The 56,431-nt window shown below is 71.6% G+C and carries 51 protein-coding genes, 1 tRNA gene and 1 pseudogene (1 of these 53 cut by a window edge); 29 read left to right on the top strand and 24 right to left on the bottom strand.

Features of this window, described 5'->3' with window-relative positions:
* The first annotated feature begins 29 nt into the window (after nt 1–29).
* The 4 genes from BKA14_RS16430 (at nt 30) to BKA14_RS16415 (ending at nt 4,662) form a co-directional block, all read left to right on the top strand.
* A complete protein-coding gene (locus BKA14_RS16430; protein ID WP_184951809.1) occupies nt 30–1,259 on the top strand; it encodes a CE1 family esterase in 1,230 nt (409 codons plus the stop codon).
* Nucleotides 1,260–1,361: 102 nt separating this feature from the next.
* Complete coding sequence (locus BKA14_RS16425) at nt 1,362–2,588, top strand: serine/threonine-protein kinase (RefSeq protein WP_184951808.1); 1,227 nt, start codon at nt 1,362–1,364, stop codon at nt 2,586–2,588.
* Nucleotides 2,589–2,704: 116 nt separating this feature from the next.
* Nucleotides 2,705–4,126 carry a GGDEF domain-containing protein gene (locus tag BKA14_RS45065; RefSeq protein ID WP_184951807.1) on the top strand — a complete coding sequence of 474 codons (1,422 nt, stop codon included), beginning with the start codon at nt 2,705–2,707 and terminating at the stop codon, nt 4,124–4,126.
* A 17-nt stretch (nt 4,127–4,143) separates the two neighbouring features.
* Nucleotides 4,144–4,662 carry an SRPBCC family protein gene (locus BKA14_RS16415; protein WP_184951806.1) on the top strand — a complete coding sequence of 173 codons (519 nt, stop codon included), beginning with the start codon at nt 4,144–4,146 and terminating at the stop codon, nt 4,660–4,662.
* Between the two features lie 320 nt (nt 4,663–4,982).
* On the opposite strand, the gene BKA14_RS16410 is transcribed toward BKA14_RS16415, so the two are convergent.
* Nucleotides 4,983–7,304 (bottom strand): beta-L-arabinofuranosidase domain-containing protein, encoded by a 2,322-nt coding sequence (locus BKA14_RS16410; protein ID WP_184951805.1) that lies wholly within the window; start codon nt 7,302–7,304, stop codon nt 4,983–4,985.
* 342 nt (nt 7,305–7,646) lie between these two features.
* Complete coding sequence (locus BKA14_RS16405; RefSeq protein ID WP_184951804.1) at nt 7,647–10,322, bottom strand: nSTAND1 domain-containing NTPase; 2,676 nt, start codon at nt 10,320–10,322, stop codon at nt 7,647–7,649.
* 236 nt (nt 10,323–10,558) lie between these two features.
* Here BKA14_RS16405 and BKA14_RS16400 point away from each other — a divergent pair, with 236 nt between their 5' ends.
* The 6 genes from BKA14_RS16400 to BKA14_RS16375 all read left to right on the top strand — a co-directional run bounded on the left by BKA14_RS16400 (nt 10,559) and on the right by BKA14_RS16375 (nt 16,108).
* Nucleotides 10,559–11,851: an extracellular solute-binding protein gene (locus tag BKA14_RS16400; protein WP_184951803.1), complete on the top strand. Its 1,293-nt coding sequence runs from the start codon at nt 10,559–10,561 to the stop codon at nt 11,849–11,851.
* Complete coding sequence (locus BKA14_RS16395; protein WP_203722838.1) at nt 11,848–12,759, top strand: carbohydrate ABC transporter permease; 912 nt, start codon at nt 11,848–11,850, stop codon at nt 12,757–12,759. The genes BKA14_RS16400 and BKA14_RS16395 overlap by 4 nt, the downstream gene beginning before the upstream one ends.
* The gene (locus BKA14_RS16390) at nt 12,756–13,568 is read left to right on the top strand and encodes a carbohydrate ABC transporter permease (RefSeq protein ID WP_184951802.1); all 813 of its coding nucleotides are present in this window, start codon (nt 12,756–12,758) and stop codon (nt 13,566–13,568) included. The genes BKA14_RS16395 and BKA14_RS16390 overlap by 4 nt, the downstream gene beginning before the upstream one ends.
* 939 nt (nt 13,569–14,507) lie before the next feature.
* A complete protein-coding gene (locus BKA14_RS16385; RefSeq protein ID WP_184951801.1) occupies nt 14,508–14,798 on the top strand; it encodes a hypothetical protein in 291 nt (96 codons plus the stop codon).
* Between the two features lie 33 nt (nt 14,799–14,831).
* Nucleotides 14,832–15,185, top strand: coding sequence for a GntR family transcriptional regulator (locus BKA14_RS16380; RefSeq protein ID WP_184951800.1), 354 nt, complete (start codon nt 14,832–14,834; stop codon nt 15,183–15,185).
* Complete coding sequence (locus tag BKA14_RS16375; protein ID WP_184951799.1) at nt 15,182–16,108, top strand: DUF1648 domain-containing protein; 927 nt, start codon at nt 15,182–15,184, stop codon at nt 16,106–16,108. Before BKA14_RS16380 ends, BKA14_RS16375 begins: the two co-directional genes overlap by 4 nt.
* Here BKA14_RS16375 and BKA14_RS16370 read toward each other — a convergent pair.
* The 3 genes from BKA14_RS16370 to nhaA form a co-directional block, all read right to left on the bottom strand.
* A complete protein-coding gene (locus BKA14_RS16370; protein ID WP_184951798.1) occupies nt 16,105–16,494 on the bottom strand; it encodes a hypothetical protein in 390 nt (129 codons plus the stop codon). The two genes, BKA14_RS16375 and BKA14_RS16370, sit on opposite strands and share 4 nt — an antisense overlap.
* Entirely contained in the window at nt 16,491–17,630 is a 1,140-nt protein-coding gene (locus tag BKA14_RS16365; RefSeq protein WP_184951797.1) for a VOC family protein, read from the bottom strand. The genes BKA14_RS16370 and BKA14_RS16365 overlap by 4 nt, the downstream gene beginning before the upstream one ends.
* Nucleotides 17,631–17,726: 96 nt before the next feature.
* Complete coding sequence (gene nhaA / locus BKA14_RS16360) at nt 17,727–19,031, bottom strand: Na+/H+ antiporter NhaA (RefSeq protein WP_184951796.1); 1,305 nt, start codon at nt 19,029–19,031, stop codon at nt 17,727–17,729.
* A gap of 252 nt (nt 19,032–19,283) precedes the next feature.
* On the opposite strand from nhaA, the gene BKA14_RS16355 reads away from it, so the two are divergent.
* Nucleotides 19,284–20,570: a cation:proton antiporter gene (locus tag BKA14_RS16355; RefSeq protein ID WP_184951795.1), complete on the top strand. Its 1,287-nt coding sequence runs from the start codon at nt 19,284–19,286 to the stop codon at nt 20,568–20,570.
* A 66-nt stretch (nt 20,571–20,636) separates the two neighbouring features.
* Here BKA14_RS16355 and BKA14_RS16350 read toward each other — a convergent pair whose 3' ends face one another.
* On the bottom strand, nt 20,637–22,046 hold the full coding sequence (locus tag BKA14_RS16350) for an NADP-dependent succinic semialdehyde dehydrogenase (RefSeq protein ID WP_184951794.1): 1,410 nt from the start codon (nt 22,044–22,046) through the stop codon (nt 20,637–20,639).
* A gap of 358 nt (nt 22,047–22,404) precedes the next feature.
* Between BKA14_RS16350 and BKA14_RS16345 the strand changes: the two genes are divergently transcribed.
* Both BKA14_RS16345 and BKA14_RS45570 read left to right on the top strand, forming a co-directional pair.
* Complete coding sequence (locus BKA14_RS16345) at nt 22,405–23,751, top strand: cellulase family glycosylhydrolase (RefSeq protein ID WP_239093760.1); 1,347 nt, start codon at nt 22,405–22,407, stop codon at nt 23,749–23,751.
* A gap of 1,557 nt (nt 23,752–25,308) precedes the next feature.
* Nucleotides 25,309–25,551 (top strand): annotated as a pseudogene (locus BKA14_RS45570) (helix-turn-helix domain-containing protein); the annotation flags it as partial.
* On the opposite strand, the gene BKA14_RS16335 reads toward BKA14_RS45570, so the two are convergent.
* Nucleotides 25,545–25,623 (bottom strand) — tRNA-OTHER (locus BKA14_RS16335). The pseudogene BKA14_RS45570 and the gene BKA14_RS16335 sit on opposite strands and share 7 nt — an antisense overlap.
* Before the next feature lie 6 nt (nt 25,624–25,629).
* On the opposite strand from BKA14_RS16335, the gene BKA14_RS16330 reads away from it, so the two are divergent.
* On the top strand, nt 25,630–26,154 hold the full coding sequence (locus tag BKA14_RS16330; protein ID WP_184951792.1) for an MmyB family transcriptional regulator: 525 nt from the start codon (nt 25,630–25,632) through the stop codon (nt 26,152–26,154).
* A gap of 38 nt (nt 26,155–26,192) precedes the next feature.
* Complete coding sequence (locus BKA14_RS16325; RefSeq protein WP_184951791.1) at nt 26,193–26,933, top strand: SDR family oxidoreductase; 741 nt, start codon at nt 26,193–26,195, stop codon at nt 26,931–26,933.
* A gap of 16 nt (nt 26,934–26,949) precedes the next feature.
* Here BKA14_RS16325 and BKA14_RS16320 read toward each other — a convergent pair whose 3' ends face one another.
* From BKA14_RS16320 to BKA14_RS16305, 4 genes are all read right to left on the bottom strand, one after another.
* The gene (locus tag BKA14_RS16320; protein WP_184951790.1) at nt 26,950–28,656 is read right to left on the bottom strand and encodes a pyridoxamine 5'-phosphate oxidase family protein; all 1,707 of its coding nucleotides are present in this window, start codon (nt 28,654–28,656) and stop codon (nt 26,950–26,952) included.
* A 101-nt stretch (nt 28,657–28,757) separates the two neighbouring features.
* Complete coding sequence (locus BKA14_RS16315; protein WP_239093762.1) at nt 28,758–29,348, bottom strand: class F sortase; 591 nt, start codon at nt 29,346–29,348, stop codon at nt 28,758–28,760.
* 20 nt (nt 29,349–29,368) lie between these two features.
* Nucleotides 29,369–30,253, bottom strand: coding sequence for a GVDTG sorting domain-containing protein (locus BKA14_RS16310; protein ID WP_184951788.1), 885 nt, complete (start codon nt 30,251–30,253; stop codon nt 29,369–29,371).
* A 19-nt stretch (nt 30,254–30,272) separates the two neighbouring features.
* Nucleotides 30,273–31,775, bottom strand: a complete 1,503-nt coding sequence (locus BKA14_RS16305; RefSeq protein WP_184951787.1) for a protein kinase domain-containing protein — start codon at nt 31,773–31,775, stop codon at nt 30,273–30,275.
* Nucleotides 31,776–31,945: 170 nt separating this feature from the next.
* On the opposite strand from BKA14_RS16305, the gene BKA14_RS16300 reads away from it, so the two are divergent.
* Nucleotides 31,946–32,656, top strand: a complete 711-nt coding sequence (locus BKA14_RS16300) for an alpha/beta fold hydrolase (RefSeq protein ID WP_184951786.1) — start codon at nt 31,946–31,948, stop codon at nt 32,654–32,656.
* 47 nt (nt 32,657–32,703) lie between these two features.
* Here the strand turns inward: BKA14_RS16300 and BKA14_RS16295 are convergent, their stop codons facing one another.
* From BKA14_RS16295 to BKA14_RS16285, 3 genes are all read right to left on the bottom strand, one after another.
* Nucleotides 32,704–33,921: a pectate lyase gene (locus tag BKA14_RS16295; protein ID WP_184951785.1), complete on the bottom strand. Its 1,218-nt coding sequence runs from the start codon at nt 33,919–33,921 to the stop codon at nt 32,704–32,706.
* A gap of 136 nt (nt 33,922–34,057) precedes the next feature.
* Nucleotides 34,058–34,876, bottom strand: a complete 819-nt coding sequence (locus tag BKA14_RS16290; protein WP_184951784.1) for a PRC and DUF2382 domain-containing protein — start codon at nt 34,874–34,876, stop codon at nt 34,058–34,060.
* A 25-nt stretch (nt 34,877–34,901) separates the two neighbouring features.
* Nucleotides 34,902–35,543: a hypothetical protein gene (locus tag BKA14_RS16285; RefSeq protein WP_184951783.1), complete on the bottom strand. Its 642-nt coding sequence runs from the start codon at nt 35,541–35,543 to the stop codon at nt 34,902–34,904.
* A 330-nt stretch (nt 35,544–35,873) separates the two neighbouring features.
* On the opposite strand from BKA14_RS16285, the gene BKA14_RS16280 reads away from it, so the two are divergent.
* Entirely contained in the window at nt 35,874–36,647 is a 774-nt protein-coding gene (locus BKA14_RS16280) for a DUF2382 domain-containing protein (protein ID WP_184951782.1), read from the top strand.
* Between the two features lie 61 nt (nt 36,648–36,708).
* Here BKA14_RS16280 and BKA14_RS16275 read toward each other — a convergent pair whose 3' ends face one another.
* The 5 genes from BKA14_RS16275 to BKA14_RS16255 form a co-directional block, all read right to left on the bottom strand.
* Nucleotides 36,709–37,875, bottom strand: coding sequence for an ROK family transcriptional regulator (locus BKA14_RS16275; RefSeq protein ID WP_184951781.1), 1,167 nt, complete (start codon nt 37,873–37,875; stop codon nt 36,709–36,711).
* Between the two features lie 79 nt (nt 37,876–37,954).
* Nucleotides 37,955–39,451, bottom strand: coding sequence for a glycoside hydrolase family 36 protein (locus BKA14_RS16270; protein ID WP_184951780.1), 1,497 nt, complete (start codon nt 39,449–39,451; stop codon nt 37,955–37,957).
* A gap of 57 nt (nt 39,452–39,508) precedes the next feature.
* Nucleotides 39,509–40,858, bottom strand: a complete 1,350-nt coding sequence (locus BKA14_RS16265) for an ABC transporter substrate-binding protein (RefSeq protein ID WP_184951779.1) — start codon at nt 40,856–40,858, stop codon at nt 39,509–39,511.
* A 24-nt stretch (nt 40,859–40,882) separates the two neighbouring features.
* Nucleotides 40,883–41,746, bottom strand: a complete 864-nt coding sequence (locus BKA14_RS16260) for a carbohydrate ABC transporter permease (protein ID WP_239093764.1) — start codon at nt 41,744–41,746, stop codon at nt 40,883–40,885.
* Between the two features lie 11 nt (nt 41,747–41,757).
* On the bottom strand, nt 41,758–42,639 hold the full coding sequence (locus tag BKA14_RS16255) for a carbohydrate ABC transporter permease (RefSeq protein WP_184951778.1): 882 nt from the start codon (nt 42,637–42,639) through the stop codon (nt 41,758–41,760).
* Between the two features lie 132 nt (nt 42,640–42,771).
* Here BKA14_RS16255 and BKA14_RS16250 point away from each other — a divergent pair, with 132 nt between their 5' ends.
* Both BKA14_RS16250 and BKA14_RS16245 read left to right on the top strand, forming a co-directional pair.
* On the top strand, nt 42,772–44,667 hold the full coding sequence (locus BKA14_RS16250) for a DUF4832 domain-containing protein (RefSeq protein WP_184951777.1): 1,896 nt from the start codon (nt 42,772–42,774) through the stop codon (nt 44,665–44,667).
* A gap of 11 nt (nt 44,668–44,678) precedes the next feature.
* A complete protein-coding gene (locus BKA14_RS16245) occupies nt 44,679–46,028 on the top strand; it encodes a DUF4832 domain-containing protein (RefSeq protein ID WP_184951776.1) in 1,350 nt (449 codons plus the stop codon).
* A 92-nt stretch (nt 46,029–46,120) separates the two neighbouring features.
* On the opposite strand, the gene BKA14_RS16240 is transcribed toward BKA14_RS16245, so the two are convergent.
* Both BKA14_RS16240 and BKA14_RS16235 read right to left on the bottom strand, forming a co-directional pair.
* Entirely contained in the window at nt 46,121–46,318 is a 198-nt protein-coding gene (locus BKA14_RS16240) for a DUF2795 domain-containing protein (RefSeq protein ID WP_184951775.1), read from the bottom strand.
* Nucleotides 46,319–46,409: 91 nt separating this feature from the next.
* Entirely contained in the window at nt 46,410–47,219 is an 810-nt protein-coding gene (locus BKA14_RS16235) for an SDR family oxidoreductase (RefSeq protein WP_184951774.1), read from the bottom strand.
* A 97-nt stretch (nt 47,220–47,316) separates the two neighbouring features.
* On the opposite strand from BKA14_RS16235, the gene BKA14_RS16230 reads away from it, so the two are divergent.
* The 6 genes from BKA14_RS16230 to BKA14_RS16205 all read left to right on the top strand — a co-directional run bounded on the left by BKA14_RS16230 (nt 47,317) and on the right by BKA14_RS16205 (nt 52,127).
* Nucleotides 47,317–47,928: an SGNH/GDSL hydrolase family protein gene (locus BKA14_RS16230; RefSeq protein ID WP_184951773.1), complete on the top strand. Its 612-nt coding sequence runs from the start codon at nt 47,317–47,319 to the stop codon at nt 47,926–47,928.
* A 68-nt stretch (nt 47,929–47,996) separates the two neighbouring features.
* A complete protein-coding gene (locus BKA14_RS16225; protein WP_239093766.1) occupies nt 47,997–48,677 on the top strand; it encodes a methyltransferase domain-containing protein in 681 nt (226 codons plus the stop codon).
* The gene (locus tag BKA14_RS16220) at nt 48,674–49,003 is read left to right on the top strand and encodes a hypothetical protein (protein WP_221477275.1); all 330 of its coding nucleotides are present in this window, start codon (nt 48,674–48,676) and stop codon (nt 49,001–49,003) included. The genes BKA14_RS16225 and BKA14_RS16220 overlap by 4 nt, the downstream gene beginning before the upstream one ends.
* A complete protein-coding gene (locus BKA14_RS16215; RefSeq protein WP_184951771.1) occupies nt 49,003–49,803 on the top strand; it encodes a nitroreductase family protein in 801 nt (266 codons plus the stop codon). The genes BKA14_RS16220 and BKA14_RS16215 overlap by 1 nt, the downstream gene beginning before the upstream one ends.
* An 81-nt stretch (nt 49,804–49,884) precedes the next feature.
* Entirely contained in the window at nt 49,885–50,835 is a 951-nt protein-coding gene (locus BKA14_RS16210) for an SDR family oxidoreductase (protein ID WP_184951770.1), read from the top strand.
* On the top strand, nt 50,832–52,127 hold the full coding sequence (locus BKA14_RS16205; protein ID WP_203723024.1) for an MFS transporter: 1,296 nt from the start codon (nt 50,832–50,834) through the stop codon (nt 52,125–52,127). The genes BKA14_RS16210 and BKA14_RS16205 overlap by 4 nt, the downstream gene beginning before the upstream one ends.
* Here the strand turns inward: BKA14_RS16205 and BKA14_RS16200 are convergent.
* The 3 genes from BKA14_RS16200 to BKA14_RS16190 all read right to left on the bottom strand — a co-directional run bounded on the left by BKA14_RS16200 (nt 52,124) and on the right by BKA14_RS16190 (nt 54,095).
* The gene (locus BKA14_RS16200; protein ID WP_184951769.1) at nt 52,124–52,765 is read right to left on the bottom strand and encodes a fasciclin domain-containing protein; all 642 of its coding nucleotides are present in this window, start codon (nt 52,763–52,765) and stop codon (nt 52,124–52,126) included. The genes BKA14_RS16205 and BKA14_RS16200 overlap by 4 nt on opposite strands.
* 84 nt (nt 52,766–52,849) lie before the next feature.
* Nucleotides 52,850–53,563: an anti-sigma factor gene (locus tag BKA14_RS16195; protein ID WP_184951768.1), complete on the bottom strand. Its 714-nt coding sequence runs from the start codon at nt 53,561–53,563 to the stop codon at nt 52,850–52,852.
* Nucleotides 53,517–54,095, bottom strand: coding sequence for an RNA polymerase sigma factor (locus BKA14_RS16190; RefSeq protein WP_184951767.1), 579 nt, complete (start codon nt 54,093–54,095; stop codon nt 53,517–53,519). Before BKA14_RS16190 ends, BKA14_RS16195 begins: the two co-directional genes overlap by 47 nt.
* A 159-nt stretch (nt 54,096–54,254) precedes the next feature.
* Here BKA14_RS16190 and BKA14_RS16185 point away from each other — a divergent pair, with 159 nt between their 5' ends.
* From BKA14_RS16185 to BKA14_RS16170, 4 genes are all read left to right on the top strand, one after another.
* Nucleotides 54,255–55,079 carry a DUF4397 domain-containing protein gene (locus tag BKA14_RS16185; RefSeq protein WP_184951766.1) on the top strand — a complete coding sequence of 275 codons (825 nt, stop codon included), beginning with the start codon at nt 54,255–54,257 and terminating at the stop codon, nt 55,077–55,079.
* Complete coding sequence (locus BKA14_RS16180; RefSeq protein ID WP_184951765.1) at nt 55,076–55,762, top strand: class F sortase; 687 nt, start codon at nt 55,076–55,078, stop codon at nt 55,760–55,762. The genes BKA14_RS16185 and BKA14_RS16180 overlap by 4 nt, the downstream gene beginning before the upstream one ends.
* A gap of 102 nt (nt 55,763–55,864) precedes the next feature.
* Complete coding sequence (locus BKA14_RS16175) at nt 55,865–56,428, top strand: SigE family RNA polymerase sigma factor (RefSeq protein WP_184951764.1); 564 nt, start codon at nt 55,865–55,867, stop codon at nt 56,426–56,428.
* On the top strand, nt 56,425–56,431 hold the start of the coding sequence (locus tag BKA14_RS16170; protein WP_184951763.1) for a hypothetical protein. The gene runs 728 nt beyond the window's last position; the window shows 7 of its 735 coding nt (coding positions 1–7); the start codon lies at nt 56,425–56,427; its stop codon lies off the right edge, out of view. Before BKA14_RS16175 ends, BKA14_RS16170 begins: the two co-directional genes overlap by 4 nt.

Here is a 56,431-nt window from a genome sequence, read left to right as displayed (position 1 = left end):
GGTACCGTCCCCCGAATCGAGGAATCGTCATGCCGTTGCGAAGACTCGCCGGTGCCGCCGTAGCCCTACTGCTGGCCGTCGCCGGGGTGCTCACGGTGACGGCGGCCGGGGCCGGCGCGGCGAACACCGCCGGGTGCGGCAAGGCACCCACGCTGGCCAGCGGCACCCGGACCATCGCCAGCGGCGGCCAGAACCGCACCTACATCCTGCGGGTGCCGGACAATTACAACCGCAACCAGCCGTACAAACTGATTTTCGGCTTCCACTGGCTGAACGGCACCGCCGGCAATGTTTCCGGCGGCGGGTACTACGGCCTCCAGGGGTTGTCGAACAATTCCGCGATCTTCGTCGCACCGCAGGGCATCGACAACGGCTGGGCCAACACCGGCAACCGGGACCTCACCCTCGTCGACAACCTGATCAACCTGATCGAAGGCGACCTGTGCGTCGACACCACGCAGGTGTTCGCGCTCGGCTGGAGCTACGGCGGCTCGATGAGCTACGCCGTCGCCTGCGCCCGGCCCGCGGTGTTCCGCGCGGTCGCCGTCATCTCCGGGGCCAACCTCAGCGGCTGCAGCCCGGGCACCCAGCCGGTCGCCTACCTCGGGCTCCACGGCACCCACGACAGCGTGCTGAACATCTCGCTCGGCCGCTCGATCCGGGACACCTTCGTGCGCAACAACGGCTGCACGGCGCAGAACCCGCCCGAGCCGGCCCGGGGCAGCCTGACCCACATCGTGACCACCTATGCGGGCTGCCGGTCCGGATATCCGGTGGCGTGGGCGGCCTTCGACGGCGATCACACTCCGGAGCCGGTGGACGGGTCGACCTCGACCAGCGGTGCCCGCACCTGGGTCGGCGGCGAGATCTGGAAATTCTTCACCCAGCTCGGCGGCCCCACATCGCCCCCCACCACCACGCCGCCGACCACGCCGCCGACCACGCCGCCGGCCGAGCCGGGCGCCTGCACCGCCGTCTACCGGGTCACCGGCCAGTGGCAAGGCGGATTCCAGGCCGAGGTCACGGTGACGGCCGGCGCCACGGCGCTGACCGGATGGCGGGCCGGCTGGACCTTCACCGGCGGCCAGACCGTCAGCCAGCTCTGGGGCGGCCGCCACACCTCCAGCGGCAGCGTGCAGACAGTGCTGAACGAGACCTGGAACGGCGCTCTCGGCGCGGGCGCGTCGGCCACCTTCGGGTTCCTCGGCTCCGGAAGCGGCGCCGGAGCCGTTCCGCCGGTCACCTGCACACCGGCCTGAAAGCCGCCCGGGGCCCGTCTCGCGGATCACGTGGGAGCGAAGCGGGAGACGGGTCCCGGGCTTCGGGGTTTCGGCAACGGTCCACGGGAGATAGATGCGTCCGTGGATCGAGGAGAACTGGTCGCCGGGCGGTATCGGCTCCGGGAGGAGCTGGGGCGCGGGGGAATGTCGGTGGTCTGGCGGGCCGACGACGACGTGCTCGGCCGCGAGGTCGCGGTCAAGGTGCTGTCGGCCGTCCTGGCCGACGACCCGCACCAGCGGCGCCTGATCCGCGACGAGGCGCGCACCGCGGCCCGGCTGCGGCACACCAATGTCGTCGCGGTCTACGACTACGGCGATTTCATCGATCACGGGCGCACGTTGTCGTACGTGGTGATGGAACTGGCCGACGGCCGCACGCTGGCCCAGATGCTGAGCGGCGGCCGCCTGCCGTGGAAGGTCGCGACGCTGGTCGGCGCGCAGGTGGCCGCGGCCCTGGCCGCGGCCCACGCGGACGGCATCGTGCACCGCGACGTCAAACCGGCCAACGTCATGGTGACCAGCGCCGGCGTGAAGCTGGTGGACTTCGGGATCTCTGCCGCGGTCGGCGCGTTCGAGGGCAACGACCAGGTCGTGGGCACACCGGCCTACCTGGCGCCGGAGCGGATCAAGGGCGGACCGGTCCGGCCCGCCACCGACGTGTACGCCCTGGGTCTGCTGATGTATCTCGCCCTGGCCGGGCGGATGCCCTGGGACGCGTCGACCGTGACCGAGATGGTCAAGGCGCACGTCTATGCGAAACCGGCGCCCCTGCCGTCCGTCCCCGGCCTCCCGTCGGTGGTGACCCGGCTCGTTTCGCGCTGTCTGGCCAAGCGCCCGGCCGATCGGCCCACCGCCGTCGAGGTCTCGGAGGTGCTGGGTGAGGTGGCCGGCCTGCCGTCGGCCGCCCTGCTGCGCAGCGTGACCGCCCCGACCGTGACCCTGCCGCCGGTCCGGACCCGTCGGCCGCGCCGGTCGGTGCTGGTCGCGGCCGGGGTGGCCGCCGGGATGCTGGCCGCGGGCGGTGTCTGGTGGGGCGGCGGCGACGCGGCCCGGCCCGCTCAGGCCGATGCGGTCACGGCGCCGTCCGCCGAGGCGACGACCCGGACGAAGGCGCCGATGACAGCGGCTCCGGCCGAGCGGACGATCCGCTCGGTCCCCGTGTCACGCCGGCAAGCCGTCCCGGCCCGCAAACCGGTGCGGGCGGCCGCCGCCCCCGCGCCGAAGGCCGGCCCGCACAAGGCGAAGCCCGCACCGCCCAAGGCGAAGCCGGGCCACAAGCCGAAGGCGAAGCGGGGCCGCGGGAAGTGAAGTGAGGTAGGGGCTCATCTGGGAGGTGCTGGACGTGGCCCCGGGCCGCCCGGCTGATCGTCCTCCTCGTTCCCCGAAGTCCTCAGGTACGGCCGGAAGGGGCCGATCCGAGGCCCATGCTGCTGCGTTGCTACACCCTGGTCGCCGGGATCCTGGTGGCGACCTACCTGGTGTGGCCCTACGACCTGCGGCAATGGCCGTTCCTGGCGGTGACGCTGGGCGGCGTCCCGGCTGTCGTGCTGGCTTTGCGGCGGGCCCCGCGAGGCGCCCGTACGCCGTGGTGGCTGATGCTGACCTCGTTGGCGCTCTACAACATCGGCAACATCGTCTGGATCGTCATCGCCACGACGGGCGGCCGGATCACCGGTGACGGAACCGCAGCCGACCTGTTCTACACCGGGGGCGGGATGCTCCTGCTCGGTGCCTCGATCGCCGTCGTACGGCATCAGGGCCGGGGTGACGTCGGTGGCGTCCTCGACTCGATCATCACCGCGGTGGCCCTGGGCGGCGTGCTCTGGGACGCCGTGCTGCTGCCCGCGCTCACCCGGCAGGACGTCCCCGCGAGCCGGCAGTTGTCCCTGTTCGTCGGCGTCATCGTGATCGTCGGCACGCTCGGGGCGATGCTGCGGGTCTCGCTGGTCTCGCCGGCCGGGCGCACCGCGTCGATCCGGCTCTTCACCGCCGGGGTGGCGCTGACTCTCGCCGGCAACGTGGCCGCCGCGCTGGCGGTCGACGCGGACGGCATCCGCCCGGACTGGACGAACATGGTCTTCCTGGCCGCCTACGCCCTGGTGGGCGCGGCCGCGGTCCACCCGTCGGTGGCTCTGGTGACCCAGCCCGGCCGGGCCCCGAACGACGACCTGACCCCGGGCCGGCTGACCTTCCTCGGGGTGATGCTGGCGCTCACCCCGCTGATCGGCGGGGGCCGCGCCGTCCTGGGCCTGCCGACCGACGGCATCCTCATCGCCCTGTCCTCGGCCGCCCTGGTCCCGCTGGTCATGGTGCGGGTGGCCCGGCTGGCGGCCCAGCGCCGCGCGGCCGAACGGGCCCTGCACCGGCTGGCCACCCGGGACGGGCTGACCGGCCTGGCCAACCGCGGCGCCTGCCTGGACCACCTCGCGGCGGCTCTCGGCGACGGGCCGGGGGACCTCGCGGTGCTGTTCTGCGACCTCGACGGCTTCAAACCGGTGAACGATCGCCTGGGTCACGCCGCCGGTGACGAACTGCTGATCGCGGTGGCCGACCGCCTGCGCACCTGCGTCCGCGGCGACGACCTGGTGAGCCGGTTCGGCGGTGACGAGTTCGTGCTGATCTGCCGGGGCCCCGACGCGGTCGACGTGGTGGCCGCCCGCATCGCCGACCTGACCGCCCGGCCCTTCACCGCGGCCGGCGAACAGGTGCGCATCGGCGTCAGCGTGGGCGCGACCCGGGCGCGGGCCGCCGACACCACCGACGACCTGATCAACCGGGCCGACCTGGCCATGTACGAGGCCAAGAAGGCCAAGTCCGTGGGCGCCCTGAGCCTGGTCCTGGCCTGAGGCCTTAGGTTGGGGGAATGGCTGAGTTCAGTGTCGTGCAAGAGGTGGAGGCCCCCGCCGGTGCCGTGTGGGCGGCCCTGGTCGATTGGCCGCGCCACGGTGACTGGGCGCCGCTGACCGTCGTACGGGCCCTGCCGGGTCCGGCCGAGGGTGTCGGGGCCGGGTTCGTGGCCCGCACCGGCGTCGGCCCGCTGGCGTTCGACGACCCGATGACGGTGGTCGCCTGGCAACCGCCGGCGGGTGACGCGCCGGGACGGTGCGAGGTGGTCAAGTCGGGCCGGATCGTGCACGGCCGGGCCTGGTTCGCGGTGACACCGCTGCCGGGCGGGCGCAGCCGCGTGGTCTGGTTCGAGGACGTGACCGTCTCGCCCCGGCGCATCACCCGGTACGCCGGTCCCGCGCTCGCGCTGGCCGGGCGGCTGGGCTTCGCGGCCACGTTGCGGGCCGTGGCGCGAGACGTGGAACGCGATCACGCGGGTGGCTCGCCGGACGGCGACGGGCACAGACGGGCTGTCATCGACGGCGACACGCCGTAGACGGAGGCGTAGTCACGGGCGGACCGGCCGAGGTGGGTGGAACCCCACCGGTGGGCGATCCGTCCGCTCGTGGCGGCGGGCGCCGGCCGTTCCCCGGCCCGGGCCGGCACTGGCAGCGCTGATAACCGGCCAGGATGACGGCGACGGCGAACGCCGCCGCCGTCTGCTGACCGACCTCGATGCCGTCGAGCGCGGCTTGCGGCGGCCACCCGGCCCGGCCACCCGGCTCGTCCTTCTCGCCGCGCGCGAATACCTGCGCACGGAGCTGCGGCGCCGGGACAACCGGCCCGCTCCGGCCGGCCGGGTAGGACCGCGGCGGTTCAGACCAGACGCCAGTTGTTGTCGGCGCTGCCGTTGTCGGCGTCCTGCACCACCTGCGTGCCCCAGGTGCTGGAACCGTTGAGGACGGCCAGCAGTTTGCCGCTGTTGACGTTGCGGATCCGGTACGTGCCGTTGCCGTTGTCGACCAGCGTCCACCGGTGGTCGGCGGTGCCGGTGTCCGACCACTGCAGGACGCGCGCGTTGTCGGCCGTCGACATGTTCTCCACGCCGAGAACTTTGCCGCTGTTGACGTTGCGGAACCGGACGGCCGTGCCGTCGGTGATGCGCTCCCACTGATGGTCGGCGGTTCCGGTGTCACCCCAGACCACGGCCAGGCCGCCGTCGGCGGTGGACATGTCCTTGACGCCCAGGACCAGTCCGGTGCCCACGTTGACCAGTTTCACCGTGGCCCCGGTGCTGCCGCCACCGGTGTTCCAGTAGACCGCGTAATTGAAGCCGTGCGCGTCGTGGAACGGCCCGATGGCCACGGTGGTGCCGTTGGCGGTCGCGGTGAAGGCGAGCGCGCCCGAGCCGGTGCGGTTGATCGACGACACGGCCAGCGCCGGTGCCGCGCTCAGCGCGGTGTTGCCGTAGTTGCCGCACAGGACGGCCGGCCCGTACGTGATCGCCTGAAGGTTCGGGTTGTCGTTGGCCGCCTGCATGATCACCCGCATCGGCAGCCGCACCGTCAGCGTGTCGCCGGCGGCCCAGGTCCGCGTGATCGTCGCGTAACTGCCCGGCGTGGCGGTGACGGTCTGGCCGACACCGTTGACGCTGATCACCGGGTTCTGGGTCCAGGCGGGGATGCGTACGCGGATGCTCCAGGAACCGCTCATGGAGCCGGACAGCGTCAGGGTGGTGGTGTCGCTCGCGGGGTAGGTCGTGGCCTGGGTCACGGTGATGCCGCGCTGCGACCAGGTCAGCGTCGAGGGCACGAACAGGTTCACGGTCAGCGTCGTGCCGGCGTAGAAATAGATCGAGTCCATCAGTTTCGTGTTGGTCTCGATGCCGGTGCCCTGGCAGCACCAGAACGAGTTGTAGTCGGTCGAGTAGGTGCCGCCGCCCCAGGCCGGGCCGACACCCCGGCGCCCGCCGGGTCGCAACGGCGTGAAGTACGTGACGCCGCCGTGGCTGTCGGCCGGGTTCTGCGCCCCGATCAAGTGGTTGAGCAGGGCTCGCTCGTAGAAGTCGAAGTAGCCGGCGTTGCCCGGGTCGAGCAGCCACAGTTCACGGGTGAGCTTGAGCATGTTGTGGGTGTTGCAGTGCTCGCAGGTGTCGTTGCTCAGGTAGCCGGCGATGGCGTTCGGGGCCCGGAAATGCTCGGCCTGGCTGTTGCCGCCGATGGCGTACGTGTGGGCCCGGGTGGTGATGGCCCACGCGTTGGTGGCGATGTCGCGGTAACGAGTGGTGCCGGTGGCCTTGTACTCGCGGGCCGCGCCGATCCACTTGGGTACCTGGGTGTTGGCGTGCAGCCCGTTGAGCTGGTCGGAGCCCGCCGTCAGCGGGGAGAACACGGCGGCGTGGTCGAAGCGCTGGGCCACGGTGAGCCATCTGGTGTCGCCGGTCTGCTGATAGATGTCGGCGAGCACCTCGTTCATGCCACCGAACTCGGTTCCCAGCATCGCCTGCATCTGGCTCGAGCTCAACCGGGCCGTACGGGTGTCGACCCACCCGGCCAGCGCCAGCAGCACGGTCCGGGCCTGGGTGTTGCCGGTCCAGCGCCACACGTCGAGCAGCCCGGCCAGTGTCTTGTGGATGCAGTAGTACGGCACGTTGCCGTTGGACAGTGTGCGCGCCTCGAGCGCGGTGAAGTCCGACTCCGGAAAGCCCGAGAGGTATCCCGTCGCGAACCCGGCGGCGGCGTTGTTCGCCTGGCACTTGGCCAGTTCGGCCACCATCAGATCGGCCTTGTCGCGGCAGGTCGTGTCGCCCAGGGTGGCGTACGCCTGAGCCCAGGCGGTCAGGAAGTGGCCCTGCACATGGGAGCGGAACGGGAAGGTGGGGGCGTCCCATCCGCCGTTGGCGGCCGCGCCGCCGGTGGACAGCCGGTGGTTGGCCCGGAAGACGTAGAGCAGGCGGTTGACGTCGACGAACCGCAGATAGCTCAGGGTCCTGTTCTGGTTGTCCAGGAACCGGCCCGTGGTCAGCCGCACCTGGCCGGGATCGAACGCGAAGGCGGCCGCGCCGGTGTCCGGCCGGGCCGGCGGCACGACCGCGGCGGCCGCCGGGCGGGCGGCGAGCGCGTCGCCGGCGGCAGCGACCAGGGCTGCGGTCCCGGTGGCTTGGAACAGGCGGCGACGGCTGAGGGGGGCAGACGACATGTCGGACACTCCTGGGCTGGGGGACGGGTCGACCATGACGGGCACGAGCGGGTTGTTATCGTTAACAACCTCATCCGCCATGGACTCCGGACGGTGGTGGGGGATGTGGCCGATGTTGCCAGACCCGTCCGTCTTGCTCAAGACATGGAGGTGTGCCGATGTGACGACTGTTTCCACTCCTTCCGCATAACACTTCGGCGAGAAGGCATGCCGCGGCGCGCCGCGCGGGAGCGCTCCCATACGCCTATTCCGACCTGATGTCAAAAGCCCAGGTCAGGGGTTGGGGAGTTGGTCGGAAACCGGTTATTTGCATCGTTCGACGTCGATGAAGAATGGCAATGGTCAATCCGGGCACAATGGTTTCGGAGTGGCGCCGGGTAAGCGATCCCAGTCCACCGTGACCGGAGCCGAGCAGATTTCACGAACGACCCGGGGCAGGTCGCTGTCCAGCTGCCACAGCGCACCCCGAGGACCGAGTACGGCCACGCGGCCGCCGTCGGGACGAGGGGCGCCCAGGTCCAGGCCCTGGGTGTCGACGGACAACAGCGGCGTGCCCGAGCCGGCGTCCCACAGCTGCACCCGGTCCGGATCGGCCAGCGCCACGGCCGGCCCGGCCTGGTCGAAGGCCGCCACGGTGGGATGTCTCAGGCCGTCCACGCGGGCCGCTGTGCGCACCTCTCGCAGGTCCCGGGCGTCCATCAGCACCGCCTGACCCGTCTCGGACGTGGCCACGATCAGTCCACCGGGCCCGGCCGACAGATACATCCGGTACGCCTCGCGCAGGAGTGTGGCGGTCCGGACGCCGTCGAGCGTCCACTGCTCCACCGTGTAGACGCCGCCGACGAGCCGGCACAGGAGGATGCCGGAGCCGTCCGGCAGCAGCGCCGTGCTCTGGACGCCAGGGGCGGGCAACCGGCGTACGGTCCGCTCCCCGGCCCGCCACACCTGGGCCCTGTGGTCCTCGGACACGCCGGACAGCAGGGTGCCGGTGCGGTCCAGGCTGTCGGCGACCGGGAGATCAGCCGGAACGGTCACCGAGCGCGGATGATCGAGATCGGACAGGTCCCAGAGCACGGAGACCGGTCCGTTCCGGTAGACCGCCCGCCGTTCGTCGGCACTCATCAGATACAGGAAGCCGTCGCCGGTGGGCAGCGCGGCCGCCGGCAGCCACGAGTCGCCGTCCGGGCGCCACAGCTGCTGACCGTCGGTGACGCCCGGCTCCCACGTGATGGCGACCCGGCCCGGCGTGGTGGCGAAGCCACCGCCCAGCGTGGTGGCGGTCGCGGCGGCGTGGGCCAGCACCAGCATGGTCCGGGTCTGATCGCTCGGCGCGATCCGGTGCGCCGCCAGGGCCAGTGCCTGCGCATCCTGAGGCCGCGAGATCAGCAGGCCGCGGGCGGTGTCGACGGCGCGCAACGCCACCGCCTCGTTACGCTGCCGGGTCGCCGACCGTTGCGCGACGACGGCGGCGATCGCCGTGCCGGCCAGCAGGACGGTGAGGGCGGCCAGCACGGCGACGAGCCGGCGCAAGCGGCGCGCGGCCCTCCGCGCGACCGCCGACCGTGTCTGCTCAGCGGCCTGCCCGGCATCCAGGAAGGCGCGTTCGCGCTGGTTGAGCCGCTCGCGCAGGCGGACCGCCTGATCGAGGCGGGCACCGCGGTAGAGGGTGTCGGGGTCACGGTCGTGGGCCTCCCAGACGGCGGTGGCCTCGCTGACCCGGTGCTGTGTGCGCAGATCGTCCCGGTTGCGGGCGATCCAGCCGACCAGCCGGGGCCAGGCGTGCAGCAGCGCCTCGTGAGCCAGTTCCACGCTGTCCCGGTCGATGGTGATCAGCCGGGCCGCGGCGAGCCGGTCCAGCAGCGCCGCCGGCGCGTCGAGCTCCGGCCGTCGTACCCGGCGCTTGGTGTCCTGCGTGCCGTCACCGGGCACCACCAGGCGCAGGAACAGCCGCTGGGCCGCCGTCCGGTCGGCCTCGCCGAGCTCGTCGAAGATCTGTTCGGCGGTGCGCGCCAGAGCGTGCCGGATGCCGCCGACGTCCTCGTAGCCGGTCAGGGTGAGGACCATGCCGCGCCGGCGCTGCCACGTCTCGGCCAGCGTGTGCGACACCAGCGGCAGCGCGGCCGGTTGACCGGCCACATCGGAGATCAGCCGGGCCACCAGCGCCGTCTCCAGGGACGCCCCGGCCCGGGTGGCCGGCTCGGTCACCGCCGACCGGAACTCCTCGGCCGACATCGGCCCGACCAGCACCTGCGCGCGGTGCAGCGCGGCCACCAGCTCGTGGTGACGCGCGCAGTGAGCGTAGAAGTCGGCCCGGACACCGACCACGATCCGGCTCTGCGGCCCGGCGGCCGACGTCAACGCGCGGATCAGCCAGCGCCGGGCCTGCTCGTCGCAGAGCGTGAAGCACTCCTCGAACTGGTCGACCACCAGCAGCAGATCGCCGGACGCCTTGGCCAGCCAGCCGCGCAACGCCTGCGGGTCGGCGGCCAGGTCGTCGTGGACCCGATCGGCGGGCTCGTCGGCCAGGCCCGCCACCGCCACCGCCAGCTCGGCCACGGGGTCGGCGCCGGGCGTGACCACCAGGGGTGTGCGCTGCGTGCGGGCCGCCAGCCCCGCGCGCAGCAGGGAGGACTTGCCCGCGCCGGACGCGCCGAAGACCCCGGCGAACGGGCGCTCGTCGACCAGGGCCAGCAGCGTGCCGATCAGGGCCTCGCGTCCGAAGAAGCGGTCGGCGTCCTCGACCTGGTAGGCGGCCAGGCCCACGTAGGGCGACGGTGGCGCGCCCGGCGCACCCGGCTGGGCGTCGGCCAGCCGCCGCCACCGGTCCGTCCACTCGTCGGCGTCGCCGTCGCAGGCCCGGACGAACGCCACCGTGACCGCGAGGCTGGGCAGCCGCCGCCCGGACACGGCTTCGGACAATGCCGCGGCCGAGTAATTCGTCCGGCGGCCGAGTTCGCGATATGTCGGTTCACCGGCCCGCCGGCGCAGCCGTCGCAAGTCACCGGCGAATTGCAGCAACGGCGAATCCTCGGACTCCAGTGGTCGTTCCCGTCGTGGCACGACACCCCCATTTCGTCATCCGCCTCCTGCTGTATATACGACGCCATCCAGTCCGAGAAGAGCGACAAAGATCAATCCGAATCGAGTAGTGATGTTCGGGGTCTGTTGTTCAGCGCCCGGCACCGAACCCGAACAACGTCCGGGCTCCTAGCGTCCTGGTCATTCGGCCTGCGCCGTGGACTCAAGGAGCGAACATGAACACGAATCTTTCCCGCCGTGGCTTTCTCGGGCTGGGCGCCGCCGTCGGCGGTGGAATGCTGCTGTCCGCCTGCGGCGGCGGATCCGCGTCCGGCGGGGACGGCGGCAGCCTGAAGTTCTGGGACATGCCGTGGGGTCAGGCCAACTACACGGCGGCGGCGAAGAAACTCACCGAGTCCTACTCGCCCGCGGGCAGCCTCCCGAAGGCGACGTACCAGGGCATCCAGTGGGCCAACTTCAGCCAGACCTTCTCGTCGGCGATCGCCTCCAAGACCGGGCCGGCAGTCAGCACCGGCGGCGGCTTCCAGGCTTTCCAGTTCGCCGACCAGGGCGCGATCGCGTACGCCGACAACGTCATCAGCCAGTTCCAGAAGGACGGCACCCTCGACGACTTCCTGCCCGGCCAGCTCGACGCGATGAAGACCGCCAAGGGGTACGCGGCGGTGCCGTGGCAGCTCGACTTCCGGGTCTGGTGGTACCGCAAGTCGCTGCTCGACGCGGCCGGCCTCAAGGTGCCGACCACCTGGGACGAGCTGCTGGACGCCTGCCGCACGCTGGCCGGCCGGGGCCTGTTCGGCTTCGGCACCGGCGCCGGGGCCGGCAACAACCTGGGCAGCCAGGGCCTGCACCTGATGATGCTGAACAACGGCGGTGGCCTGTTCGACGCCGACGGCAAGGTCGACGTGGTCACCGAGGCCAACCTCGAGGCGATGCGTTTCGTGCAGGAACTCGTCAAGGTCAAGGCGGTCGACCCGGCGTCGATCAGCTACACCACCGACAACCTCATCGCGCAGTGGCGGAACAAGAAGGTCGCGATGGGTGTGCACACCGCCGGTCTGGACACCGACACGGGGGAGACCGACGGCGACCTGCAGGTGATGAGCCCGCTGGCCGGTCCCGGCGGCGCCAAGGCCGGCCTGGTCTTCCAGAACAACATCATGATGTACGCCAACACGCCCTCGCAGGAGGGCTCCGAGGCGTTCCTGTCGTACTACATCCGCTCCATGAAGACGCTGTGGCAGCAGAACGTGGTGGCCGGGCTGCCGGTGCTCAAGTCGATCGTGGCCCTGCCCGAGTTCCAGGCGCAGAAGCAGAAGGCGAAGATCATCGCGGAGTGGGTGCCGGTCGCCAAGACCTTCGCCGCGCAGTCGCCGACCCTCTTCGGAGGGCTGGCCGCGGTGGACTCCAGCCAGCCGATCACCCAGTTCGCGCAGACCGTGCTGGCCGGCCAGGACCCGAAGCCGGCGCTGGAGACGCTGCAGAAGGCGCTCGAGGCGATCGTCAAGTGACAGTCACCGCCACTCGTCCCGAGGTCGGGACCGCCCGTACGGGCAAACCGCGCCGAGCCCGGCGGACCCTGCTCTGGCTGGTGGCGCCCTCGGTGGTCCTCCTGCTGCTGATCAACGCGTACCCGCTGGTCTACGCCGCGCTGCAGTCGGTCCGCGACGGCTCGCTGATCAACGCGGGCGACTACGTGGGCTGGGACAACTATCGGGCCACGCTGACCAGCCCCGCCTTCTGGCGCTCGGTGCAGTTCACGCTGATCTTCACCGTCGTCGGGGTGTTCGGCAGCTGGCTGGGCGGCCTGGGGCTGGCCCTGCTGCTGCGCACGCGCATCCCCGGCCGTACGGTCTTCAAGACGCTGCTGCTCCTGCCGTGGGTGGTGCCGGTCGTGGTGTCCTCCACGGCATGGAACTGGCTGGTCGCCACCCCGCAGAGCCCGCTGCCGAGCCTCGCGCAGGCCCTGGGCCTGGGCACGCCGCTGTTCCTGGCCGACCCGACCCTGGCCAAGATCACCGTCTGTGTGTTCAAGGTGTGGATCAGCGTCCCGTTCATGATGATGCTGATCAGCGCGGCCCTGGCCGGGGTCGACCACACCGTGTACGAGGCGGCCGACGTCGACGGCGCCACCAAACGGCAGCAGTTCGTCCACATCACACTGCCGATGATCAGCCGATCCACCTACATCTCGTGGATCCTCATGACGATCTTCTGCGTGAACGACTTCCCGACGATCTTCCTGCTCACCGGGGGTGGACCGGTCGACGCCACCACCTCGCTGGTCGTGCTCTCCTACCGCACGGTGTTCCAGAACTTCCAGGTCGGGCCGGGCGTGGCCATCGCCTTCCTGATGACCGCGACCCTGGTCGTGGTCTCGGTGGCCCTGTACCGGCAGATCAGAAAGGCGCACGTATGACGACCGACCGTGGCCGGTGGTGGCGTTTCGCGGCCATCCTGCTCATCACCGGCATCGTGCTCGTGCCGGTGGCGGCGGTGCTGATCCTGTCGCTGCGCCCCGGCGTGGCCTCGGGCAGCGACGCCGCCTTCGGCCTGGCCAACTTCACGCACATCTTCACCGACATCCCGACCCTGACCTGGCTGGGCAACAGCCTGGGGGTCACCCTGGCGACGGTGGCCGTCTCGGTCGCGGTGGCCGCACCGGCCGGGTACGTCCTGTCCCGCGGCCGCAGCCGCTCGGTCTCCACGTACTCGCTGCTGCTGTTCATCGTGCAGTCGCTGCCGGTGATCACCGCCGTGATCCCGTTGTTCATCCTGTTCGCCCGGGTCGGCCTGGTCGACAACCTGGTCGGGCTGGGCATCGTCTACGTCGGCGCCTCGATGTCGGTGGCGATCTGGATGATGGCGGCCTACATCGACTCGATCCCGGTGACGCTCGAGGAAGCGGCCTGGATCGACGGGGCGTCCCTGTTCACCGGCTTCACCCGGATCGTGCTGCGCAACTCGCTGCCCGGGCTGCTGTCCACCGCGATCTTCACGTTCCTGGTGTCCTGGAACGACTACCTGGTGGCCATCGTCTTCCTGCGCTCCCAGGAGCGATTCACCCTGCCGATCGGCGTCCAGACGTTCTTCCAGCAGAACGGCACCGACTGGGGCTCGGTCATGGCGCTGGCCGTCGTGATGATGCTGCCCCCGGTCATCGTCTTCGCCACGCTCAACAAGTACTTCAGTGTCGGCGGAATCGGCGGTTCGCTGGCCGGCACCTGAGGCGGCCGGTGCCGCTGCCGCCCGGCTTCGTGGGTGCCGGGCGACAGCGGCGTCGTGCCGTTTCCACCGCCGCACCGCCCGCGCCGCGCCGCCCGCGCCGCGCCGCCCGCGCCGCGCCGCCCGCGCCGCCCCGTCCGCGCCACCCCGTCCGCGCCGCCCGCGCCGCCCCGCCCGTGTCGCGCCGCGCGCCCGCGTCCCGCCCGTGTCGGGCCGCGCCCGTGTCGGGCCGCGCCCCGCCCTGATTGAGCCCGCGCCGCCCCGCCCGTGTCGCGCCGCCCGCCCCGCGCCGCTCACGCGCCCCGCGCCGCTCACGCGCCCCGCGCCGCTCACGCGCCCCGCGCCGCGCCAACCGTCCGTGCTGTGCAACCGCGCTGCGCCACTCGATCGCGTCGCTCGCCAGCGCTGCACCATCGCGCCGCTCGTCCGCCCCGCGCCTTGCGCCGGCCGCACGGCGCCACCCCGGCCGCCCACACCACCCTCCGGTCGGCGAGTGGTTGTTATAGCGGCCTCGTGCCGTTTCAACCGCCGCGCCTTCCGCCGGCGTTCCTTCGCGCCGCGCTGCCCGTGTCGCGCCTCCCGCCCGCGCCGCTAGCCCACCGCGCTCGCCCGCTAACGCGCCATGCCCCTTGTCCGAGCCGTGCCCCTCGTCGGTGTCGTGCCCCTCGTCGGTGCCGCGCCTCCCGCCCGCTATGGCCGCGCGGCGCCAGCCCGCCCGAGCCGCGCCGCGCTACTCGTCCGTGCCCCGCTGCCACCGGCGCCCCGCCGCTGACGGCCCCGCGGTGCTCGCCGGCCCCGCGCTGCTCCCTCGCCCGCGTCGCTCGCGCCGCGCTACTCGTCCGTGCCCCGCCGCCACCGGCGCCCCGCCGCCACCGGCCCCGCGGTGCTCGCCGGCCCCGCGCTGCTCCCTCGCCCGCGTCGCTCGCGCCGCGCTACTCGTCCGTGCCCCGCCGCCACCGGCGCCCCGCCGCTACCGGCCCCGCGCTGCTCGCCGGCCCCGCGCTGCTCGCCGGCCCCGCGCTGCTCGCCGGCCCCGCGCTGCTCGCCGGCCCCGCGCTGCTCGCCGGCCCCGCGCTGCTCGCCGGCCCCGCGCTGCTCGCCGGCCCCGCGCTGCTCGCCGGCCCCGCGCTGCTCGCTCCGCCCGCGTCGCTCGCGCGGCGCCTCCAGGCCGCGACGGCCGCACGGCGCCACCCGCCCAATCCGTGCCGCCCGGCCGCCCACGTCACCCACTAGGTCAGCGAGTGTTTGTTATAGTAGAATGCAAACATGTTGTTCCGGGTGGACGTGGCGGCGGCCGAGCCGCTGGCCGATCAGATTGCTGCGCAGGTTCGTGGGGGCATCCTGCGGGGCGACCTGACACCGGGGGAGCGGCTGCCGGCCGCCCGTGAGCTGGCCGACGTGCTCGACGTCAACCTGCACACCGTGCTGCGGGCCTACGCGAAGCTGCGCGACGAGGACCTGATCGAGCTGCGGCGCGGCCGGGGCGCGGTGATCCGCGGCGACGCCGACGCGGCCCGCCTGCGGCTCGTCGAGCTGGCCCGCCAATTCGTGGGCGAGGCCCGCCGGCAGGGCCTGGCCGACGCGGAAATGCTCGCGATAGTGAAGGAGGCACAGCCATGAATCGACCGAGGACAATGGCCGCGATCATCGGAATGTGGCTTCCGGCCGCGGTCACCGCGGTCACCTGGGCGGCCTGGTCCGACCGGCTGCCCGACCGGATGGCCACGCATTGGAGCGGCACCGGCCCGGCCGACGGATTCAGCTCGACGGGCGTCTTCTGGACGGCGATGCTGGTCACCGGCGTGGTGGCCGGCCTGGCCGGCGTCGTGGCCGCCCTGCGCTCCGGGGGCGGCGCGGCTGGTCTGCGCTACCTGCTGGGCGCGGCCGGGGCGCTGGCCGGCGGTGCCGCGGGCGTCTGGGTCGCCACGGCCACCGCCACCCTGGACAGCCCGGCCGATCCGCGGCTGGGCTGGCGCCTGCTGTATTTCGTGGCCGGACTGGCCTGGGGTGCCGTCGTTGCGCTGGTGGTGGGGCCCGCACCGGCTGGGGTGCAGCCGCCACCCGCGTCCGTCGCCCCGCTCGACCTGGCGCCCACGGAGCGTGCCGCGTACAGCGTCACCCTGCGGGCCCCGGTGCTGCTGGCCTCGTTGGCGGCGGCCGCGCTGCTGGTCGCCGTCGTGGCGGCCGTCGGGCAGGCCCCGATCTGGCCCGTGCTCGCCGTGCCGGTGGTGGGCGTGCTCGTCTTCGGCCGCATCCGGGTCACCGCCGACCGGCGCGGCCTGCGCGTGACGGCCGGCCTGCTCAATCTGCCGCTCAAGACCATCGGGCTGGCCGAGATCACCGGGGTCGAGGAGGCCGAGATCGAGCCGCTGGAGTGGGGCGGCTGGGGTTACCGCGTCACCCCGGCGCGGGCCGCTCTGGTGCTGCGCCGCGGCCCCGGCCTGGTCGTTCATCAGACCGACGGCCGCCCCTTCGCCGTCACCTTGGACGACCCCCGCACCCCGGCCGCGCTGCTCACCGCGCTCGTCGCCCGTACGGGTTAGGAGGCCGTGGTTCGCGGCCGGAACCAGGCCCGGGAGGGCGGCAGGGCCAGCAGGACGGCGATGGTGCCACCGACCAGGGCCCGGAGCACGCCGTCGGCCGAAATCGTGTGCTGGTACTGCCATTCAGCCGGCGCGGCGAGCACCTGCACCGCGGCGACCGCCATGACGAGCCACGCGATGCCCCGGGACCGCTGCAGGAGCTTGACGACGAACGAGTAGCCGACCGCGGAGCAGATCAGCAGCGATCCGATGACATAGCCGGCCCCCTGGAGATCGTCGTCGCGGACCAGCGTCACGAAGAACAGCACACAGGCGATGCCGATGAGAACACACGCCGCCATCACGGTGTGCGGTGGCCGGGTGCGCCGCGTGGACCTCTCACTCATCGACCGATCACCACTTCGTTGCCTTCGGGGTCGGCTATCAGCAGGCGATCCGGCGATTCCTCGAGCAGCCGGCCCCCGGCCGCGAGCATCGTGCCGAGGCGTGCCCGTACGAGGTCCGCCGGCACAGCAAGCTCGACGTGGATGCGGTTGCGCTGCCGCCGCCGTGCCGTGTCCGCAGTGTCGAGCTGCTGGAACACCAGCACCGGGTTCAGCCGCCGCGGGTCGTGGATGTCGCTCACCCCGGCCCGCCGGTCGCCGGTGTAGCCGAGCGCGGTCAGCCAGAACGCGCGAACCGCCTCGACGTCGGCGGCGTCCAGGAAGAGCTGGGCGAAGTGCGGCAGCCCCGGATCCGCGGTGGCCCCCAGTTCGCGTGCGGCCGTCTGCAGGCGGCCCGCGAGGTCGAGGTAGGCGCCGTCCTCCCACTGATCCTTGCCGCTGTCGAGGATCACGAGCCCGGGCCGCAGGTCGATCAGCAGCGGGAAGCCCGCGTCGCCGGCCAGCGCCGCCGCGGTGGTGGCCAGTTCCCGCTGCTGCGCCGGCGAGGTGGTGCGATAACACGCGATGGTGCTGAACACCGCCTGCCAGTCGGCCGTGTCGAGCGCCGCGCCCGGCACCAGGTCGACCTCGTTGCCTTCCGGGTCGGGCTGACAGACCCCGTACGGTCCTGATCCCGGGCCCAGGCCCACCCGCTCGACCACTGCCGCCGGGCGCACCACGTCGAGGTGGATGCGATTGCGCAACGGGCGCGGCTCGGGCAACGTCCTCACCCGTACGGCGGGGTCTCGCCGCAACGGGTCCACCAGACCACCGTCCGGACCGGGCACGTAGCCGAGCACGCCCTGCCAGAACCGTCGCACGACCGGCGCATCCGCGGCCTCGACCACGACGCTCACCTGCTGCAGCGCGGCCGGATCGGCGCGGAACCCGAGGTCGCGCGCGGCCGCCGACACCGCACCGGCGTGCTGATCCGATGCGAGGCGCACCCGTACGCCCGTCGAGCGCAGATCAACCGCGATCTCGGCCGGCAGCTCCACAACTCGCCCGGCCAGCCCGGCCGCCGCAGTCAGCGACGGGGCGTCGAACCAGGCCGTCATGACGCCGTCGACTATTCGCCAGTCCGCTCCTGCCTCTGCCATGACGGCACTCTAGAGCCCGATCCCGCCGCAAGATGCCCCACTTCGCCGTTCCCGCGCACGTCTGGGCGCACGAGAAGCGAAGTCGGGTGAGCGGAATCAGTGCTGGTAGACGTCGGGAATGTTGTCGTTGTCGCGGTCGACTTGCTCGGCCGCATGCAGCTGCCGGTAGGTGCGGTTGCGCATGCGCAGGACGACCGTGGCCAGCAGGGCGGCGGCCAGCGAGCCGAGGAGCACGGCGACCTTGACGTGGTCGTCGCTCTCGCTGCCGGTGCCGAAGGCGAGTTCACCGATGAGCAGCGAGACGGTGAATCCGATACCGCCGAGCATGGCCAGACCGGTGACGTCGACCCAGGTCAGGCCGGTGTCGATCCGGGCGCGGGTGAAGCGGGCCGTCAGCCAGGTGGCCAGCACGATGCCGATGGGCTTGCCGACGATCAGGCCGGCCATGATGCCCAGCGCGATCGGGTCGGTGAGCGCCGAACGCAGCCCGTCGAGCCCGCCGACCGTCACTCCGGCCGCGAAGAAAGCGAAGATCGGGACGGCGATCCCCGCGGACAGCGGGCGGAAGCGGTGCTCGAAGTGCTCGGCCAGGCCGTGGCCTTCGGCGCCGTCGCGGCGCAGGACGGGCACGGCGAAGCCGAGCAGCACCCCGGCGACGGTGGCGTGCACCCCGGAAGCGTGCACCAGAGCCCAGGCCGTGAAGGCCAGGGGCAGCAGCAGCCACCACGACCGCACGCGTCGCTGCACCAGCACGGTGAACAGGCCCAGGGGCGCGAGCGCGGCCAGCAGCGGAATGATCGACAGCTGCGCGGTGTAGAAAACCGCGATGATCAGAATGGCCAGCAGGTCGTCGACCACGGCCAGGGTCAGCAGGAAGGTCCGCAGCGCCGAGGGCAGGAACCGGCCGACGACGGCCAGCACGGCCAGGGCGAAGGCGATATCGGTGGCGGTGGGGATCGCCCAGCCCTTCAGCGCGCCGCCGAGGTTAAGCACGACGTAGCAGAGGGCCGGCACGACGACGCCGCCGACAGCCGCGGCGACCGGGACGGCCGCCCGCCGCGGGTCCCGCAGGTCACCCGCGACGAACTCACGTTTGAGTTCCAGCCCGGCGACGAAGAAGAAGATGGCCAGCAGGCCGTCAGCGGCCCACGTGCCCAGGGACAGGTCGAGGTGCAGCGCGGCCGGGCCGACCTCGTACGCCACCAGGGCGTCGTAGCGGCCGGACCACGGCGAGTTGGCCCAGACCAGGGCGATCACCGTGCCCAGCAGCAACAGGGCGCCGCCGATGGTCTCCTTGCGCAAGACGTCAGCGACGCGGCGGGCCTCGGCCCACGATCCACGGCTGAACAGACGAGGTGCTTGAGTCACGGGACGGCTCCGGTTCCGGGGTCGGGTCAGCATCTGCCGACCAGACTTCCCGGCGCACCACGTCCCACCTTACCGGCCGGACCGGAGTTTCGCTGTGGTCCCGACCTCGGGCCGGTCCGAGAATGAGCTCGCCGTGGTTTAGCCGGGTGAGTGCGGCGGTAAACGTCACGCCAGATGTGCCGGGGAATCTGGTCGGCGCTTCACCCCCTGCCTGCGACCCGGAGCTGCCGTGCCCCCCTCTCGTTCCGCTTCAGCCCGTCCCCCGGCTCGTGCGGAGGCCTGACCGTGCAGACAGGTGATGTGGTTTTCGCGGTCATCGGGTTCGGCGCGCTGCTCGCGGGCATCCTGCCGCGCCTGCTGGAACGCCGGCCGCTGTCCATGCCCATCGCTTTCCTCGGGCTGGGCATGCTGGTCTTCGGCCTGCCGATCGGCCTGCCCGAGGCCGACCCGCTGGCGCACCCCAAGGTGACCGAGCACCTGACGGAACTCGGCGTGATCGTTGCTCTGATGGGGGCCGGTCTGAAGATCGACCGCCCGCTCAGCCTGCGGGGCTGGTCGTCCACCTGGCGGCTGCTGGCGGTGGCCATGCCGGTGACGATCGCCGGGGTCGCCCTGCTGGGCTGGTGGTGGGCCGGGCTGGTCCCGGCGGCGGCGCTGCTGCTGGGCGCCGCGCTGGCCCCGACCGACCCGGTGCTGGCGGCGGACGTGCAGGTCGGTGAGCCGACCGAAAGGGAGGACTCCGAGGACGAGGTCCGGTTCGCGCTGACCTCGGAGGCCGGGCTCAACGACGGACTGGCGTTCCCGTTCGTGTACGCCGCCATCGCCATGGCCGGAACCACCGGCCTGGGCTGGGTGGGGGAGTGGGCCTGGCAGGACCTGATCTACAAGATTGCGGCTGGTGTCGTCGGCGGCATCCTCGTCGGTAAGGTCCTGGGCTGGCTGTTCTTCCGGCCTCAGGCCGAGGCTCTGCGCCTGGCCCGGCACTCCGAGGGTTTCCTGGCCCTGGCCGCCACTTTCCTGGCCTACGGGGTGGTCGAGGTGGCCGGCGGGTACGGGTTCCTGGCCGTCTTCGTCGCCGCCCGCGCCATCCGCGCGGCCGAACGGTCCCACGACTACCACCAGGTGCTGCACGATTTCGCCGAGCAGACCGAACGACTGCTGACCGTCCTGTTGCTCCTGCTGTTCGGGGGCGCTCTCGTCGGCGGCCTGCTCGGCCCGCTCACCTGGCCGGCCGCGCTGGCCGGGCTGTGCCTCATCTTCGTGATCCGGCCGTTGTCCGGCTTCCTGTCCTTGCGCGGCGCGCCCGGGCACACGGCGGAGCACTGGGTCATCGCCTCGTTCGGCATCCGCGGCATCGGATCCTTCTACTACCTGTCCTATGCCCTCACCCATGCCGCCTTCCCGGGGGCCGACCTGATCTGGGCCACGATCGGTTTCGTGGTCGTGGTCTCGGTGGTGATTCACGGCATCGCGGTCACTCCCGTCATGCAACTGCTGGACCGAGCCAATGAGCGCACGGGGCAGGGCGGCGGACCGCCGGAGACCGAGGTCCCCAGCAGCTCGACGCGATGACGGGCGGCACCGGAACGGTCGTGCCGCCCGCGTCCGTGATCGGGCCCGTACGTGGAAACGGCTCTTCTACTCGGTGGCCGAGTCGATGTCGGCGCCGCCGCTGTCGCCGATCCAGACGGTTTTCTGGTTGCAGAACTCCCTGATCCCCGCGGCGGACAGTTCCCGCCCGTAGCCCGAGTTCTTCACGCCGCCGAACGGCAGCTGCGGGTACGAGGTGACCATCCCGTTGATGAACACCGCGCCCGCGTCGAGCTCGGTGACCAGGCGCTGCTGCTCGTCGGGGTCGTCGGTCCAGGCGTTGGCGCCCAGCCCGTACGAGGTCGCGTTGGCCAGTTCGATCGCCTCGTCGATCGACGCCGCCCGGTAGACGCCGGCGACCGGGCCGAAGACCTCCTCGGCGTACATGCGCATGTCGGGGGTGAGGTCGGTGACCACGGTCGGCGGGTACCACCAGCCGTCGCCCTCGGGTGCCGTGCCGCCGCAGCGTACGGTGGCGCCCTTGGCCACGGCGTCGGCCACCTGGGCCTCGACGTCCTCGCGCCCCTGCTCGGTGGCCAGCGGCCCCACGTCGGTGCCGTCGGCCATCGGGTCGCCCACGGTCAGCGCCGACATGTGCGCCACGAAGGTGTCGACGAACTGGTCGTAGACGTCGGTGTGCACGATGAACCGCTTGGCCGCGATGCACGACTGGCCGTTGTTCTGGCAGCGTGAGGTGGTCGCGACCTGCGCAGCCCGGTCCAGGTCGGCCGTCGGCAGCACCACGTACGGGTCACTGCCGCCCAGCTCGAGCACGGTCTTCTTCAGTTCCCGGCCGGCGATCGCGGCGATCGACCGGCCCGCGCCTTCGCTGCCGGTGAGCGTCGCCGCCCGTACGCGGGAATCGGAAAGGATCTTCTCGACGGCGTCCGAGCCGACCAGCAGCGTCTGGAACGCCCCGGCCGGAAAACCCGCCCGGCCGAACAGTTCGCCCAGGTAGAGCGCGGTCTGCGGGACGTTGGAGGCGTGCTTGAGCAGGCCGGTGTTGCCCGCCATCAGCGCCGGCGCGGCGAACCGCATGGCCTGCCACAGCGGAAAGTTCCACGGCATCACCGCCAGCACCGGCCCCAGCGGCTGGAAACGTGCGTACGCCCGGGCCGCGCCCACCTCGGACGCCTCGACCGGCTCGTCGGCCAGGAAGCGCTCGGCGTTGTCGGCGTAGAACCGGCAGGCGTTGGCGCATTTGACCACTTCGGCCTTGGCCGCCGCGAACGTCTTGCCCATCTCCTGGGTCATCAGCGCGCCCACGTCGTCCTGCTCCGCCTCGAGCAGGTCGGCGGCCGCCCGCATCCACGCCGCGCGCTGCGCGTACGAGGTCTTGCGGAGCGCCCGGAAGCCGGCTTCGGACCGGCCGATCGCCTCGTCGATCTGCTGCTCGGTCAGCGCCTCGAACGTCTTGAGCACCTCGCCGGTGACCGGGTTGGTCGTCGCGATCGCCATCATCGTCTCCTTCGGTTGCCTCCCTGCCGCGCTACCCGCCCCGGCCTGCGTTAATCACCGCCGGCCCGGGGTAGTCGGATCGGTCGGCCGGGACGGCACGGGAGGGAGCGCACCCGGATGAAACAGGCCGCCCCGCAGGCCCTGGTCGTCGCCGACTGACGTAGTTGGCACACGCCCGTCGTTGCTGCACGCCGCCGGCGGAACTTACCGTCATCGATAGACGCACACTCGATGATGCGAAGGCCTGGTCCGTATGCGCGAATGTCGTGCTCGTGCCCTCGTCCTGGCGGTTTTCCTTCTCTGTACGGTGCTTCCGGCCGCCCCCGCGCGCGCCGACGCGCCCACGCTCGCCAGCCGGATGACCGCCGTCCTGAACGCGAAAACGGTGAACTACTACCCGGCCAACGCGGGCTGGACGAACATGTGGACCGCCTTCGACCCCGTACGGATCAACACCGACCTGGCCAAGGCGGCCGCGCTCGGCGCCGACACCGTACGGGTCATCGTCTTCCCGCAGACGTTCGGCTACCCGACACCGTCGGCGACCTACACCGCGCGGCTGGCCCAGTTCATCGGCCTGGCCGACACCAACGGGCTGGACGTCAAGCTGACCCTGTTCGACTGGTGGTCCAACTACACCGACATCGACAACAGCGTCATCTGGGCGCTGAGCGTTCTCCACCCGTACGTGGACGACCCCCGGGTGATCACCGTCGAGCTGAAGAACGAGATCTCGCCCGGCGACGCCACCGCGATGGCCTGGGCCCGTCAGCTGATCCCGGCGATCCGGGCCACCCTGCCGGCCATGCCGCTCACCCTGACCGTCGACGGAACCAGCGGCGCCCCCGGCCTGACCAGTCTGAAGTCGCAGCTCGCCACCACCCCGCCGGACTACTACGACTTCCACTTCTACGGGCCGTCCGAACGGTCCCTGGCCGAGATCCGCCGCGCCCAGGCCGCCGTCGCGCCGGCCCCGCTGGTGATCGGCGAGACCGGCCTCAGCACCGTGTCCACCAGCGAAGGCGAACAGGGCGCCTACCTGGCCCGCGTCTACCGGGCGGCCCAGGTCGCGGGCATCGGCTCGGTGGCCCCGTGGACCTTCAACGACTTCGCCGCCGGCGCCATCCCCGCCAACTCGTCAGTCTCCACCCAACCCGCGCAATACAAGTACGGCCTGCACCGCACCGACGGCACCGCGAAGTTCGCCGCCACCGTGGTCAACGGCGCCTGGACCAGCGCGACCACACCCAACAGCATCCTCAACCTGGGCTTCGAGGCCCCCACGGCCAACTCCCCGTGGCGGCAATACCTGCCCCAGGCCGGCGCCGCCGCGATCACCACCGACCTGCCACGCACCGGCCTCCAATCGGCCCGGTTCACCGGCACCACCCGCACCGGCAGCGGGCTGCCCTCCCTGCTCACCTCACCCATCACGCCGGTCCAAGCCGGACAGTCATGGCACGCCGAAGCCTTCGCCCGCGGCGCCGCCGCCACCGGCATCACCGAGCTGGCGCTGAGCTGGTTCGACATCAACGGCGCGTGGATCAGTCAGCACACCTCCAACCGCCTGCCCACCGGCACCACCACCTGGACCCTGCTCACCGTGGACGCGGTCGCCCCAGCCGGGGCCGCCGGCGTCCAACTGCACCTGAAGTCCGGCGACAACACGGGAACCGTCTGGTTCGACGATGTCGCCCTGACCTGACTTTGATGCCGCCGGAACGCCCCCTGCCGGCCGCGCTGCTTCTCGCCGCCGAGGACACCGCCCGCCTGCGCGGCCGCTGCCGTGCCGAGCGGCAGGCTGACCGGCGCCTTGCGGCGGTGATTCCCGCACGAGCCGTCGTGCCGTCCGGGGTTCCGGCACCGGGTTCGGTTCTCGCGCTGGGGGCTCGCGGGGCCGGGCTCACCGGGCGCGGCCGTTCTGGTCGGCTTGAGCACCTCCCGCGCCGGCCAACGGCCGCCGACCGCCCGCGGCCTGCATCCGCTCCCCGGCACCTGGCCTGCCTCCCGGCCTGTGCTCCGGCTCTCGCGCGCGGCCTGCATCCCCTCCCCGGCACCTGGCCTGCCTCCCGGCCCGCGCCTCGGCTCTCGCCCTCGGCCCGCGGCCCCGACCGGCCCCCGGACTCGCGGTGCTCGGCCTTCGATGCCCGCTTTTGACAAACGGAAAAGCGAACCCATCAGTTCGGCTGATCAGCCCCAGCGGCGTTGACCGTGAGCAAACCGGAAACCGCGGAGCGGCCTTTATCGCCACGGTTCAAGCTTGACCACCGCATGATGAGTTGCCGCTGGCGCAAGTCATCATGCGGCCGTGAGTGGTCACCGTTACCAGCGTCTTGGCGTAACCAAAGTAACTTCGATGACTCGCCCAGAGGAAGGAGGCCACCTCGGGTGACCATGGACAACCCGTGGGCGCATGAAAGTCGCCACGGGTGACCAAATTTAGATCCTCGTGGTGACTCTCGGGCGCCCAGTGGGTTTCCTGGGTGAGGCTTCAGCGGCTCACATCCGCTTGGTGGTTTCATTGATTACTTTGGTTGCGGTGACCATTCGCGGCCGTTCTTAGCCTGCGGCTAGCTGCAACTCATCACTCTGTGGTCGAGCTTAAATCGTGGCAATAGAGGGCCGCTCCGCGGGATCGATTTGGGTACGAGTCAAAGTCCGGGGCGGAACAAATTAGGACGAGCCGAGTAGATCTGCTTTGCGAAACCAGCATCGAAGGCCAGCGACGAAAAGGCATCAGTGCGGGCGCCGTAAAGCGAGGGGCGAGGGGTGGGCGGCGAGAAGCAAGCAGCGCGACGCGGGCAGCGGGAAGCAGCAGTGGGTGGCCGGTGGCGAGAGGTGGATGGCAGGCGGCGAGAGGTAGGCGGCGGGCGGCACGAGGTAACGGCGCTCGGCAGGCGGCGGGCGGCGCGAGGTGGCAGCGGGCGGTAGACGGCGTGCGGCAGGCGGGCGAGAGGCGCCGGCTCCCTGCTCACTCAGGGCGCACCCGGGCGACGCTCAGGGGCGGGTCCGACCCCGCTTCGGAAGTCTCCCCACGCCGGCGTTTGCCTTCGTCCGGACCCCGAGCCGCGTCGGGGCCGGCGCCCCGGCACACCGGCACCGTCGGTCTCGACGAGTTGCAGGACACCCTGGCGCTGCGGTCCTGGTCGACCCCGCGCCGCTGGAACGGGCGGTAGCCAGGGTCTGCGTTACCTAGGCTGAACGCGGCCTTCATATCCCGGTTCTCTCCGGCGATGCTGGTTTCACGCCGGAGAGAGGGGAGGTGGACGTGGACGACAAGGCGCTCGGCGAGTTCCTGCGGCACCGGCGGGAACGGTTGCGGCCGGAGGACGTGGGGCTCCCCGCGGGTGGCCGGCGGCGCACCCCGGGGCTGCGCCGGGAGGAAGTGGCCGGCTTGGCCGCGCTGTCGCCGGATTATTACTCCCGGCTGGAGCAGGGCCGGGTGCGCACCCCGTCCGCGGCGGCGCTGGCTGGTTTGGCCCGGGCCATCCGGCTCAGTGGCGACGAACAGGATTACCTGTTCCGCCTGGCCGGGCAGCAGCCGCCGGAGCCGCGCTCACCGCTGGGCCACGTCGACCCGGCCATGTTGTATCTGCTGGACGCGCTCGGGTCCACGCCGGCTCAGGTGACCGATGACCTGCTGACGATCGTCGCGCAGAACCGGGCGGCGGAGAACCTGTTCGGGGTCTGGACCGGTCTGCCCGGTTTCGAGGCGAACGTGACGTGGCGCTGGTTCGCCGATCCGGCTTCGCGGGACGCCAACGACCCGGGCGAGCACGAACGGATCGGCCGGGCCTACGCGGCCGACTTGCGGGCCGGGGTGGCTCAGCGTCCGGCGGGCGACCGGTTCGCGCACGGGCTGGTGGCCGACCTGCTCGAGCGCAGCGCCGAATTCGCCGGCCTGTGGGCGCAGCAACTGGTCGCGCCGCTGACCTCGGCACCCAAGCTCATCCGGCATCCGCTGGTGGGCGTGCTCGACCTGCAATGCGATGTCGTGCTCAGCCCGGCCAGCGGGCATCGGCTGGTGATTTTCCGGCCCCGGCCCGGGTCGGACGCGCACGAGCAGATCGCCTTCCTCGGCGTGCTCGGCAATCAGAAGTTCGCCTGAAGCTTTCCCCTACCCGCAATCTCCCCTGAAGGGCCATCATGAACGTCGTCTTCATTCCCGGTGCGACCTCCGGCATCGGCCTCGGACTGGCCCTGCGCCTGCACGCGGAGGGCAAAACCGTCGTCGTGGGCGGCCGCCGCACGGAGCTGCTCGAGCGGATCGCCGCTGAACACCCCGGTATCGGCACGGTCACCATCGACATCACCGACCCGGCGTCGATCACCGCGGCCCGCGACGACCTCGCCACCCGTTTTCCGGGCCTGGACACCCTGATCACCATGGCCGGGATCATGGAGCCCGAGGATCTGCGCGACCCGGCGTCGCTGGAGGTCGCCGAGCGTACGGTCGAGGTCAACCTGCTCGGACCGATCCGCCTGATCACCGCGTTCCTGCCCGGCCTGCTCACCCAGCCGGCCGCGACGGTCATGACGGTCAGTTCCGGTCTGGCGTACGTGCCGCTGCCCGCCACGCCGACCTACAACGCCACCAAGGCCGCCGTCCACTCGTACACCGAAAGCCTGCGCGTCCAACTGACCGGCAGCAACGTCCGGGTGATCGAACTCGTGCCGCCGGCCACCCGCACCACGCTGATGGGTCAGCAGAACTCCGAGGTGGCGATGCCGCTGGACGACTTCCTGGACGAGGTGATGAGCCTGTTGCGGGCCGACCCGAAGGCCGAGCAGATCCTCGTCGAACGCGTGAAGTGGCAGCGCAACGCCGTGGCCGAGGGCCGCTACTCCGACGTCCTCACCGTCCTCAGTGGCCGCTACCGATCCTGAGACGCCGCGCAGCGATTCAGTAGTCGAAGCTCTCCGACCGTACGGGCTCGTCTTCCACCCATCCCAGCACGTCGTCTCTCAACTGGGGGCAGGCGCACACGTGGAAACGGCGCCGGCCCTGGACGCCCGCGTTCAGCACGTCGGTCTTGGTGATTCTGCGGGTGTGCGCCGCGACTCCCGGCAGGACGGCAGGTGCCGGGCCGGTGACGAACAGGGTGGTCACCGCGGCCAGCCCGTCGATCCGTTCCAGGACGTCGGCCGCCAGGGGCAGGTCGGCTGCGCGCAACGTCCACAGGAGCCGCAGGTCGCGTCCGGATCGCAGGAGGTCCGGCGCTTGCGCCATCAGGGGGGTGATCCCGACACCGGCGGCCACCACGACGATGGCGGAGCCGGCCGGCGTGTCGGCGTACCGGGCGCCGCCACCGAATCCGAGGACCGTGACGTCCAGGGTGGACAGTGGGGTCCACCGGGCCAGCAGGCCCGTGGCCGGTCCGTTCCTGCGTACGGTGATGTCGAAGGCGACGCCGTCGAGGGTGTGCGGGCCGAGGGGCGGCGGGCTGGAGATGGTGAAGGTCCGGACGTAGTCGTCGTTGAGCGACCGTGGATCGTGATCGCGCATGTGCGACCAGCCCCGATCGAGCCGGGCGGAGAAGTCCAGAGTGACGTGCTGGCCGGCCCGCCACGGCTCGAGCCGGTGGGCCGGGTCGGGGCTGAGCCGGAAGGTGTAGCGCGTGATCGTGGGCGTGACCGGATGCTTGTGCAGCAGCCGGGCGACGGCCTTGCCACCCGCCGCCACGAGGGGCGCCGACTCCCGGGCCAGTCTGCGCACCGGCGGGTTGTACGGGGAAGGATCGAGCAGGCGGCCCCGGAACGGCAGCCCGTCCGTCACGAAGCGGGCCGCCTCCACGGTGACCCGGACGGCGATCTTGCTGTGCGGCAGCACCGCCGCCGCGCCGGCACCGATCAGAACCTCCGCGCGGCCCGTGAGATACAGGACGTCGCCGGTCTCGAAGTCGGGGAAGGTCATGCCCACGGCCGGGTCGGTCCGCAGATTGCCCAGCGTCTGATAGAGCCGGTTCCCGGAGTACTCCGGGTAGATCAGGGTGACCCCCTCGTCGTCCGAGTTGCTGCGGACCCGCACGAAGCCCGGCGCGCCGCCACGGTTGTTGGTGTCCATGCTCTCGGTGCCGTGGCGGCTGGAGAGGAAGAAGATGTCGGCCCGGGCGATGAGGTCCACCGCCTCAGGCGGCAACGGAAGCGCGTCACTGACCAGCTGCGGGGAGGCTTCGTGCGGCCGTACGGCTTTCCGGTTGAGATATTTGGGGCAGTTGCCGAGCGTCTCGTCGACGGTCACCGCGATCTGCGTGGCCTGGACCGCGCTTTGCCGCACCCGCCCGGCGATCTTCACCCGCGTCCGCTGTTCCAGGTCGATGGCCAGACCCGCGACCAGTTTCTCCGGCCGCCCGTCGTCGGTCCGCAGGGCTTCCAGCACGGGGTCGAACCCGGGCCGGGCCAAGGCGGGGGAGTGCACACCCAGCGTCTGCGGTGCGACGGGCCTGGTCACCCCGGGCGCACCGCCGAGCACCGTGGTCCAGATCCGGTCGTGCCGGTCGACGGTGCCGAGGGCGAGCAGCGGGGTTTCCGCCATCCAGAGCGCGTACGCCATGGGCAGGCCCCGGATCGTCGGATTTTCCTCGTACGGCACCCGGAGCAGGCGGTGCATCGCCTCTTCACCCGGATGCCAGCGGCCTGAAGGATCGTGCATGTCGCTGCCTCCGCGGTCGTGGCCTGAGGCTTCGTAGACTAGTGCGGCGACCTTGCGGGTTACGCGGTGCCGCGGAGTTCGGCGTAGACCACGATGTTGTCGATGTAGTGGCCGCTGCCCCGGTCGAAGTCGCCGCCGCAGGTGATCAGGCGGAGGCCGGCATGGTCGATGGCGCCGTAGACCGCGTCGGCCGGGAACCGGCTCTTGGCGTACCGGTCGACCCGGGTGACGGCGAAGACGGCGGTGACCCCGTCCTGCCGGGTGACTTTCACCTGATCACCGGTCTTGAGCGTGGAGAGCCGGGCGAACGTGCCGTCGGTGCCGCGATAGTTGACGTGGCCGGCCAGAACGGCGGGGCCGAGCGAGCCGGGGGTGGGGGCCTTGGTGTACCAGCCGACCGTGTGCGCGTCGGACGGCACCTGCATGGTGCCGTCCGGGTTCTGCCCGAGACCGGTGACGGCCTCGTCGACGCCGAGGGCGGGAATCTGTACGCGGGAAGGAGCCGACGTCGGCAGCAGCGTGCCCCGGGTGAGCGCGCCGGGGGCCGCGGACGGCGCCGCCGCCGGTGAGGATGTCAGTGGTGGTTCGGCGGCCGGCTGGTCGTGGCGGCCGGCGGCGATCGCGGCCGTCCCGGCGATCGTCAGCGCCACGGCGAGGACCCGGGCCCATCTCATCGCTGCGCGCGGGGCAGGACGTACGAGCGGCGGCGGGTGACCACGACGACGGCGAGGGCCGCGAGCAGGGCCAGCCCGCCAATGCCGTACCAGATCGCGGCCCGGTCCCGGGTGCTGCCGTCGCCGGTGGCCACGCCGCCGACCGGCACCGAGCCCACGGCCGCGCCGGAGACCATGCCGCAGGTGGCCGGGTCGGTGGCCTCCTCGGGGATGCCGCTGAGCCCGGCCGACGTGGCCAGGGTGGATTCGCCGAGCCCGGCCAGGTCGTACTTGCCGTTGCGGTTGGCGTCGACGCCGTGCTGCACGATGTGCAGGTCCTTGAGGTGCTCGACGGTGCCCGGCGGCAGCTCGGCCGAGGTGAATGTCCGGTCGTACTGCAGATTGCCCCGGGCGTCGGCGGTGGGCATCCGGTCGACCGCGAGGCCGCTCGCCTTGGACGCGTCGCCCTTGGTGGTCAGCGAGACGAAGATGTCGCCGTAGGACGGCATGCCCTCCTCGGTGCTGACGTAGCCGTTGCCGTCGGTGTCGGCCGACATGGCGGGGCAGTGGAAGTCCATGCCGTTGGTCGAGCCGTGCAGGTGCTGGGCGTGCGGCGAGTTCGGCACCAGGCCGGTCGAGCGGATGCTGATCCGCAGGTCGCCGCGGCCCGTGGTGGTCAGGGTGGCGTCGCCGGCGGCGCCGGTGTTGTTGAGCTCGAGCAGCTTGACGTGCACGCTCTCGGCGGCGGGCGCGGCGAGGGCGGCGGGCGCGGCGAGGGCGGCGGGCGCGGCGAGGGCGGCGGGCGCGGCGAGGGCGGCGGGCGCGGCGAGGGCAGCGGTCGGGGTGGTCAGCAGCAGCGCGGCCACGACGGGCACGGCGTACAGGGTCCGGCGCAGTCTCATGCGGGTTCCTTTCCAGGGGTCAGCGGGCCGAGGCGAAGAGATTCACCAGCTGCTTCTGTACGGGCTGGGCCCGCGCCCAGTCCGCGCCGGCGGTGGTCCAGCGCAGCAGGTAGGACTGGTCGTTCGAGGTCGCGATGAGGATCCGGCGTTCGTGCAGCCGGGTGTCGGAGTCGGGCTGCCACGTGTACTCCCAATCGGCCCCGCCCCGCTTGAGCAGCAGGACGCCCATGCTGATCCGCTGGTAACCGGGCAGGCCGCCGTCGGCTTCGCGGGCCTGCCAGTAGGCGAGGGGTTGCCGGGTCCGTACGGGGGACTGGGTCACCTTGAAGGCCCGCAGCCCCGCGGCATCGCCGAAACAGACCTCGTTGCCGCTGGTCGAACGCTGCCACCCGGCGGGCACGGCGAGCGCGAACCCGGCCGGGTCGCGCGACCAGATCCAGCCCCGCGGAAGCCCGGCCGGCACGTGGGTCGTCGCCGCGGTGACGACCCGCCGGTCGGCGTCCAGACCGCACAGGTCACCGGCCCGGGGAGTGGGGGCAGCGGCTGCCGTCTGCACGGCCTCGGGCCGGGGTGGCTCGGCTCGCTGCGACGACCGGGCGGCGTAGGCGCCACCCCCGGTGACCAGCAACGCCAGCGACAGGCCGGCCACCGCGGCCGCCCGCGGACGGCGGCGCCGCGGGGTGACGGTGGCGATGCCGCGGGCGACCGGCGTGAACGCGATGCCGGCCGGGCGGGCCTCACCGGCCACCGTTTCCAGCCACGCCGCGGTCCGCTCCGCGTCCGGCCGGTGGTCCGGGTCCTTGTCCAGCAGGGCCAGCAACAGGTCGGTCAGCGGCCCGGCCCGGCGGGGCGGGCCGGGGGCGTCGTTGAGCAGCGCCTGCAGGGCCGCCTGGACGTCGTCGCGGATGAACGGCGGCTGCCCCTCCACCGCGGTCCACAGGGTGGCGCCGAGCGACCACAGGTCGGCCGGCGTGCCCGTCTCCTGGCCCCGCAGCTGCTCCGGGGCCACGTAGTGAGGTGAGCCCAGCAGCGGGTCGGGCGCGCCCGACTCGCGGTCGCCCATGACGGCCAGGCCGAAGTCGGTGAGCACGATCCGGCCGTCCGCCGCGAGCAAAACGTTGCCCGGTTTGACGTCGCGGTGCAGGACCCCGGCGGCGTGCGCGCTGCGCAGGGCGGAGAGCACCCGGAGGCCGAGCCGCGCGGTCTGTCTCGGTGACAGCGGCCCGTCGTCCTTGATCACCTCCTGCAGCGAGCGGGACGCGACGTACTCCATCACCAGCCACGACCGGTCCTGCTGCCAGACCACGTCGTAGACGCTGATCACGCCGGGGTGGTCGAGCCGGGCGGCCGCCCGCGCCTCGCGCATGGTCTGCGTGGCCAGCAGCGCGGTGGACGGGACGGTGATCTCCTTGACCGCCACCACCCGCTGCAGGAGCTCGTCCTGCGCCCGCCAGACCCGGCCCATCCCGCCCGAGCCGATCAGCTCGAGCAGCCGGTACCGGCCGCCCACCAGCTCGTTCATCGCCCACCCCGATCCCGTCGCACGAGAGAGATTCGGAACGGCCGGTGGTGCGGATGGGTCGCGAGGGGCAAAAAATCTTCCGATCGGCGACGTGATCCCGCGCGCTGGACTGTGTGGTGAGAACAGCTTGTCTACTCGGCATGCCGACGACTGCCGACCCGAGGATTGTGATGACTGTCGTTTTTGTGCACGGTGTCCCGGAGACGCCGGCGGTGTGGCGCAGCCTCCGATGCCACCTGCCCGTGGACAGCGTCGCCCTGCGGCTGCCGGGTTTCGGCTCGGTGTGGCCGCTGAGCATGACGGACAAGGACGCGTACGCCGGCTGGCTGGCGAGCCGGCTGCGGGAGTTCACGGAACCGGTCGACCTCGTCGGCCACGACTGGGGCGGACACCTGGCCATGCGTCTGGTCTCGGCCTGCCCCGAGGTTCCCGTGCGGAGCTGGGTCTCCGACGTGGCGTACGGCTGGCACCCGGACCATCTGTGGCACGGCGCCTCGCGGTGGCAGAAGCAGGTCGTTGTTCCCGGCACGTTCGGCCGGTTGCTCGCGCCGCGTGGCGTGCCGGCCGACGTGGGTGCGGAGATCGACGCCGCGCACGACGAGGCGATGAGCCGGGCCGTCCTGGCCCTGTGCCGTTCCGCCCGGCCTAACCTGTACGAGGACTGGGGCGCAGCCGTCACCGCACCGGTCGCGGCACCCGGGCTGGTGCTGGTGCCGACCGGTGACCTGCCGCCCGGCGCCTGGGCCCGGAACGAGGACGTGGCTCGTCGCTTCGGAGCCCGGGTGGAGCGGCTGGACGGCCTGTCCCACTACTGGATGCTGGACGACCCGCCCCGAGCAGCCCAGGTCCTGCAGAGGTTCTGGGCCGACCCGCGGCCGTGACGCGTCACGGGAGGGACGCTCAACGCCCCTCCCGTGACCGGACTGCTCTAGCGGTACGTGATGTCGCTCTGACTGACCTTGCAGTTGGCGTCGTTCCAGCCGGCCCCGAGGTACTTGGGCTCGCTGCCCTTGGCGACGCCCTGGTACTTGCCGCACACGGTGGCGCTCGAGGCGTTGCTCAGGGTGACCCGGGTGATGGTGGCCGTGTCGCCCCAGTTGGAGTTGATGCCGGCGACCATGTCGATGTCGTTCAGCAGCACGTTGTCGATGCGGACGTGGCGGGTGTACGAGTTCGTGCAGTTGCCGCAGCCGCGGTACAGCTTGCCGGAGCCGCTCAGGTAGAAGCCGGAGATGCTCACGGTGCCGTTGCCGTTGTGCTGGAACGTCTTGTCGCTGCCGTTGCGGGCGCCGCCGCCGATGACGTAGCTGGTGCCGCCGCCGGTGCCCTTGAAGGTGGCGGCGTCCTCACCGATGTCGTTCCACCACACGTTGCGGATGGTGCAGGTGCCTTCGCAGTGCACGCCGTCGCCGGCCGGGGAGCCGAGGATGACGTTCTGCAGCGTGCCCCCGTTGGCGATCTTGAACATCGGGTCCTGGGACTCGCTCTGCGAGCCGTCGCCGATGCAGCAGTACGTCTTCATGCCGCCGTCGAAGGTGCCGGAGACGTTGACCGTGCCCGAGATGCTGACCGAGCCGGCCGAGGACGGCCACGCACCGGTCGGCGTGCTGGTCGCCGGGGGCGGCGTCGTGGGACCGCCGGTCGTGGGCGGCGTCGTGGGCGCCGTGGTCGGGGTCGAGCCGCCGCCGTTGTACGTCTCGAACTCGGCGATCCGGGGCGCGCCGGACGCGCCGGTGATGTCGAGGGTCAGCTTCTTCAGCGACGTCGACGCGAACGTGATCGTGCCCGGGTTGCCGCTGCCGCTGGTCAGCACGGCCCCGCTGTCGCCGTTGAGCAGCCGCCAGGCGCTGATCGAGCCGGCGCCCGAGGCGTGCCGGATGACGGCCGAGGAGACCGTCGTGGCGCTGCCCCACTTGACCGAGACGTAACCGGTCGAGCCGGCGGGCGACCAGTACGTGCCGGTGTTGCCGTCCTTGACGTTGCCGTAGCTGGTGCCGCCGGCCTTGCTGGAGCCGTCGGCGCCGCCGTTGAGGCTCAGGTTGTCGGCCGCGAGGGCCTGGGCGGCCGGCAGCGTCATCATGATCGCGGCGGCGGTGACCGCGGTGGCGGCCCCGGCCGACCATCGCAGGGCGACTGATCGTTTCATCCGTGTCTCGCTTCCATCATCGGGAGTCCGTCCGCGCCGCCCTCCCCACGACAGGAAAGCGCTTACCTCCGGGACGATAGGCACCCATCGATATCAAGACAAGGAGTTGCAGGATTTGCATTTCGCGTGGCCGGCATCAGCGGGACCGCTGCTCGTCGCCCGGGCCGGTCTCGAGCTCGACCTGCTCGTGGCGCACCTCGCCGGTCACGGTCTCCGACCCCGTGACGGTTCGCTTGCCCAGGCGCACCCGCTCCACCGGCACGGCCTCGGTGGTGACGACGGGTCGTTCCGCCCACAACGTCATCGCCGGGCCGTCATCGTCGCCGCGGTCGTCGTTGTGCTCGACCGGCCGGGGAGAAGCGTCGGCGGTGTCCGGGGCGGGCTCCTGCTCCAGCCGGACTTCCTCCCGGGTGACCGGCACAGTCACCTGCTGTTCCTCGGTGACGGTGTATTTGCGCAGCCGGGCCCGGCCCGTAGGCTCGGTGCGGGTGTGCGGGACGAGCCGTTCCTCCGAGCGGATCATCGCGTCGTCCTGCTTCTCCGAGCGGATCTGCATGTCGTCTTGCTTCTCCGGGCGGGTCTGCGCGTCGCCGGAGTGGCCGGTTCCGGCGGCTTCGTCACGGTCCGCGCGGCCGTCACGGTCCGGTCCGGCTTCGTAGTAGCGGTACAGGTCGTCCTCGTCCTGCGGGCTGAGGTCCCGATCGTGATCGAGGCGCGGGGCGTGCTGGACCCGGTCCTTGCTGAAGGGCACGTCGAGCCGGCCACCGTCGAGAGTGGCGTCGCGGACAGGGACGAAGGACTCCTTCCGGCCGAACAGTCCGGTGCGGACGGCCACCCAGGCCGGGTCGCCGGTGCCGTTGTCGAGATACACCTGGCCGGCCGAGCCGATCTTGTCGCCGTCGGTGCTGTAGACGTCGGTGCCGTACACGTCGCGCACGGACTCGCGGTCGATCATCGGGTTCTCCTCGGTGCGGTGGCGGTCAGCGTCCGAGCCCGGCCGCGTCGACCCGGCGGTGGTAGCGCATGCCGGCGAGCCCACCGGCCACGGCTCCGGCCAGGGCGGCGACCAGGGCGATCACACCGGCGACGATGCTGCCGGTCGTGACGTCGTCGCCGCCGATCGGCAGGCGGGGGAAGCCGCCCACCCGATCGAGCACGTCGTACTTGTCGCCGAGCGCGGCGCCGGCGACGGCCACGGCCACGGCGATGACGACGGCCCAGATCCACACGGCGATGCCCTGCTTGACGCCGCTGAACCGGGCCATGCGCCCGGCGACGTACCCGCCGCAGAAGTAGGCGACGAGGATCACCGCCAGCAGCGTGAGACCGCCGGCAAGCCCGATGGTCCGCGCGTCGCCGGCGTCGGCGCCGGTGGCGATGCCCACTGTGGCGCCGGCCGCCACGAGCAGGGCGGTGAGAATGACGGCGGTGCCGGTGGCGGTCAGCCAGCCGAAGAACGCCGAACCCCACTTGAAGCCGCCGTATCGGTCCTTCTCGCGGGCCACGACCTCGCGCCGGTCGTTCGCGGCGACGGTGGCGCCGCTGCGCTGAACCGGAGCCGGGGTGCCTGCGGCGGAGGCGCCCGGGGCCTTGGGGTGCTCTCGGTCAAAGGAGGTGCTCATCAGAAACTCCGGCTCCGTCGGAAATCGACTCTGGTCAGTCGCGTAACCGGCGAATGCCCCCGGGCCGGGGCGGCAAACGACTGATCCGGGTGGCGAATGTTTGGCCCCCGAGGGTCAACCGGACCGGGTGATCCGCTGTTTCAACCACCGGCGGCCGGGCATCGCTGAGGCCAGCGGGAACAGTTCTCGTTGCCCGCTGTGGCCAGTAGCGGCGGCGATCCGGCCATTCGGCGGAATGCGTCCACGATCCATTCCCGAGCGTCTTCACTGTCCATTTCGATCAACCCTTCGGCGCCGGTTGAAACGGGGCCACCCCCACGGAAGGAAATTATGATCACGCGAGACGACATTCAGCGTATTCACGGCTCCGACGTCTACTCCACCGGCGGCGAGAAGATCGGATCCGCCGGACAGGTGTATCTCGACACCGAGAGCGGCAACCCGGAGTGGGTGTCGGTCAAGACGGGCCTGTTCGGCCTCAAGGAGTCCTTCGTGCCGCTGGAGGGCGCGTCCGTCAGCGGTGACCGCATCGAGGTGCGCTACGACAAGGAGCAGGTGAAGGACGCCCCACGGATCGACGTGGACGGCGACCTGAGCCCGGCCCAGGAGGAGGAGCTGTACCACTACTACGGGGTGTCCACCGCGGGCCACGGGGTCACCGGCCGCGACCAGCGCCGTGACGAGTCGGACGACCGGGGCGACACGTCCGGCCCGGACACCGACGACGCGATGACCCGCTCCGAGGAACGCCTGGTCGCCGGCACCCGTACGGAGCAGGCCGGCAAGGCTCGGCTGCGCAAGTACGTCGTCACCGAACAGCAGCAGGTCGATGTGCCTGTCGCCCACGAGGAGGCGACCCTGACCCGGGAGCCGATCACCGACGCCAACGTCGGCCGGGCGACCGACGGTCCCCGCATCTCCGAGGAGGAGCACGAGGTCACGCTGCACGCCGAGCGGCCCGTGGTGGAGACCGAGACCGTGCCGGTCGAGCGGGTGCGGCTCGACAAGCAGACCGTCCGCGACCAGCAGACCGTCAGCGGTGAGGTGCGCAAGGAGGAGATCGACCTCGAAGGCGCCGACGGTGCCGAGCGTCGCGGCCGCTGACGGGTGAGAAACGGCCTGACGTTCCTTCGGACGGGGCGTCAGGCCGCATGTCGGCGACGGGTCAGCGGCGGGGTGCGACCGGTGCCGAGAGCCCACCGCCGAACAGGCGCTGGTCGACCTCGTTGAGCGACAGTTTGAGCGCGCCGAGCGCGACCGAGTCCGCCCCCAGCGTCGAGGCGCGCACCTCCGGCATGCGCAGGCACAGCCGTTCCAGTTCGCGGCGCAACGGCTCCAGCACCAGGTCGGCCGAGCGGGAGAAGCCGCCGCCGAAGACGACGACCTGCGGGTCGAGCGTCAGCACGAGCGCGGCGGCGCCGATCGCCAGGTCCTTGACGTAGCGGTTGACGGCCGTACGGGCGGCCTTGTGCCCGTCGCGGGCGGCGTTGAACACCCAGGCCGCCGCGTCGTCGGGCCCGACGGAGTCCGGCACGCCGGGGCAGTTCTGCAGGTGCTCGGGGGCGTTGAGCCAGCGCACGTTCTTCAGGGCGCCGATCTCGCCGGCTGCCCCGCCGAAGCCCCGGCGCAGCACCCCGTCGATGATCAGCCCGGCGCCGGTGCGCAGGCCGGCCAGCAGATAGACGATGTCGTCGGCGTCGGTGGCGGCGCCCTGCCACTGCTCGCCCAGGGCGGCCAGCTTGCAGTCGTTCTCGATGACGATCGGGCACGCGAACCGGCCGGCCAGGTGCGTGGTGAGGTCGACGCTCTGCCAGCCCGGCAGGGGAGTGAAGAAGCTGGTGCGCCCGGTGGAGTCGACGGCGCCGGTGACCGCGACGGTGACGGCCCAGATGTCGGTGGGCGTCTTGCCGGCCTGAGCCAGGCAGTCGGTGACGACCGCGTCGAGCTCGGCCAGCCGCTCGGCCGGCCCGGCCTGGGCGTCGACGGCGTGGCGCACGCTGCGCACGATGGTGCCGTCCAGGTCGGCCAGCAGCGCCAGTATCTTGTGCACGCCGACGTCGACGCCGAGCACGTGCCCGGCCCCGGCCCGGAACCGGTAGCGGCGGGCCGGGCGTCCGACGGAGCTGCTGGCGCCCGGCTCGATGACGCTGGCCCAGCCGTCGGTGACCAGCCCCTGCGCGATCACGTCGACGGCGGGCCGGGACAGACCCGTACGGCGGGACAGCTCGGTGACGGTGGACGGCGGGTGGTCGCGCAGGGCCCGCACGATGCTCAGCGAGTTGAGCTCGCGCAGGCGGGGCAGGTCCGCGCCGGTCGTGGTCGCCTCGGTCAAGGTTTCCTTCCCGGTTGGCTACGCCAGGCACCCGGACAGGTGCTCCAGGCGCCAAATATACTTCGAGCTTTACAAAGGGTCAGGAGATCGGGTACGCCTGGGCGGCCGGGGTGACGACCGGGGTGAAGTCGGCTTCCCGGCCGTCGACGGTGAACCGGTAGCGGTCGAGCCGGCTGATCTCGGGCCGGGCCGCGAGGTAGGCGGTCATGTCGTCGAGCTGGGCCGGGGTGAGCCAGCTGGGCGGATCGGACACGGCGCGGAAGCCGCAGACGTCGGCGAGATCGCGCAGCCAGCCCAGCTGCTGGTCGGTGAGCAGGTTGAGCCGGCTGCGGAAATAGACCACGTCCGGGTCCACCTCGGCCAGCGGCTGGTGCCACAGCCGGTGCAGCGTGTTGACCACGGCGTTGCGGGCCATGGCGTCGGACGGGTCGTCGCTGGCGTAGTTCTGCCACATCGGCGCGACGTCCGGGCCGCTGCGCAGACCGTCGAGCAGCCCGAGCGAGGGCAGCAGGAGGGCGCCGCTGCCGAGCAGATAGACATCGTCCCCGGCGACCTCCCGTACGGCGGTCAGGGCGTCGCGGTAGGTCTGTTCCCGCTCGGCGTCACCGGCGCGGACCCCGGGCACGGCGCCGGCGTTGATGAAGTCGAGCTTGAGATACCGGAAACCCCATTCGTGCACGACCCGGTGGATGAGCTCGCGGACGTGCTCGAGGGCTTCGGGGCGGGACAGGTCGAGGGCGTGGTAGCCGGTGCCCCAGTTGTGGCCGGCGATCACCGGCGCGCCCGCCGTGTCGCGCAGCAGCAGGCCGGGGTTCTCCTGCGCGAACCGGGAGCCGGGCAGCGCGATGAACGGGGCCAGCCACAGCCCGGGGACCAGGCCGGCGTCGCTGATCCGGCCGGCCAGGGCCGCCATGCCGGACGGGAACTTGTCGTTGGGCTGCCAGTCGCCGACCGCCCGCTCCCAGCCGTCGTCGATCTGGGCCACGTCGAACGGCAGCCCGGTCAGGTCCTTGAGGTCCTTGGCCAGTTGCTGCTCGGTGACGGTCTCGTAGTACGCGTACCAGGAGCACCAGACGTTGCCCGCGCGCCGGTCGCGGCGGCCCAGCCGCTCGCCCAGCTGCCGGGTGTAGGCGGCGAACACCTCGGGCTCCGGGCCGTAGGCCAGGAACCAGGGTGCCGCGCCGTGCTCGTACCAGCCGGCCAGGGTGTCCCGGTCGGCCTGCAGTCGCGGCACGCCCAGGCCGAGCGCGCCGAGCAGCAGGACGTTGCCGTCGCCGGCGTCGAGGGCGGCCACCGCGGAGGAGTGGTGGCGGGCCGGGTCGTCCCAGGCGTCGTCGTCGGCGGTGACCCGTCGCCGCGGGTCGGCGATGCGCAGCGGCGGCTCGGACAGGCGGCGCCAGCCGCACGGGCTCCAGGAGTTCTGCCCGTGACGGTAGAACAGGGCGTCGCCCAGGCCGTGCAGCAGCGCGACGCGGCCCGGTGGCAGGATCAGGCCTCCGTCGGCGAGCTCGGGACGGCCCGGGCCCTCGTGGTCGAGGGCGACGGTGCGGCCGGCGAGCTCGAGGAGCAGTGCCATGGTTCTCCTTTGCGCGGGCGCGGCGGGACGGGCCCGCCGCGCCAGTGGTGGTGACGGTTATTTGAAGAGGGCGTTGACCTGGTCGTTGGCCTTCTTCAGGGCGGTGGCGGAGTCGCTCTGACCGAGCACCGCCGACTGAATGGCGTCCTGCACGGTCTGGCTCACCTCGTTGCCGTGCTCGGTGATGGGCAGGAAGAAGGTGCCGCCGGGAGCCTGTGCCTCGTCCACGAACACCTGCACGTCACGGTTCTTGGCCTTGTGCGCGGCCAGGGCCTTCTCGCCCGCGCCCTTGACGGCGGGGAAGACGACGCCGTTGCCGCCGACGATGTTCTGGCAGTCGGCCGAGCCCAGGAACTTGACCCACTTCCAGGCCTGATCCTTGTGCTCGGTGCCGGCCCAGATCGCGTCGGACAGACCGTTGATAGCGGTCTTGCGGCCCTGGGGCCCGGCCGGCACCGGGGCGAACGCGAACGTCGCCTTGGCGTCGTCGCCCAGGTAGGTGTTGATCGTCCACGAGCCGGCGAAGCTGATGGCGCCCTTGCCCGCGCCCATCAGGGTGTCGCGGCTGAGAGTGGAGTTCTTGTCGAGCGCGGGGCTGTAGCCCTTGGCGATCAGCGACTTGAACCAGTCGATGGTGGCGGCCAGGGCGGGGTCGTCGTACTTGTACCGCGTACCCCAGGGGTTCCGGTCGAGGTAGGTGAAGCCGTTGGCGGCGGCCAGGTTGCCCCAGCCGTTCTGGCCCTGCGAACCGTCGGCCCACTCGGGCAGATACCCGTACACCTTGACCTTGGTCTTGTCGAAGGCGGGATCGAGCCCGTTCTTGCCGGCGGCGTCGACGGTGGCCTTGGCGATGAGCTTCTCGAAGGTGCCGCCGTCGGTGGGGTTCCATGACAGGTCGGCCAGGTCGGTGGCCTTGATGCCCTGCTTCGCCAGGTGGTCCACGTTGTAGACCAGCGCCATGGTGTCCCAGTCCTTCGGCAGGCCGTACCGCTTGCCGTCCTTGGTGAACAGCTCGGCCAGCCCGGACTGGTACTGGGTGACGTCGACCTTGTCGGCGTCGACGTACGGCTGGATGTCGAGGATCTGGTTGGACTTGACGAACTGCGGATAGTACGAGCCCTGATTGGTCCACACGTCCGGGGCGTCACCCGAGGCGAGCTGGGTGGTCAGGTTCTGCCAGTACTGATCCCACGCCGACTGGGTGATCTGGATCTTGATGGTCGGGTTGGCCGCGGTGAACGCATCGGCGCAGGCCTGATAGGACGCCTTCTGGTTGTCGTCCCAGAGCCAGTAGTCGAGGGTGACGGCGTCGCCGCCGCTGTCGCTGTCGCCGCCGGAGCAGGCGGCCAGTCCGGTGAGGACGGTCAGCGACAGCAGCGCGGCCGCGGCCCGGTTTCTGCGGGTCATCTCGTTCTCTTTTCGACGGGAGGGTTACTTGCTTCCGGTGAAGTTGAGCGACTGGACGAGACGCTTGCCCATGAGGACGAGCAGGACGGCGACCGGGACGACCGACAGCGTCGAGGCCGCCATCAGTCCGGTCCAGTCGGGCTGGGTGTTCGGCGACTGCTGGAGGAAGACGCCGAGGGCGACGGTGACCAGGCGGTTCTGCTCCCCGCGGCCGACCAGCAGCGGCCACAGGAAGTCCTTCCAGGCCCAGACGGTGGTGGTGAGTCCGATGGTGATCAGCGGGCCGCGGCTCATCGGCAGCGCGATCCGCCAGAAGATGCCCCAGGGCCCGTTGCCGTCGAGGATGGCGGCCTCCTCGACGTCGCGCGGCAGCGACAGGAAGAACTGACGCAGGAAGAACACCGCGAACGGGGTCATCAGCAGCGTGGGCGCGACCATGCCGGCCATCGTGTTGATCAGCCCGAGGTCTTTGACGAGGATGAAGTTCGGCAGCAGGGTGAAGATCGGCGGCACCATGAGGGCGCTGATGACGACGGCGAACACCAGGTCGCGTCCGGGGAAGCGCAGACGCGCGAACGCGTACCCCGCCATGGCGCAGAACAGTGTCTGGAAAGCCGCGATCAGCGTGCAATAGATGATCGAGTTGAGGATGTAGCGGGCGAAGTCGATGTGGGCGCCGGAACCGCCGGCCGCGCGGGCCTCGGCCTCGCTGGTCAGGCCGAGCACGCGGGCGAAGTTGATCAACGTCGGGTCGCGGGGCAGCAGGCCGGCGTTGTCGGTGAGCAGGTCGCCGGCCGGGGTCAGAGCCGTACGGATCATCCACCAGAACGGGAAGAGGGTGGCCACGACGATCACGGCCAGGACGGTCCAGCCGAGGAATTTGCGCACGGGATCCGTCCTCACGCCAGGTCCGAGCGGGACGCCCGCAGCAGGCGCATCTGTACCGCGGTGAGCGCGCCGAGGATCAGCGCGAGGAAGACGGCGGCCGCCGACGCGTAGCCCATCTGGAAGTACGAGAAGGCCTGCTGATAGATGAAGTAGTAGAGGACCCGGGTGGCCCCGGCCGGGTCGCCCTGGGTGGTGACGGCGATGGTGTCGAAGATCTGGAACGAGCCGATGAGCGAGACCACGAGCACCAGCGCCAGCACGGGACGCAGCAGCGGCAGGGTGATGGCACGGAACATGCGCCACTCGCCGGCGCCGTCGATCGCGGCGCTCTCGTAGAGGTATTGCGGTATCTGCAGCATCCCGGCGTAGAGCAGCAGCGCGGTGTAACCCGTGTAGGCCCAGGTGTTGATCGCGGCGATCGACGGCAGGGCCAGCGCCGCGTCGGTCAGGAACCCGACCGGCCCCACCCCGAGCGCGGTGAGCAGATGGTTGACGAAGCCGAGGTTGGTGTCGAGCAGCCACATCCACAGCAGACCGACCGTGACGTTGGGCACCAGCCAGGGCAGCAGCAGCGTCGCGCGCAGCACGACCGATCGGGTCAGCCGGTGCATGAGCGCCGCCACGAGCAGGGCCAGCACGGTCTGCGATCCGATGTTGAGGACCACGTACCAGAGCGTGACCAGCAGCGAGCGCCAGAACTGGCTGTCGTGCACCAGCCGGTCGTAGTTGTCCGCACCCACGAACGCCGGGGTGCCGAGCATGGTGTAGTCGGTGACCGAGTACCAGGCGCCGCGGATCGCCGGGTACCCGTAGAACACGGTGAACCCGGCCAGCACCGGCGCCAGGAACCACCACGCCGCGCGGCGGTCGTCGCGCCGTCTCGTTGAGCTCATCCTCGCCTCTGCTTCGTCTCGCCGGTTGGCTCTTGCCAGCCGCCCCGTTGTCGAATAATGATGTAGACCTTCGATATTTTGTCAATACCTCTTCGTAATCCCCGGGCAACACACGACCCTCGGAGACCGACAATGAGAAGATCGCTCGGTGCCGCCGTTCTCGGCGCCGTCCTCGCCCTCGCCCCCGTCACCGCAGCTGCGGCCGCCCCGGCCGGACCGCCCCCACGACCCCCGGCGTCACCCGCCCCCGACCCCGCCCTGACCGCCCATCCACTGGCCGCGGCCCCGGGCCCGGTCGACAACCCGCTCAAGGGCTGGGCGAAGTTCTACAACCCCGGCAGCAACCAGAACGTCGGCTATCCGCACTCGCTGACCTGGGGCTACTTCGGCCTGTCGGAGATCATGACCAGCGCGTCGACCTGCGGCAGCTACAACTGGTCGATCGTCGACAGCATGCTGGCCGAGACCGCCGCCAACGGGAACCAGGCCGCGATCCGGGTCTACCTGACCTATCCCGGCGGCACGGGCAGCCACCCGGCCAACGCCATCCCGCCCTGCTTCAACGGCAACGTCGCCAACCGCTCCGACACGTACTGGAACGTGACCCACCCCGACTACAACAGCCCGTTCGCCCTCAACGCCCTGCGCGGCTTCATCACCGCGTTCGGCGCCCGCTACGACGGCGATCCCCGGCTCGGCTTCGTGCACCTGGGGCTGGTCGGGCTCTGGGGCGAGTGGCACACCTGGCCGTACGACAGCGACACCGCCGACGGCCGCCCCGACTACATGCCGACGGCCGCCAACGGCGCCCAGCTGATTGCCGCCTACGACGCGGCGTTCAACCGCACCAAGCTCGAAGTCCGCTACCCCGACGTGGCCGGTGGGGCCGCCAACAGCCGGGACATCGGCTACCACGACGACTCGTTCTGCTTCCGCGAGGGCTCACCGTTGCAAGGCGTCACCCTGCCCGTCTCGATGGGCGGCGCCTCCTACTCACACCTGGAGCGCACGCTGGCCGCCGGGGTCGAGAACAAGTGGATCACCAGCTCGATCGGCGGCGAGCTGCGGCCCGAGATCCAGTCGACGGCCTTCACGTCGTGGCCCGACGGTTCCGGGGCGGTGGACAACCTCAAGGCCTGCATCGAGTTGCTGCACCCGAGCTGGATGATCAACGAGCAGAGCGGCGCCTACTCCGCCACCGACGCCAACGTCGCCGCCGCCGTCCGGCTGATGGGGTACAACCTCACCGTCGACAACGCGTACTACCGCGACACCGCTAGCGGGGCCACCACCGTCGGCGTGCGGATCGCCAACACCGGCGTGGCGCCGTTCTCCTACCCCTGGAAAGTCGTCCTCGGCCTCAAGAACAGCAGCGGCGCCGTGGTGCGCACCTTCGACACCCCGTGGGACCTGCGGACCGTGCAGCCGCTGAGCATCCGCAACTTCCCCGACTGGAACGCGGGCGGCGGCTACCGCGACTTCGGGCACCGGCAGTACTTCCAGCACGGCGTCGACCTCTCCGGCCTGGCCGACGGCTCGTACCAGTGGGTGCTGCGGGTGCAGAACCCGCTCGAGGCGGTCAACGCCGGCGCCAAGAAGCTGCGCTTCGCCAACGCGGCCCAGCAGGCCGACGGCTGGCTCGGTCTGGGGCCGGTCACCGTCGGCGCCGGCCCGTCCGGACCGTCCAGTCACGAGGCCGAGGCCGCGACCCGCACCGGCGGAGCCGCGGTCAGCGCGTGCGCGGCCTGCTCGGGCGGGCAGAAGGTCGGCTGGCTGGGCAACGGGGCCACGCTCACCTTCCCGGGCATCACCGGCGGCGGCCCGAGAACTGTCACGGTGCACTACCTGACCGCCGAGACCCGCACCGCCACCGTCAACGGGCAGACCGTCACGTTCGGCGCCACCGGCAGCTGGGACACGGTCGGCACGGCCGCCGTCACGCTCACCCTGCCCGCCGGCACCACCACGATCACCGTCGCCAACCCCGGCGGCTGGGCGCCCGACATCGACCGCATCACCGTCAGCTGAGGAATGCCACCATGCGCAGAATGCTCGTCCTTGCCCTCGCCCTGATCCTGTCCCCGGGCGCCGCACCCGCCGTGGCCGGGCCCGCCGCCACCGGCTGGAAGCCGCTGGCCTACACCGCCGCGCCGGTCGACAACCCGCTCAAAGGGTTCATGCCGTTCGCCGGTGACTACCGGACCTTCCCGCACAGCATGGAATGGTTCTACCTGCCGTTACGCGACATCATGACCGGGCCCCGGCAGTTCCGCTGGGACGCCGTCGACCAGCAACTCGACGCCATCGCGGCCCGCGGCCACCAGGGCGTGTTCCGCATCTACCTCGACTATCCGGGCCGTCCCACCGGCATTCCGCAGTACCTGCTCGACGCCGGCCTTGTCACCCGCCCGTACCCCGACTTCGGCAACAACGGTGTCAGCGTGGCCCCCGACTGGAACGACCCGCGCCTGGTGGCCGCCCTGGAAAGCTTCATCACCGCGCTCGGGCGCCGCTACGACGGCGACCCGCGGATCGGGTTCATCACGCTGGGCCTGATCGGGTTCTGGGGTGAATGGCACACCTGGCCGTACGACGGGACCACCCAGCCGGAGAACTGGATGCCCACCACCGAGGTCCAGACCCGGGTGCTGCGGCGCTACGAAGCCGCGTTCGGTACCACCCGGCTGCTGGCGCGATACCCCAGCCCGCAGAACAAGGACCTGAACATCGGCTACCACGACGACTCGTTCGCCTTCGAGACGCTGCCCACCCAGCCCTGGCACTTCGTGCAGCGCCTGACCGACGAGGGGGTCACCGGCAAGTGGCAGCGTGAGCCCGTCGGTGGTGAACTGCGCCCGGAGATCCAGCCCTGCCTCTTCGAGGACCCGATCAGCTGCCCCCAGTACGAGAGCTACGCCGACTCGGTGGCTCAGACCCACGCCTCGTGGCTGATCAACCACGCCGCCTTCGCCGGCGCCGGGTACACCGGCCCGGAATATCAGCGCGCCCTGTCCGCGGCCCGATCCCTGGGGTACGAGCTGACCGTCACCGAGGCGGCGGTCGGGCGGGAGCGGGTGTCGATCCGCGTCGCCAACCGCGGCACCGCGCCGTTCTACTACGCCTGGCCGGCCGAACTAGCCGCGGTCGACCGCACGGGCCGCGTCGTGCGGCGCTGGGCGGCCCCGTGGACCGTGGCCGGCATCCAGCCCGGTCAGCCTCCCGTGCAGCGGTCGGCCCGGATCGACACCGGCGGCCTGCGCGACGGCCGATACACCATCGTGCTGCGCGTGCCCAACCCGATGCGTGGCGGCATCCCGCTCCGCTTCGCCAACACCGCCCAGAACACCAGTACGGGCTGGCTCACCCTGGGCACGATCACCCACCGGTAGCGGTCGCCGGCCCGGCTCGTCGCCGGCTGGGCGGGGAGCGGCGGGGCGCCGCGGGCGAGCCGCCGCCACCCTGCCGGTGGTCGGGCGGCTCGTCAGGCGCAACCGGTCCGCAAGCGGTCGCGCACGTCGACCAGGTTCCGGTAGATCCCGACGGGCAACGCCGCGATCACGTCGACCGTACGGTCGTCGGCGGCCTGCTGCCGGGCGTGGTTGATCAGGTCTTGCCGATTGGCGGGGAAGCCGGCCGACCGCAGCGCGCCGGCCACCACGTCCCACTGAGTGCTGTCCATGCTGACGCCTTCCCACAGCCGTCGCGTTCTAACGCGCCGCGGGAGGCCCGGGCCGGCCTCGAGAGGGAGGGCCGGCCTCGTGGGGCCCGCCTCAGCCGTTGCGCCACTCACCGGAGGTCAGGTGCGAACCGGCCTGCGGGCCCATCAGCAGCATGCCGCCGTCGACCACGTAGGACGAGCCGGTGACGTAGGCCGCGGCCGGACCGGCCAGCATCGCCACCACGGCGGCGACCTCGTTGGCGTCACCCGGCCGGCCCGCGGGGATGCCCGGCCGGTCGACGGTGTGCGGGTCGACGTCCTCGTTGCCGGTCATCTCGGTGGCGATCTCACCCGGCGCGACCGCGTTGACAGTGATCCCGTCGGCCGCCAGCTCCTGTGCCATCACCTTGGTCAGCAGCCCGAGGCCGCCCTTGGCCGCGCAGTACGCGCCGGCGCCGACACGGGGGGCGTGCTCGTGCACGCTGGTGATGTTGATGATCCGGCCACCGCGCCCGGCGGCCCGCATGCGGCGGGCGGCGCGCTGCGCGCACAGGAACGGCCCGTCCAGATCGACCGCGAGCACCTCACGCCACTGCTCGTAACCGGTGTCCACCACCGGTGCCGAGATGCCGGTGCCCGCGCAGTTGACCAGCACCCCCAGACCGCCCAGCGCGTCGGCCAGCTCGTCCACGACGGCGGCGGCCCCCGGCAGGCCGGTCAGGTCGAGCGCCCGTACGTCGGCCCGCCGCCCGGCCGCCCGCACCTTCTCGGCCGTGCTCTCCGCGCCCGCCTTGTCCGACCGGTACGTCACGCCGACGTCGAAGCCGGCCTGGGCCAGCGCGACCGCGATCGCCTCGCCGATTCCCGAGTCGGAGCCGGTGACCACGGCCACCCGGTCGTAGTCGGTGTAACGCTGCGCCATCTCGTTCTCCTGTGCCTGGGGTTCCGCTGGGTTCTGCGCAGGCGTACCCGTGATTCGCCGCGGGAAGCGACCGGGCGGCCGGGAAGTTGAACAAGGCGTGACACTCAAGTTCGCGATTTTCGGCGACTCGATCGCCTACGGCCAGGGTGCCTCGTCGGCTGCCGACACGCCTGCGCAGCGCCTCTCGGCCGATATGACCGTCCATGACCTGCCCAACGAGGTCCGGGTCTTCGCCGTGCCCGGAGCCCAGAGCCGTGACCTGCCAGCCCAGGTGGAGCGGGGCCTCGCGTGGCGCCCGCAGCTGGCGCTGATCATCATCGGGGCCAACGACCTCACCCGCCTGGTGCCGCCCGAGCAGGCTGCCGTTCAGCTCGCCGACGCGGTCCGGCGGCTGCGCGCGGGCGGCGCCGAGGTGGTGGTGGCGCCGGCGCCCGATCTGAGCGTGGTGCCGTGGGTGCCGCCGCAGATGCGGCTGGTCGTCCAGGCCGGCAGCCGGCTGCTGCACGACGCGCAGAGCCGGGCCGCCCGCGCCGAAGGGGCGCGGGTGGCGGACATCGGGATGACCTCGGCGGCCGGCTTCGCCGTCGACCCCGGCCTGTTCAGCGCCGACCGGTTCCACCCGTCCAGCGCCGGTTACGCCGTCATCGCGGGCGCACTGGCGGGCGCGGTCCGCGCGGCCGCGGTGGTGGCGCGGTCGTCACTCGGCTGACGGATTGACAACTGTGGTGCGCGGGTAGCCAGATGATCTCAGACGGGCGCGGGATCGGGGACAGCACCATGGGCAGGGACACGGTGTCGCGGGAGCTGATGGACGACCCCGGCTGCGACCTCGACCGGCTCGAACGGACCTACCGCCAGTTCACCACGGTCAACCGGCTGGTCTCGGGCTGGCGGCGGCTCTACCGGCGACGGATCCGGCCGAAGCTGGACACCCGGCGGCCGACGACGCTGCTCGACATCGGTTTCGGCGGCGGCGACATCTCCCGCGCGCTGAGCCGCTGGGCCGCCCGCGACGGGCTGCTGCTGCACACCACGGCCGTCGACCCCGACCCGCGCGCGCTGCGGCACGTGCGGCGGCTGCCGGCGGACGGAGTGCACTTCGAGCAGGCCTCGAGCGCGGACCTGGTCGCGCGGGGGGACACGTACGACCTGGTGACCTCCAACCATCTGCTGCACCACCTGGACGCGGCCGAACTCGCCGCCCTGCTGGCCGACAGCGTGGCCCTGGCCCGCCGCCTGGTCATCCACAACGACCTGGCGCGCGGGCACGTCGGCTACGGCCTGTACGCCGCGGCCACGCTGCCGTTCGCCCGCCGCTCGTTCGTCCACCAGGACGGACTGCTCTCCATCCGCCGCAGCTACCGGCGCGCCGAGCTGCAGGCGGCCGTCCCGCCGGAGTGGCGGGTCACGCCGATGATCCCGCAACGCCTGCTGCTCACCTGGGAGGCCGACCGTTGACGACCCGCATCCTGGTCACCGCAGCCGCCACGAGCTACGTGGCCAACGCCGCCTTCGGCGCGGCTGTCGCCACCGGGGTGGTCGACAACGCGCGCATCCGCTGGGTGCATCACGCCCTGTTCAGCGCGACGGCGTCGCTGACCGTGCTCGCCGTGGCCGCGGCCGCACGGGAGCGCCGGCCCGCTGGTCTGGCCCTGCTGCCCGCGCTGGGGCCGCTGGCCGTCCTCCCGTACGCCGGTGGCCGCCTGCGCCGGCACGCCACCCTGGCCGCGTCGGCCGCACCGGCGTACGGGGCCGCTCTTGTTTCCGTCTGGAGGAGTCACTGATGGAGTTTCTCGATGTCGTGCGCCGCCGCCGGACCACCAACGGCGCTTTCCTGCCCGACCCGGTGGCCGAGGAACACCAGCGGCTGCTGATGGAGGTGGCCGGGCGGGCGCCGTCGCAGCTGAACAGCCAGCCGTGGCGGTTCGTGATCGTGGAGGAACGCCCGACGATCGAGGCCATCGCCCGGATCAGCGGGCAGAGCATGACCGAGGCGATGTCCAACGGCACGTTCTTCGAGCGCTACAAGCCGTACTTCCGGTTCAGCAAGGAAGAGATGGAACGCCGCCGCGACGGGATGCTGTTCGACAAGTTGCCCGCCCCGCTGCGCCCGTTCACCAGCCAGGTCTTCACCAGCCGCGGGCAGAAGCTGATGAACGCCATGCGGGTGCCGCAGACCCTGGGGGAGGAGAACCGCAAACTCGTCGCCGGCTCGCCGCTGCTGCTGGGCGTGATGCTCGACCGCTCCGAGTACCGGCCCGGTGAGCTGTCCTCGTTCTACTCGGTGTTCAGCATGGGCGCGGCCATGGAGAACCTCTGGCTGACCACCGTCGAGCTCGGCATGGGCATCCAGTTCGTGTCGTTCCCGATGGAGGTGCCCGGCCGCTGGGACGAGATCGTCAAGCTGCTCGCGGTGCCGGACGACCTGGAGCTGATGGCCGTCTACCGGCTCGGCTACCTGCCCGCCGAGCAGCGCCGCCCACCCATCGACTGGACCAGCGACCAGCGCCGCCTGCCGTCGCAGTACGTCTTCCGCGGCACCTGCGCGACCCCGCAGGAGGGCTGGGACTCCACCGGCCGATGATCGGGGAGCCTCGGATCGGCAGGCCCTGGATGCGTTCCGGAATGTGCACGAATCTCGGAGGCAACCGAGAGGAGCCGCACCATGGCACGCACCACGATCGACATCAATCTCCCCGACCTGACCGGCCGCCGGGTCGTGATCACCGGGGGCAGCGACGGGATGGGCCTGGTCATGGCGGCCCGGCTGGCTGCGGCGGGCGCCGACCTGGTCCTGCCGGTGCGCAACCCGGCCAAGGGCGAGCGGGCCGTCGCGCGGATCCGGCAGAGCCATCCGGGCGCCACCGTCTCGCTGCGCGACCTCGATCTGTCGTCGTTGCGGTCGGTGGCGGCCCTGGGCGAGACCCTGCGGGCCGAGGGCCACCCGATCCACGTGCTGATCAACAACGCCGGGGTCATGCGGCCGCCGAACCGGCAGACCACTGCCGACGGGTTCGAGACCCAGTTCGGCACCAATCATCTGGGCCATTTCGCGCTGGTCGGGCACCTGCTGCCGTTGCTGCGGGCGGGCCGGGCCCGGGTCACCTCGCAGATCAGCGTGGCCGCCCGCCGCGGCACGATCACGTGGGACGACCTCAACGGGGAGCGGTCCTACAACGTCATGCGCGCCTACAGCCAGTCCAAGATCGCCTTCGGGCTGTTCGGCCTGGAGCTGCAGCGGCGCAGCGAGGCTCACGGCTGGGGCATCACCAGCAACCTCTCCCACCCCGGCGTGGCCCCGACCAGTCTGCTGGCCGCCCGCCCCGAGCTCGGCCGCGGCGCGAGCATCCCGCAGTACCGGCTCATCCAGGGCCTGTCGTCGCGCGGCATCCTGCTCGGCACGGTCGAGTCCGCCGGGCTGCCGGCGCTGATGGCCGCGACCGATCCCGCCGCCAAGCCCGGTGTGCTCTACGGGCCCAGCGGCCCGGGCCACCTCGGCGGGCGTCCGGCCGAGCAGCCGCTGTATCCGCCGCTGCGCAGCACCGCGGACGCGGTGCGTATCTGGGACGTCTCCGAGCGGCTCATCGGGACGCCCTTCCTGAGCGCGGCCGCGTGAGCCGGCCCCGCAGCCCCTGGTGGGTGGTCGTCGGGGCCGGTGTCGCGGCCGCCTTCGGGCCGCAGCTGTACCTGGCCTCGCTCGGCGTGTTCGTGGACCCGATCGCGGCCGACACGGGCTTCAGCCGGACGGCCGTGACCGCGGCCGCGTCCGTCGGCGCGTTCGGGATGGCGATCGGCATGCTGCTGGTGGCCCGGATCGTCGACCGCTTCGCCGCGCGCTACCTGCTCGTACCGGGATTCGTGCTGTTCGCGGTCTCGATGGCGCTGATCGGCCTGACCCCGGCCAACCCGGTGGTCTACCTCGTCCCCTGCTTCTTCGTGGGCCTCTTCGGGGCCGCGAGCATCGTGCCGGCCACCCGGGCGGTGGTGAGCTGGTTCGACAACAACCGGGCCCTGGCGGTCGGGGTGGTCACCGGGCTCATCGGCCTCGGCGCGGCCCTGGCCCCGCTGCTGGCCGGCGCGCTCATCGACGCCGTCGGCTGGCGTCTCGCGTACGGGGCAATGGCTTTGATCTCGGTGGTGGTGCCGCTGACCATGGTCACTCTGTTCGTGCGGGCCCGGGCCGAACGGCACGTCCGCGGCCGCCTGGTCGAGCAGACCCGGGTCGGCGGGCGCGACGTCAGCCTGGAGCTGCCCGGGCTGACGTTCGCGCAGGCGGTCCGGACCCGGCAGTTCTGGGGCATCGCGGCCGGGCTGGGCCTGGTCGGTGTGGTCGTCACCGGCCTGCAGGTGCACCTGGTGCCGATGATGACCGACCGCGGGCTGAGCGACGACCAGGCGGCCTCGCTGCTGGTCGTCTTCGGGCTGGCCTCGCTGGTCGGGCGGGTGGCGGGCGGCCTGATCATCGACCGGGTGCACGGCGCCGTCGTGGGGCCGATCGTGATGCTGGCCCCCGTCGTGGGTTTGTTCTTCCTGGACCTGCCGTACGCCGGTGCGGCCGCCGCGGTGGCGTTCATCGGCCTGGCCTTCGGCATCGAGGGCGACTTGCTGGCCGTGCTCATCAGCCGCTATCTCGGCATGCGCAGTTTCGGCCGGCTCGTCGGCTCGGTGCAGGCCGCGTTCATCCTCGGCTCGGCGTTCGGGCCGCTGCTGCTCGGGCTGGGCTACGACACGCTCGGCACCTACGACCCGGTCCTACCCGTCCTGATGGTGATCCTGGTGATCGGCGCGTTTCTGATCGCCACTCTGGGCCCGTACGCGTATCCGCCCGTCGCCGGGTTCGACCAGCTCGCCGCGCGCGACGAGCTGGCCGCCTCCGAGGTGTTGAGTGACGTAGCCGTGCGAGCTTAGGGCAGGTCGATCGGGCGCAGGACCCGGTCGATGCCGTGGGCGATCTGCTTGTTGCCCTTGTTGATGTCGAAGCGGTTGATCCGCGGGTTGCGGTCGCTGCGGTCGGCGTCGATCAGCGCGATCCGCTTGTGCCAGCGGCCGTAGACGTCCACCTTGATCGTGGCGCCGGTCGCGGTCTTGAGCTTGGCGCCGTCCGACTTGAGCGCGGCCTTGCGGGTGATCGTGGCGCCGGGGACGACGTGGTAGAGCAGCACCGACTCGACGGTGTTGATGCCCAGGCCGGCCACGGCGGTGAAGGCGGCCTTCTCGCCGGGCAGCCGCTTGGTGTGCTGGATGTCGGCCACGAGGCGGCGGAAGGCCAGGTCGTTGGGGATGAAGGCGGTGACCGGGGTCTTGCCGTCGGCCAGCACCTTGACCGGGCTGGCCGGCTTGGCCTTGAGGACGGCCAGCACGGCGGCGGTGAGGATGTCGTAGTCGTGGCCGTTGCGGTCGAAGCCGCTCTTGTCCGCGGTCAGCACGGCCGCGAGGGACTTGGTGCCCAGCGGTTTGGTCTTGCCGTGCGCGGAGGCCGGTGCGGCGGTGAGGGCGGAGGCGACGATCGCGGCGGTCGCGACGGCGGCGGCTCGGGTGAACCTCATCTTCGGGCGTCCTTTCCGGGTACGGGATGGTGGCTGCGGTGCCACCACCCCGTACTTCGCCCGGCGGGTGCCGGTTGGATGCACCTAATACGTGAGAGTTCCGCGCAGCAGGCTGCGACCCGAATGGGTGGCGTCGCCGTCGTGCGGTTCGTCGCTGATGTCGACCAGGCGATACCGGTTCAGGTCGGTGCCCGGCGGCACCGGCAGCACCGCGTCGGGCTTGTCGGACAGGCTGCCGACCGCCACCATCTTGCCCGGCTGGTCCGGATCGAGCAGCCACACCTCGTGGAAGCCCGTGGTCAGCGGCAGGTTGCGCACGTCGACCCGCATCCGGCCGTCGTCCAGCACCCGGACGTCACCGCCCGCGTTCGGCGGCGCCGCCTTCAGCGGCTCCAGCGTCGCGCGGGCCGTCACCGGCCCGTCCGGTGTCCGGTTGGTGAACCGGTCGACGGCCACCGTGCCCGCCACTGCCAGCACCGCGGCCGCGGCCGCGGCGATCGTCGGCAGCACCCACCGTGGCCGCTGACGGCGCTCGCGGCGCCCCGCCATGTCGATCACCGGCGCGACCGGCGCCGGCGCGTCGGCGATGCCGGCCTGGATGGCGTGCCACACATGGGCCGGCGGGTCGGGCAGCTCCCGCAGGTCTTGCGCCTGCGAGCCGAGCTCGGCGACGTGCCGCAGCTCTTCTATCTCGCGCCGGCAGCCCTCGCACTGCGCCAGGTGATCGGATTCGCTCAGCTCCTCGATCTCCTCAGAGAGCGCGAGAAGGACCAGCCGATCGGGATCCAAATGTTGCACCGTCCACCTCCCAACGGCGTCGCAGGTTGGCCATTCCCCGGCGGATATGGCTCTTGACCGTGCCCAGGGGCAGCCCGGTGACGGTCGCTATCTGGGGATGGGTGAGATCGTCGAAGAACGCCAGTTCCAGTGTGCGTCGCTGTTCTTCGGGCAACCGGCCCAGCTCGTCGGCGACCACGAGCCGGTCGACGATGCGTTCCGGTGTCTCCTCGGCCGGCGGCGCCGTCTGCTGAGCCTGCACGGTCTCCGTCGTCCGCTGGTCCCGCGCCGCCGACCGGAGCCGGTCGACGGCTTTGCGCCGCGCTATCCCCAGCAGCCAGGCCAGCATCGTGCCGCGTTGCGGATCGAAGCCGTCCCGGCCCGACCACGCGGCCACGAACGTCATCTGCGTGATGTCCTCCGCGTCGGCCCGGTTGCCCACCATTCGCTGAGCCAGATAGAGAACGGCCGAGCCGTGTCGCTCGTACGCCACCCGCAAAGCCTTCTCGTCGCCGGCGCGTAACCGCTCGGCGAGTTCGTCGTCGGAGCTCATCGACCTCCTTCCCGCACACAGTGTGATTCCTAGGTGATTCGTTCGCCGGGCCCTCCGTGGATGCATCGGAAAAAAGTTGATTCCGGTTGCATCCACCGGCGGGCGGCGCGGCGAAGGACCGGTCGTAGGAATCAACGACGATCATCCCCAGGAGATCCGATGCGCATTCTGCCCTTCCGCCGTACGGCCGCGATCGGCGCGGTCGCCCTGCTCAGTTTTGGCGTTGCCGCCGCGCTCGGTTCGTCGCCGGCCTACGCCAAGGCCAACTCACAGGTCACGGTCGTGCACGGCATTCCCGGCCAGGCGGTGGACGTCTACGTCAACGGCAAGAAGACCATCCCCGACTTCCAGCCGGGCAAGGTCGCCGGCCCGCTGAGCCTGCCCGCGGGTGAGTACGACATCGCCCTGACCAAGCCGGGTGACGCCATCGGCAGCGCCCTGCTCAAGGTCGACAACGCCGAGGTGCCCGGCGACGCCAACATCAGCCTGGTCGCGCACCTGACCGCCGACGGCAAGCCCGCGCTGACCCCGTTCGCCAACGACACCGCCAAGCTGGCCGCGGGCAAGGCCCGGCTGATCGTCAGGCACGCCGCGGCCGCCCCGGCCGTCGACATCCGGGCCGGCGGCCAGCCGGTCTTCGAGGGCGTGACCAACGGCAAGGAGGGCAAGGCCGACCTGGACGCGGGTACGGTCTCGGCCGACGTGGTGCTGGCCGGCGGCGACACCCGGGTGCTCGGCCCGGCCGACCTCGACCTGAAGGAAGGCACCGCGACGATCGTGTACGCGGTGGGCTCGGCCGAGGACAAGACCCTCGACATCGTGTCGCAGACGATCACCGGACTGCACTCCGCCCCCGGCGGCGTGCCCAGCGGTGACGGCGGCCAGGCCGACGGCAACGGCTCGCTGCCCTGGTACGGCATCGGCGCGGCCGGCATCCTGCTGGCCCTGTTCGGCCTCACCCGCCTGGCGACCGGACGTCGATGAACTCGACCGACAGCGCGCCCCGGACCCGTCCGGGGCGCGCTTGGCCCATCTCACTGCTCGGCGCCGGCCTGGCCCTGGCGATCACGGCCGGGGTCGGGGCGTGCCAGGCTCAGCCGGACGACGACTTCGGCGCCCCGGCCGTGACCACGCTGGCCTCCTCGGCCCCACCGGCGCCGGAGACCGTCGCCAAGGTGCCGATCCAGGACGGTACGCCGCCCCGCGCGGCCACTGCTGACAAGCCCACCAGCCTGCGCATCCCCGCACTGAAGCTCGAAGCGACGGTCGACGCGGTCGGCATCGACCAGGCCACCGGCGACTTCGCCGTCCCGCCCAGCGTCGACCAGGTCGGCTGGTATCGGTACGGGCCCGGCTTCTCCGCCCGGACCGGCTCGATCGTCATCGCCGGACACGTGGACAGCGCCGCCGAGGGTAAAGGCGCCTTCTTCCGGCTCGGCTCCCTCGAAGACGGCGACACGGTGACACTCACCGGCGCGGACGGCAAACAGCGGGTCTTCGAGGTGGTCGCCCGTGAGCGCTACCGCAAGACCGCCATCCCGCTCGACAAGTACTTCGCCCGCGACGGCGAGGTGCGGCTCACTTTGATCACCTGCGGTGGACCGTTCGACCAGAAGACCGGGCACTACCGCGACAACGTGGTCGTCACGGCATCGGCTCGCTCCTGAGCCGGCGGAGTTCGCCGCCGGTATTGCCCGGCACCGGCCCGTGCGGTGGACTCCGCCCCATTCTCATGCAACCTTGAGCCGAGCCGATGGGTCAGGGTGGGTGTGAAGCGAGACAGCGGCTCGGCCAGGTCCGAGCGCGACGAGCAGTTCCACGAGTTCGTGGCCGATCGGCGGAAGTGGCTGCTGCAGACCGCACGGCTGCTCACGACCGGCGATCAGCACCTGGCCGAGGACCTGGTGCAGACGGCACTGACCAAGCTCTACGTGTCCTGGTCGGCGTACCGGCGGGCGGAGAACCCGGACGGATACCTGCGCCGGGTACTGGTCAACGCCTTCCTGACCGAACGCCGTCGGTCCTGGTGGCGGTTCGAGCGGCCGTCCGACCGCCTGCCGGACCGCGCCGAGGCGCAGGCCGGACCGGTCGACCTGGATCCGGAGCTGTCCCAGGCCCTGGGCGAGTTGCCGCCCCGGATGCGCGCCGTTGTCGTCCTGCGCTTCTTCCACGAGCTGGACGTCGCTGAAACAGCAGCGGCAATGGGCTGCTCGACCGGAACGGTCAAGAGTCAGACCGCCCGAGCTCTGGACAAGTTGCGGCTGGCACTCGACCGGCCCGCGGCCCCGCACCACACGCCTGCCCCACTCAAGGAACGGGAAGTCACCCGATGATGG

The organism is Paractinoplanes abujensis, from assembly GCF_014204895.1.
Taxonomy (GTDB): Bacteria; Actinomycetota; Actinomycetes; order Mycobacteriales; family Micromonosporaceae; genus Actinoplanes; species Actinoplanes abujensis.
The sequence above is the reverse complement of the archived record's forward strand: the minus strand, read 5'-3'. Positions and strand labels throughout refer to the sequence as shown.

Coding starts and splice junctions, on each gene's coding strand:
- BKA14_RS16225 (WP_239093766.1), top strand. CDS start 47,997: ATGGGCAGGGACACGGTGTCGCGGGAGCTGATGGACGACCCCGGCTGC.
- nhaA (WP_184951796.1), bottom strand. CDS start 19,031: ATGCTGACCCGACCCCGGAACCGGAGCCGTCCCGTGACTCAAGCACCT.
- BKA14_RS16400 (WP_184951803.1), top strand. CDS start 10,559: ATGAACACGAATCTTTCCCGCCGTGGCTTTCTCGGGCTGGGCGCCGCC.
- BKA14_RS16245 (WP_184951776.1), top strand. CDS start 44,679: ATGCGCAGAATGCTCGTCCTTGCCCTCGCCCTGATCCTGTCCCCGGGC.
- BKA14_RS16390 (WP_184951802.1), top strand. CDS start 12,756: ATGACGACCGACCGTGGCCGGTGGTGGCGTTTCGCGGCCATCCTGCTC.
- BKA14_RS16310 (WP_184951788.1), bottom strand. CDS start 30,253: ATGAGACTGCGCCGGACCCTGTACGCCGTGCCCGTCGTGGCCGCGCTG.
- BKA14_RS16330 (WP_184951792.1), top strand. CDS start 25,630: ATGTTGTATCTGCTGGACGCGCTCGGGTCCACGCCGGCTCAGGTGACC.
- BKA14_RS16300 (WP_184951786.1), top strand. CDS start 31,946: ATGACTGTCGTTTTTGTGCACGGTGTCCCGGAGACGCCGGCGGTGTGG.
- BKA14_RS16430 (WP_184951809.1), top strand. CDS start 30: ATGCCGTTGCGAAGACTCGCCGGTGCCGCCGTAGCCCTACTGCTGGCC.
- BKA14_RS16370 (WP_184951798.1), bottom strand. CDS start 16,494: ATGAGTGAGAGGTCCACGCGGCGCACCCGGCCACCGCACACCGTGATG.
- BKA14_RS16380 (WP_184951800.1), top strand. CDS start 14,832: ATGTTGTTCCGGGTGGACGTGGCGGCGGCCGAGCCGCTGGCCGATCAG.
- BKA14_RS45065 (WP_184951807.1), top strand. CDS start 2,705: ATGCTGCTGCGTTGCTACACCCTGGTCGCCGGGATCCTGGTGGCGACC.
- BKA14_RS16325 (WP_184951791.1), top strand. CDS start 26,193: ATGAACGTCGTCTTCATTCCCGGTGCGACCTCCGGCATCGGCCTCGGA.
- BKA14_RS16265 (WP_184951779.1), bottom strand. CDS start 40,858: ATGACCCGCAGAAACCGGGCCGCGGCCGCGCTGCTGTCGCTGACCGTC.
- BKA14_RS16185 (WP_184951766.1), top strand. CDS start 54,255: ATGCGCATTCTGCCCTTCCGCCGTACGGCCGCGATCGGCGCGGTCGCC.
- BKA14_RS16200 (WP_184951769.1), bottom strand. CDS start 52,765: ATGAGGTTCACCCGAGCCGCCGCCGTCGCGACCGCCGCGATCGTCGCC.
- BKA14_RS16305 (WP_184951787.1), bottom strand. CDS start 31,775: ATGAACGAGCTGGTGGGCGGCCGGTACCGGCTGCTCGAGCTGATCGGC.
- BKA14_RS16215 (WP_184951771.1), top strand. CDS start 49,003: ATGGAGTTTCTCGATGTCGTGCGCCGCCGCCGGACCACCAACGGCGCT.
- BKA14_RS16250 (WP_184951777.1), top strand. CDS start 42,772: ATGAGAAGATCGCTCGGTGCCGCCGTTCTCGGCGCCGTCCTCGCCCTC.
- BKA14_RS16410 (WP_184951805.1), bottom strand. CDS start 7,304: ATGTCGTCTGCCCCCCTCAGCCGTCGCCGCCTGTTCCAAGCCACCGGG.
- BKA14_RS16350 (WP_184951794.1), bottom strand. CDS start 22,046: ATGGCGATCGCGACGACCAACCCGGTCACCGGCGAGGTGCTCAAGACG.
- BKA14_RS16295 (WP_184951785.1), bottom strand. CDS start 33,921: ATGAAACGATCAGTCGCCCTGCGATGGTCGGCCGGGGCCGCCACCGCG.
- BKA14_RS16210 (WP_184951770.1), top strand. CDS start 49,885: ATGGCACGCACCACGATCGACATCAATCTCCCCGACCTGACCGGCCGC.
- BKA14_RS16280 (WP_184951782.1), top strand. CDS start 35,874: ATGATCACGCGAGACGACATTCAGCGTATTCACGGCTCCGACGTCTAC.
- BKA14_RS16270 (WP_184951780.1), bottom strand. CDS start 39,451: ATGGCACTGCTCCTCGAGCTCGCCGGCCGCACCGTCGCCCTCGACCAC.
- BKA14_RS16190 (WP_184951767.1), bottom strand. CDS start 54,095: ATGAGCTCCGACGACGAACTCGCCGAGCGGTTACGCGCCGGCGACGAG.
- BKA14_RS16415 (WP_184951806.1), top strand. CDS start 4,144: ATGGCTGAGTTCAGTGTCGTGCAAGAGGTGGAGGCCCCCGCCGGTGCC.
- BKA14_RS16255 (WP_184951778.1), bottom strand. CDS start 42,639: ATGAGCTCAACGAGACGGCGCGACGACCGCCGCGCGGCGTGGTGGTTC.
- BKA14_RS16290 (WP_184951784.1), bottom strand. CDS start 34,876: ATGATCGACCGCGAGTCCGTGCGCGACGTGTACGGCACCGACGTCTAC.
- BKA14_RS16285 (WP_184951783.1), bottom strand. CDS start 35,543: ATGAGCACCTCCTTTGACCGAGAGCACCCCAAGGCCCCGGGCGCCTCC.
- BKA14_RS16235 (WP_184951774.1), bottom strand. CDS start 47,219: ATGGCGCAGCGTTACACCGACTACGACCGGGTGGCCGTGGTCACCGGC.
- BKA14_RS16365 (WP_184951797.1), bottom strand. CDS start 17,630: ATGGCAGAGGCAGGAGCGGACTGGCGAATAGTCGACGGCGTCATGACG.
- BKA14_RS16345 (WP_239093760.1), top strand. CDS start 22,405: ATGACCGCCGTCCTGAACGCGAAAACGGTGAACTACTACCCGGCCAAC.
- BKA14_RS16320 (WP_184951790.1), bottom strand. CDS start 28,656: ATGCACCGCCTGCTCCGGGTGCCGTACGAGGAAAATCCGACGATCCGG.
- BKA14_RS16240 (WP_184951775.1), bottom strand. CDS start 46,318: ATGGACAGCACTCAGTGGGACGTGGTGGCCGGCGCGCTGCGGTCGGCC.
- BKA14_RS16375 (WP_184951799.1), top strand. CDS start 15,182: ATGAATCGACCGAGGACAATGGCCGCGATCATCGGAATGTGGCTTCCG.
- BKA14_RS16180 (WP_184951765.1), top strand. CDS start 55,076: ATGAACTCGACCGACAGCGCGCCCCGGACCCGTCCGGGGCGCGCTTGG.